The sequence below is a fragment of the Bacillus sp. 179-C3.3 HS genome, from assembly GCF_047229225.1.
In the GTDB taxonomy this organism is placed as follows: domain Bacteria; phylum Bacillota; class Bacilli; order Bacillales; family Bacillaceae; genus Bacillus.
The window spans coordinates 115,343-166,181 of the sequence record NZ_JBFEFT010000004.1; the positions used below are offsets into that span (position 1 = coordinate 115,343).

Genomic DNA, 50,839 nt, shown 5'->3' on the forward strand with positions numbered 1-50,839 from the left:
ACTTCTGGGACATTGGTGAAGGACCAAGTGGACCGAACACTGAAATTTTCTACGATCGCGGTGAAGCGTATGGAAATGACATCAATGACCCGGAATTATATCCAGGTGGAGAAAATGAGCGTTACCTAGAAGTATGGAATCTTGTTTTTTCTGAATTTAACCATAATCCTGATGGCACTTACACACCACTTCCAAAGAAAAACATTGATACAGGGATGGGTCTAGAACGAATGGTTTCTGTCATTCAAAATGTTCCAACGAACTTTGATACAGACTTATTCATGCCGATTATTGGTGCGGTTGAGACCATTTCTGGTGAAAAGTATGGAGAGACAAAAGTAAAGGATACAGCATTTAAAGTCATTGCGGATCACATTCGTACGGTTGCTTTTGCGGTGAGTGATGGAGCGCTTCCGTCTAATGAAGGCCGTGGATATGTTCTAAGACGTTTACTACGCCGTGCTGTACGCTATGCAAAAACGATCCATATCCACCGCCCATTTATGTATGATCTTGTACCAGTGGTTGCCGAGAATATGAAGGATTTCTATCCAGATGTACAAGCAAAAGAAGAATTCATTGCGAAAGTGATCAAGAACGAAGAAGAACGTTTCCATGAAACGTTGAATGAAGGGTTAGCCATTTTGTCAGAGGTCATCAAGAAAGAAAAAGACAAAGGCAGCTCACAAATTTCAGGAGAAGACGTATTTAAACTGTATGACACATATGGATTCCCTGTCGAACTAACAGAGGAATATGCACAAGATGAAAACATGACAGTTGATGCTGAAGGCTTCCAAGCGGAAATGGATAAACAGCGTGACCGTGCAAGAAAGGCGAGACAAGATGTTGGCAGCATGCAAGTTCAAGGCGGTGCTTTAGGCGATATCAAAGTAGAAAGCACTTTCGTTGGATACGAAACCTTAACAGCAGCATCTCGCATCATTGAACTGCTTCAAGATGGTGAAATTGTAGCCGAAGCGCATGAAGGAGAAACGGTTCAGATTCTATTAGACGAAACGCCTTTTTATGCAGAAAGTGGCGGTCAAGTAGCTGACAAAGGATCTTTAAAAAGTGAAGAAGCCATCATTGAAATCAAAGATGTCAAAAAGGCGCCAAACGGACAGCACGTCCATGAAGGATTGGTTGTCAGCGGCACGGTGAAAAAAGGGCTTGAGATGACGGCAGAAGTGGAAACGGCTCTTCGAAAAGGAATTGTCAAAAACCATACAGCAACTCACCTGCTTCATCAGGCACTGAAAGACGTATTAGGCAGCCACGTGAACCAATCAGGCTCATTGGTGAACGAAAACAGACTACGCTTTGACTTCTCTCATTTTGGACAAGTCACAAAAGAAGAGTTGTCACAAATCGAAAAAATCGTCAATGAAAAGATTTGGGAAGGCATCTCTGTTGCGATCGACCTCAAACCAATTGCTGAAGCCAAAGAAATGGGCGCTATGGCGTTATTTGGTGAAAAATACGGCGATATTGTACGTGTTGTGCAAGTAGGCGAATACAGCATCGAGCTATGCGGCGGCTGCCATGTGCAAAATACAGCTGAAATTGGTTTGTTTAAAATCGCGTCTGAATCAGGGATTGGTGCTGGAACAAGACGTATCGAAGCTGTTACTGGCAAAGGTGCCTATGAAGAATTAAATGATCAACTTGCCATTTTAGAAAAGGCAGCAAGTGAGCTAAAAGCAAGTACAAAGGATGTACCGAAACGTATTGCATCTTTACAGGCTGATTTAAAAGAGGTTCAAAGAGAAAATGAATCTCTTCTCGCCAAATTAAGTCAAGCAGAAGCAGGCTCTATTTTAGAAAAAGTCACGGACATTGGCGGCGTCAAAGTATTAACGGAAAAAGTGAACGCAAAAGATATGAACCATTTAAGAACAATGGTAGATGACCTAAAAGCCAAATTAGGATCAGCTGTCATTGTACTTGGAGCGGTTCAAAATGGAAAAGTCAATATTTCAGCAGGTGTGACAAAAGACGTGATTGAAAAAGGACTTCACGCAGGAAAGCTTGTCAAACAGGCGGCTGAAATCTGTGGTGGAGGCGGAGGCGGACGCCCAGATATGGCCCAAGCAGGCGGAAAACAACCAGAAAAGCTTGAAGAAGCACTGGCAACTGTCGAAGAATCTGTCAAATCCGTTTTATAATCTGCCAATGTAGTGTAGAATAATGGTATATTAGATCATGCTTGCTATTAGAATGTTGGAAAAGAGGTGCAAGAAGCAGTGAGTTCATTTGATAAGACAATGAAGTTTAACTTCTCTGATGATTCAGCTGAAACCAATGTGAATGAAGTGCTCATCACAGTTCATGATGCACTACAAGAAAAAGGATATAACCCGATCAATCAAATTGTCGGATACTTGCTGTCAGGCGACCCTGCTTATATTCCAAGACATCAGGATGCACGCAACCTAATTCGTAAACTAGAACGAGACGAATTAATTGAGGAATTGGTTAAATCGTACTTAGAGACACATAAAGAGGCGTAAATATGAGAATTTTAGGCTTAGATTTAGGCACGAAAACCCTCGGTGTTGCCATCAGTGATGAAATGGGATGGACAGCACAAGGGATTGAAACGATCAAAATTGATGAAGCAGGCGGAGACTTCGGTCTCACCCGCCTGTCTGAGATCATATCGGAATATGGAGCAGATAAAATTGTACTCGGCTTTCCAAAGAATATGAACGGTACAGTCGGCCCAAGAGGCGAGGCTAGCCAATCATTTGCGAAAGTGTTAGAAAACACGTACAATGTTCCTGTTGTGCTTTGGGACGAGCGATTGTCTACAATGGCAGCAGAAAAAATGCTCATCTCAGCCGATGTGAGCAGACAAAAGCGGAAAAAAGTCATTGATAAAATGGCGGCTGTTATGATCCTGCAAGGGTATTTAGACAGCTTAACTTAAAATGAGGTGAATCCAATGGAACACGGAGAAAAACAAATTACAATCGTTGATGATAATGGAAATGAACAACTTTGCGAAGTCCTATTTACTTTTGAAAGCGATCATTTCAACAAATCATACGTCCTTTACTACCCAATTTCTGAGCAAGACAACGAAGAAATTGAAATTCACGCGTCAAGCTTTACACCAAACGAAAACGGCGAAGATGGCGAGCTTGAGCCAATTGAAACAGACGAAGAGTGGGACATGATTGAAGAAACGTTAAATACGTTTTTAGAACAAGAAGACGAAGAAGCGTAAAAGAAAAGACCTGCGGAGTAGACGAAATTAGTCTCAAACGCAGGTCTTTTTTTGATCATGGCAGTTTCGAGGTGATGATCAGCTTTTGATTTTTTTCCGGGTGGTTTTGGTGAAGCAAATAAAGACCATTATCAAATGCTAAATCATAATGAGATTTTCCCTTCAATTTACCAAGGTCTTTGATTGAGCCATTCTCTTCTTTGAAGATAAAGTAACCTTCTTCACCAGATCCTTCTCTATAGAGAAGGATCTGTTTCTGATCATCAACCACGATCGATCCACTTCCATCCCTCTCTTTTTTTGTGATGGGTTTTGTTTGTTTAGTTTTCATGTCATAAAAGAGTAATTGACTTTGATAGATTGCTCCTTCAGAATCAGTAAAAGACTTTTCATATAAAAATTGATGATCGTTCAAAAGTTTCCCATCGCTAATCAGATCATGATTTAAATTGACTTCTTGGAGTTCCTCTGTTGTGAAGTTGTAAATATACGCGTGCATCTTTTCATTTTTTTGATTAAAAAACAGGAGCTTGTCTTCGTATACGGAAAGATGTGAATAATCCTTCGTTAGCTTAAAGAGTTTTTTCGTCTGCTTTTTACTTAGGTCTCTCATAAAAATATGTGCTTCATCTTTTTCTTTATGATGAGTTACCCATACAACACGATGACCCGTCAATTCAAGAGTAACATCTAATAACTCTGAATCATCCATCTGTTTGATTAACTCAATTTTTTGTGTTTTTATGTTCATCGCATAATAATTCATTTGTCCACCGAATTGATCACTGTCAATCCAAACGACCCAGTCTTTATTAGATTTGACTTCCTGTATGAAAGGATGATCAAATGTTGTGGTAAATAGTGTTTTGTTTTTTTGTGTTTTTCTATTAAATTCAACCACTTTGTTTGGCATCTCAGAAGGGCTGTGATCGTCTACACTTAAAAATACGCTGTCATCATTGGCTGAGACGGCATGAATACCTTGATAGTTGAGTTGAGTTGTTTGATCTAATACTTTGTCTTCAATTGTCATTTGTATTTGTTTATTTGAAGCAGTCTCTTTTTGATTACAGCCGTAAAGAGAGAGCGTCACCCCTATACTGAATAGGAGTATCATATATTTACGCAAATTGTGTTCCTCCAATGTTCCATGATTTGATTGAAAAAGTTTGTTAAAAAAAAATATAAGACAAGCTTTGAAGATGATACCATCTAAATCATGGAAGAGTAAATAAAATCCATCATCATTTAAGTTTAATTTAATGAGGTGAGTAAGTAATTGCCGAATTCTGCCGAATCATGTACTATAAAAACTAGACGTGAGGAGGGCAATGCATGTTTTCAGAACAAAAGAAACGACCATTTTTCAAAAGGAAAATGGGGATGATCCTGTTATCTGTACTTGGTGTGATCATCATTGCTGCATTATCAGGCTTTATCTATGTTAAATCAGCACTCGGACCAGTCGATCAAAAAAGCAAGCAAACGATTAATATCCATATTCCAAATGGAACGTCTGTCCGAGACATTGCAAGTATATTAAAAGAAAATCGATTGATTTCAAATGACACGCTGTTTACTTACTATGCAAAATACAAAAATGCTTCAGGCTTTAAAGCGGGATATTTCCATTTGAAACAATCAATGGACGCAGATCAGCTCATCAAAAGGCTGACGTCTGGCGGCACAGATTATGCCTTTCAGCTGGTGATTCCAGAGGGGAAACAACTGTCTGACATTGCAACGATTATTGCAAATGAGACGAATTATTCAGCGAAGGAAGTAGAGGCAAAACTAAATGATCCAGGGTTTATTCAATCGCTGATGAAAAAATACCCAAAGACTGTGACATCCCAAGTAGAAGGGAAACTTGTCAAACACCCGTTAGAAGGTTATTTGTTCCCTGCGACGTATCCGTTTTATCGCGAGGATGAGTCACTAGAAAATATCATTGAGACTATGATTAAACAAACCGATCAATACGTGAAAACGTATGAGAAAGACATGAAAAAGAGAAATATGTCGATCCACGAAGTACTGACGCTTGCATCATTAATTGAAATGGAAGCCACAGAAAAGACGGATCGTGCAAAAATCTCGAGTGTTTTTTATAACCGGTTAGAAATGGACATGCCACTGCAAACAGATCCAACGGTTCTTTATGCGCTTGGTGAGCATAAGTCGCGCGTTTATTATAAGGACTTAAAGGTGAAATCACCGTACAATACGTATGGTAACAAAGGGCTTCCACCAGGACCAATTGCAAATGCGGGGGAATCTTCGTGGAAAGCTGCACTACATCCGGAAAAAACAGACTTTGTTTACTTCCTTGCGAAGAAAAATGGAGAAGTCGTTTTTACGAAAACGTTGAATGAACATAATAAAGCAAAAGCCAAATATATCACAGGCAACAGTTAATGCATGTGAAAGAAAAAGACTGTAGACAAAAGACAATTTGCCTACAGTTTTTTTTCATGGCAACTCCCATTTTATAGGTTCGCAAATATAATTTCTTTGTGGTAAAATATATCGGGTTGTTTTTACTTAGATGAACGAAAGATTGACGTAAAAGAGAGCTGCATAAGGCAGGACTCTTCTTTTTCAGGTCATGAAGGAGCTAGACATATAATGACAATCGAAGATGATCAAATCAATGATTATATTGAAAATTTAATTCCCACAGGTCCTGATGCAATCGTTCAATTAGAGGAATATGCCAACTTGCATCATGTTCCGATCATGGAAAAGGTCAGCATTGAGCTTTTATTACAGTTGCTTTCAGTGAAAAAACCGAAGAAAATTCTTGAGGTTGGGACCGCGATTGGCTATTCTGCTATTCGTATGGCTACAGATTTGCCAGATGCGGACATTTATACAATTGAGCGAAATGCGAAGCGTTATGAAGAAGCGACACGCAATATTGAAGCATTTCAGTTGAAAGAAAGAATACATGTGTTTTTTGGTGATGCCATTGAATCAGCAGAAGCGGTTCAGACGATGGCCCCATATGACGTGATCTTCATTGACGCCGCAAAAGGACAATATAAACGCTTTTTTGAGCTGTTTGAGCCGATGCTAGCAGATGAAGGGATGATCATTACTGACAATGTCTTATTCAAAGGCTTAGTGGCAACGAATTACGAAGAAGAAATAGAAGATAAACGAAAGAAACAATTAATAGGAAAAATCGATCGATATAATCAATGGTTGATGTCAAATCCTGATTACAAGACGTGTATCATCCCAGTTGGAGATGGGATCGCCATCAGTACAAAAAGAGGTGACAAATCGTGAAAAAACCAGAATTGCTTGTGACGCCAAGTAAGGTGTCAGATGTACTGCCATTAATTGAGGCGGGAGCTGATGCATTTTTAATCGGCGAGCAAACATACGGTATCCGCCTTGCAGGTGAGTTTACAAGAGAAGATGTCAAAGAAACGGTTGAACTTGCCCATGCACATAATAAAAAAGTCTACGTGGCCATGAATGCCATTTTCCATAATGACCGTGTTCCACTGCTTGGAGATTATTTGACCTTCCTCGAGGGAATCAATGTAGATGGTGTAGTGTTTGGAGATCCAGCTGTGATCATGGCAGCAAAGGAAACTGGTGTAAAGCTACACCTTCATTGGAGTACAGAAACCACTGGGACAAACCATTTTACTTGTAACTACTGGGGCAGAAAAGGCGCCACACGTGCTGTTTTAGCTAAAGAACTCAACATGGACAGCGTCATTGACATAAAAGAAAATGCCGAGGTTGAAATTGAGATTCAAGTACATGGGATGACGTGTATGTTCCAATCCAAACGTACATTGATTGGGAACTATTTTGAATATCAAGGCAAACAAATGGATGTAAAAGGCAGAGATATGAAAGAAGGACTATTCCTTCATGATGAGGAGCGCCAAAACAAATATCCAATCTTTGAAGATGCAAACGGCACACATATCATGAGTCCAAATGATGTCTGTATGATTGATGAATTAGAGGAATTTGTGGATGCAGGCATTGATTCATTTAAAATTGACGGAATTTTAAAGTCACTTTCGTACATGACAGAAGTGACGTCTTTATACCGTAAAGCCATTGACTTGCTCATGACAGATAGAGAAGCATATGAAGATCAAAAAGACGATTGGGTGGCACGTATTGAAGAGATTCAACCAGTTAACCGGTCAATCGATACAGGATTCTTCTTTAAAGAAACGGTTTATTAATCGTAAAAGGAGGTAACGGAAATGGCACTTTTAAAGGATGGAATTTCTGAAATAATCAATGGAAAACGTGTCATTACAAAAAAACCAGAGTTACTTGCACCAGCAGGTAACTTAGAGAAACTGAAAATCGCTGTGCATTATGGTGCAGATGCCGTCTTTATTGGAGGAAAAGAATTCGGACTTCGTTCAAATGCAGATAACTTTTCAATAGAAGAAATGGCAGAAGGTGTTGAATTCGCGAAAAAATATGGTGCATGTATTTATGTCACAACGAATATCTTTGCACATAATGAAAATATGGACGGGCTAGAAGAATATCTTCAAGCAATTGAAGGTGCCGGTGTCACAGGGATTATTGTGGCAGATCCGCTCATCATTGAAACGTGTAAACGAGTTGCACCAAAGTTAGAAGTTCATTTAAGCACACAGCAATCTCTTTCAAATTGGAAAGCCGTTCAGTTTTGGAAGGAAGAAGGGCTTGAACGTGTGGTGCTCGCGCGTGAAACAAGTGCGCTAGAAATAAAAGAAATGAAAGAAAAGGTTGATATTGAAATCGAGACATTCATCCATGGTGCAATGTGTATCGCCTATTCTGGCCGCTGTGTGCTAAGTAACCATATGACAGCGAGAGATTCCAATCGCGGCGGATGTTGTCAATCTTGTCGATGGGACTATGATCTATATCAACTAGAAGGTACCGAAGAATCGCCTTTATTTGGTGAAGAAGATGCGCCGTTTGCAATGAGTCCTAAAGACTTAAAGCTTGTAGAATCGATCCCGCAAATGATTGAAATGGGGATTGATAGCTTAAAGATTGAAGGACGAATGAAATCGATTCATTATATCGCAACGGTCGTCAGCGTGTATCGTAAAGTCATCGATGCCTATTGTGCAGACCCAGACCATTTTGTGATCCAGCAAGAATGGTTAGATGAATTAGATAAATGTGCAAACCGAGATACAGCGCCAGCCTTTTTCGAAGGAGTACCAGGAACAGATGAACAAATGTTTGGCACTCATGGAAAGAAAACCACATTTGATTTTGTAGGGCTTGTGCTGCATTATGATGAAAAAGAACAAATGGTAACCTTACAGCAGCGTAATTTCTTTCAAGTAGGGGATGAAGTGGAATTCTTCGGACCTGAAATTGAGAATTTCACATGCAAGATAGACACCATCTGGGATGAAAAAGGCAACGAACTTGAAGCCGCTCGTCATCCGCTACAAATCGTGAAATTTAAGTTGGATCAAAAAGTATACCCTAGCAACATGATGAGAAAGGGGAAATCATAGACCCATGGGGAAAAAACCAGTGGTGATTGGAATCGCTGGTGGCTCTGGCTCAGGTAAAACGAGCGTCACCAATTCCATCTACGAAAAATTCAAAGGACATTCTATCCTCATGCTTCAGCAAGACTTATATTATAAAAATCAAAGTCATATGCCATTTGAAGAGCGTTTGCTCACGAACTATGATCACCCGCTTGCATTCGACAATGACCTCATGATTGAGCATTTGGAACAATTATTAAGATACGAACCGATTGAAAAACCAATATATGATTTTAAATTATATACACGTTCAGAAGAGACATTGCACGTTGAACCAAAGGATGTTATCATCGTCGAAGGGATTTTTGCTCTAGAAGATGAGAGATTAAGAAATCTGATGGATATTAAACTGTATGTCGATACGGATGCAGATCTTCGGATCATTCGCCGCCTTTTACGTGATATGAAAGAAAGAGGTCGTTCTATTGATTCAGTGATCGAGCAATACGTGTCTGTCGTGAGACCAATGCATAATCAATTCATTGAACCAACAAAACGGTACGCTGATATCATCATCCCAGAAGGCGGACAAAACCATGTCGCGATCGACTTAATGGTGACAAAAATTCAAATGATTCTTCAAAACCGAGAGGACTAATGAAGAAAAAGACCTTTACATCGTGAAAGGTCTTTTGAACATATTAAGATTGATGCTTTGCCAGACATAGGACAAAAGATTTAATATGATAGGAAAATAATACGATCATCCAGAAGTGAGAAAGTAAAAGATCAGACGGTAAAAATGGATGTTGTGAACGTTTTGTAAAAGTATATTAAAAAAACAACAAACAAATCGTCATAAATTTTCAAACAATTCTTGATCAAAATGCAATTTTGTAATAATATAGCATAGACATATCGTACACGGATCATATCATGTATTGAATGAAGAAGAATGGTTAAGCTATTCTTCTACATAAGATTGAACTGGCTAAACGAGGTACAGGAGCTTCCTGTGCCTTTCCACAGTTTGTGCGATGAAGATGAACCATGAGAGTACGACTCACCTAATGATCAAAATAATAATAGTTGCATCTTCTAGGGACGCCGTGTATGATGGGGTTTTACGAATATGAGACAGAAAGAATGAGGGCCTGCAAATGTCCTCATTCTTGTATATTTTCAGTCGTTACTCACATGCAGAATTGTTGCATGCTTGAGGATTAATAGAAGGAGTGAATGATTTATGGCACATGAAAAAGTATTTCCAATGACAGAAGAGGGAAAGCATAAACTAGAAGAAGAACTTGAATATTTGAAAACGGTTAAACGTAAAGAGGTTGTCGAGCGGATCAAAATCGCTAGAAGCTTCGGAGACCTCTCTGAGAACTCAGAATATGATTCTGCAAAAGAAGAACAAGCGTTTGTAGAAGGCCGTATTACAACGCTTGATAATATGATTCGTAATGCGAAAATCATTGAAGATGAAGGAAACTCCAATGTGGTTTCTCTAGGGAAAACCGTGACATTCGTTGAATTACCAGACGGTGAAGAAGAGTCTTATACGATTGTCGGAAGTGCAGAGGCAGATCCTTTTGAAGGGAAAATTTCAAACGATTCTCCGATTGCTAAAAGTTTATTAGGTAAACAAGTAGACGACAAAGTCACCGTTCAAACACCTGGTGGAGAAATGTTCGTCCAAATTGTAAAAATTTCATAATCACGTTTACTGCGTAAACACCTCGTCCACAATAGGGACGAGGTGTTTTTATGCGAAAAAAAAGAAGAATTCAATGGATTGGTGCCATCATCTTGTTATTATTTTTCGGCCTCTTCGTAAGATTGGCGGAAATTCAGCTATTTTTCACCGAATCCTTTTCTGCGCTTGATATTAATTTAATTCAGGAAAGTGTCAAGCAACGGACAGAAGAGGTCGTGATCTCAGATGGACGTGGAGAGTTTTTAGATCGAAACGGCGAAATGCTTTTAACAAAGGAACAGCCAGCAGTCATTTTATTTCCTTTTTTACAATATGATCTTCAACATTTAAACCAAACAGCTGACATTCTAGAGATGGAGCATGACGAACTAAAGAGACAGTTAATAGAAACAAAGAAGCCTCTTATTCTAAAAGAAAACATCACGAAAAAAAAGCTGAAAGATATCAATGATATGAAATATTCAGGGGTTTACGGCGTATATATGAAAGAGAAGGACAAAAAAAGACTAGCCCTCCATACATTAGGCTTTACAAGTGAGAATCCAGAATTACTAAGAAAACGATATCCTGATAAAAAGGACCTCTCAATCCGTACAGAGATTGGGACATTTGGTTTGGAGAGTACGTTTGATGAATTCCTCTTACCTGAACAAGACACAAAATTACTCTATCATGTCGATGGAAAGGGAAACCCTTTGTTCGGAATGGACGTCAAATATACAGCAGAAGCCAATTCGTTTTATCCGCTACAAGTTCAGACAACGATGGATGGAGACATGCAAGCTGACATGGAGACGATTCTCAAAGAACAAGGGGTGAAAAAAGGTGGGGCGGTGCTACTCGATATTGAACAAAGTAGTGTGCTCGCCATGGCAAGTGTCCCGAATATCACAAGTCACAATCGGCATGAGGCAAGGAATTATATGCTGACTGCTAATGCACCAGGTTCTGTGTTTAAAACGACTGTTTTAGCTGCAGCCATAGAAAAAAATCTCGATCAGCCGCAAACCATGTATGATTGTCGAAAGAATTTATATGGAGAGCTAGAGGGAAAACAGGGCATGCTGAATCTATCTGAAAGCTTTGCCCAAAGTTGCAATTATACGTTCGCGACACTTGCTGAAAAACTCATCCAAATTGATCCGCAAATGATCGAGAAAACAGCGGAGAAACTCGGGCTTATCAACCGAGCTGGCTGGGAAGGGGACGTCTACCATCAGAAGCAATTCAAACAATTTGATCGAGAAGAAACAGGAAGAGTATGGGGAGATAAACGAGACAAGCATGTCAAAAAAGCCATTGCCCAAACAGCCATCGGACAAAAAAACGTCAAAACAACCCCATTACAAATCGCCAACATGATGGCGACGATTGCAAGAGGCGGAGAAAGACGAGAAGTGAGAATGGCAGATAAGGTGCTGTATCAAAATGGAACAACGATGGTTACCTTCCAAAACAAGCGAGCGCAAGGAGAGAGCATCGACCGCTATACGGCACAAAAATTACAAAAGTACTTAAGGCAGGTGGTCACGGCAGATAAAGGAACGGGAAGACGATTTCAAGATTTACCATTTGAAGTAGCAGGGAAATCAGGTACTGCACAAACCGGCAATAAAGACAAAAGTGGGAATCCCCTCTATCATAAATGGTTTGCTGGATACTTTCCTGTGAAAAATCCAAAGTATGCCCTTGTTGTCGTTCATCTCGATGAGACAAGTGGCCGTGCTAAGACAAATGATGCATTTTATGATATTGTAAAAAAGGTCAATGAAATTGAAAAGAAACAGACATAGAACATCCCGTCATGTCATGTTAGAATAGTAACGACTTAGGGAACAGAGGCAAAGGAGTGCAGAGATTTTGAGTAGAAATTCTCGATTTGAACATCGTGATAAGCGCAGAAAGGCGAATATGGTGCTTAACATATTAATTGGTATCGTTGTGGTGCTTATTTTGGTTGTTGCATCGAGTTTGTTAATTTTTAATAAACCACAAAATACAGATGTAGCGAAGGACCCATCGAAAACCGCCCCTGCATCGAGTGAAAATAAACAAACCTCAGATGAAGATGTGAAAGATCAACAAAAAGACACATCTGATGATACAGACAAAAAACAAGATGACTCATCTGAAGAGCAATCTAACGATCAAGACGAAGAGTCAGAGAAAACTGATGATAAGGATCAACCAAATAAAGATGCGTTAAAAGATGCCAAAGAAACAGATGGTGGAAACAAAAGTGATGTAGACAAAACGTATGAAAACGATGACTGGGAGCCAGTAGGAACAGAGCAATCCGGTACGCATACAGCCACTTATGATTCTAACTCTGTAGACTGGAAAGAAATGATCAAAGCCATGTCATATGCAACAGGAATCTCAGAAGATGAGATGACGGTCATCTGGTTAGGAAATAACGGTGGACCTCAAGATGCAAAAGGAACCATTCGAGATAAATCAACAGGTGAACGTTACCGTGTTGAAATTACTTGGGTGGATGAAAAAGGCTGGAAACCTGAGAAGGTTGAAAAATTAAAATAAACACAAAAAAAGATAGCGTCATGCTATCTTTTTTTATTTAGACATTAGCTTTAAAATGAACAACCGCTGTATACAATATCCGTTCATCGATCACAGTGGTTTGATGACTCACAGAATGAACAGATAGCAAAATGGCTTGATTATGTTCAATCTGCTTTTGAATGTTTTGTTCAAGTTCTTTAAGAGAAGTTGCTTCAAAAAACTCAATTTTGTCCTTTAAAAAATCCAATTGAAAATCCATTCGATTCACTCCTTCATGTCTAGACCCATCATAATCTCTCTTTTTCAAAAGGGCAAACATTTTTCAGGATTTTTTAGTAGGAAAGAAGCAGAAGATGTGGTAGGATAGGAACTGTTCGACGGAATAAATCATACTATACTTATAGGAATAAATAGATAAAGTGGAGGGAAAGAACATGGGACGTGAGTTTCTTTCTTTATTTGATCATTGGGCGGAGTCTTATGACGACACAGTAAGTGGTCATGATGAACAATATGAAGCGGTCTTCCGCCATTACCCGGAGATTTTAAAAGCGATTGTGGAACGTTCAGGTGAGAGTGTTCTCGAATTTGGAAGTGGCACAGGCAATTTAACGGCTTCCCTGCTTGCAGCGGGTAAACAAGTATTTGGCGTTGAGCCATCTGATGCGATGAAGAATGCGGCTTTACAAAAGGGAATGCCGAACGTATTTCATGAAGGTGATTTTTTGTCGTTTCCAGCACCACCTTTTGAGCCTGATACGATTGTGAGCTCTTATGCTTTCCACCATTTAACCGATGAAGAAAAAAAACAAGCTATTCGCACCTATAGCAACATCCTTCACTCAGATGGTAAAATAGTCTTTGCTGATACAATGTTTCAAAATCAAGCAGCACATCAAGATGAAATCGACAAAGCGAAAGCCGCTGGATTTTATCAGCTTGCAGAAGATTTAGAAACGGAATACTACCCATCTATTGATGTGTTAAAGCAAATCTTTGAAGAAGCTGGGTTTAGCACATCTTTTGACCAAATGAATGATTTTGTTTGGATCGTAGAAGCGAAGAAAAGGGAATGAAAGGATGTTTTTGATTTGAAAATCGCAGTAATAGGTGCAATGGAAGAGGAAGTTACGATTTTAAGAGATCAATTAAAGAATGCCACTCAAGAAAACATCGCTGGGTGTGAATTTACAACAGGTGTTTATGAAGATAAAGAAGTCATTTTATTGAAATCAGGAATTGGAAAAGTAAATGCGGCAGTCAGTACTACGCTTCTACTCGACCGTTTTCAGCCAGATTATGTGATCAATACAGGATCTGCTGGCGGCTTCCATCACTCATTAAATGTAGGAGATATTGTCATATCGACGGACGTGAGACATCATGATGTAGATGTGACGGTCTTCAATTACGAATATGGACAAGTGCCAGGCTTACCAGCTGCTTTTGTTGCAGATGAAAAACTGGTGAAGCTTGCAGAAGAATCTGCTTTAGAGATTGAACATATTCAAGTGGCAAAAGGGACCATTGCAACAGGAGATTCGTTTATGAATGATCCTGATCGTGTAGCGTTTGTAAGAGAGAAGTTTCCTGAGTTATATGCGGTGGAAATGGAGGCTGCTGCCGTTGCACAAGTGTGCGAATTGTTTGGAACGCCGTTTGTTGTCGTTCGAGCATTGTCGGACATTGCAGGGAAAGAATCAAATGTCTCTTTTGACCAATTTCTTGAGCAAGCAGCGATTCACTCAACAGACCTTGTCCTGCGTATGATAAAGCAAACACAATAATAAAGAAGGGGTTTCCCCCTTCTTTTCCATACAAAGGAAGGGATTAGAATATGGCGATCATACAAGATATGACGGAATTAATTGGGCAGACACCCCTTTTGAAGATCACGCATATGGACGTACCAGACGGTGTTGAACTGTATGCAAAGCTTGAAATGATGAATCCAGGCGGAAGTATTAAAGATCGATTAGGTGATATGGTGATTCAAGAAGCCATTGCGACAGGTCGACTTAGGGCAGGTGGAACGCTCATTGAAGCGACAGCTGGAAACACAGGAATTGGGCTTGCATTAAGCGCAAGGAAATATCAACTAAGAACCATCTTCTTTGTGCCAGAACATTTTAGTCAAGAAAAACAACAGCTTATGAAGGCGCTTGGCGCAGAGATTGTCCACACACCAAGAAAAGAAGGCATGCAGGGTGCCATCAAGCGAGCACTTGAACTAGAGGCAAGCCTTGACAATGCGTATTGCGTTTTACAATTTAAAAACCAAGTAAATCCATTGACTTACTATAAAACGTTAGCGCCTGAGCTATGGTCTGAGTTAGAGGGGAAAATTGATATTTTTGTTGCAGGAGCTGGGTCTGGCGGGACTTTTCAAGGGTGTGCCGCATATTTAAAAGAGCAAAATGCCGCATTAAAAACGGTGATCGTTGAACCAGAAGGGTCCATTTTAAATGGTGGAGAGCCTGGCCCTCACAAAACGGAAGGCATTGGGCTTGAATTTATCCCGGAATATATGGAAACAGAGTTATTTGACAAGATCTACACGGTCAGTGATGATGATGCGTTTCGAATGGTCAAAAAAGCAGCCCAAAAGGAAGGCGTACTCATTGGGAGCTCATCTGGCGCTGCTCTATTTGCCGCATTAGAGGAAGCAAAAAAGGCAGCACCAGGGACAGTCATTGTTACGATTTTCCCTGACAGCAGTGAGCGTTATTTAAGTAAAGCTATTTATGAGGGAGGAAAATAAAAATGAAACCGAAAACGATGATGATCCACAGTGGAATAACAGGTGATGAAAAAACTGGTGCAGTATCTGTTCCGATTTACCAAGTGAGTACGTATAAGCAGCCAAAAGCAGGTGAACATACTGGTTATGAATATTCCAGAACAGCGAACCCAACGAGAACAGCACTTGAATCTGTGATTCGTGACCTTGAAGGAGGAGCAAGTGGCTACGCATTTGGATCAGGTATGGCGGCGATTACTGCGGTCATGATGTTGCTGAAAAGTGGTGACCATGTTGTGCTGACAGACGATGTATATGGCGGGACTTATCGCGTCATCACCAAGGTTCTAAACCGAATTGGAATTGATGCTACGTTTGTCGATACAAGTGATCCGGAAGCGGTGAAAGAGGCCATTTTGCCTCACACAAAAGCAGTGTACATTGAAACGCCAACCAATCCTTTATTGAAAATGACAGATTTGAAAACCATTGGTCACATCACAAAAGAAGCGAACATTCTCATGATTGTCGATAACACTTTTTTAACACCGTACTTCCAAAAGCCAATTGAATATGGTGCAGACATTGTTTTGCACAGTGCCACAAAATATTTAGGTGGTCACAGTGATGTTGTGGGCGGACTTGTCGTGACAGCAACGAAGGAGTTAGGAGAAGAACTACACTTTGTACAAAACTCTACAGGTGGTATTCTTGGACCGCAGGATTCGTGGCTACTCATGAGAGGGATGAAAACGCTTGGTTTAAGAATGGAAGCACATCAACAAAACGCACTGAAAATCGCAACGTTTTTAGAACAGCACCCGGCCATTACTCGTGTTTATTATCCAGGTCTTCAAGCGCACCCAGGTCACGAGCTAGCAAAAACACAAGCATCAGGATTCGGCGGAATGATCTCTTTTGATATTGGAAAAGAAGAGAATGTCGATGTATTTTTAAGTCAGCTTAAGTTGTTTACGATTGCCGAAAGTCTTGGTGCGGTTGAAAGTTTAATTTCTGTTCCAGCAAGAATGACGCATGCGTCTATCCCGAAAGATAGACGAGAAGCATTAGGGATTACAGATGGTTTAATTCGTATTTCGGTAGGAATTGAAGATATTGACGACTTATTACATGATCTCGAACAAGGACTAGATGCGCTAGCGAATGGATAGATTTACATGCTCCTCGCTTTCTCTCACTATGTTAAGCTATCAATAGACATAGACACAGGAAGGTGAAACAAGTGAAGGAAAAGTGGAGTGGTTTAGTGACAGATTACAAGCAATACGCTTTTATTTTGCTAGCTGTTAGCGCCTTTTTATATATTGGTACGATCTTGCCAAATCAGCAAATCGAGGCATATCCAAAAATGCTCATGCTTGGGGTAGATATTGTTTTCTTAGTAGCGGCTTTTCTTTGTGTCAAGCGTGCGCTGTTTTTTCAAAAGAAGCTTCAAGAACTGGATGAAGATTAACCCGAAAAAGTCTCCTCACTGGATGAGGGGGCTTTTTTTGTTGTGTAAATGATGGTCATCAGTGAGTCGAAAACACAAAAAACGTCTAATTTTCTAAAAACAGGTTTACAAAATGGTCCCCTGTGGATATACTGGCAAAGTAATGAAAAAAACGTAAAGGAGGCTGAAGAATATGTTATTCGCAAATTCATGTGATCCATTCAACAAACAATTTCATCATGTCATCAGCCTGTGGAAGAGCTCGTATCCTTCCTTTACCTTTTACGGCACACGCTCCATAACCGTTTAGTTTTTTGAGGATTTCACGCATCATTCCATTGCAGGTTGAGAGACATTGTCTTTTGATCTGTATTTTTGTGCGCCCGCAGGTCAATTGATAGAAAAGATCTGCGGGCTATTTCGCGTGTTGCGAACTGAAGGGAGGTGAGCGTATATGACAATCCATTTATTTTTTATTACACTAACGATCCAGCGTAAATACAAGGATATTGACACCGTTCTTCATGAACAAGAGGTCGAAACGTTTTATGAAGAAATGAAACAAAAACAACTAAAGTATATGAACTAATGTAATGAAAACATTTCGCAGAGGAGGAGATTGACATGTTTATGATGCTGGCAATACTTGATTGTTATACGATGGAGAAGGACCAAGTTTAGACACGCTCACATGAATGAACCTCACATATGATAATCGCATAAGGCGATTGTGAGGTGATCAAAGAATGTCAATGTCACCATTTATGAGATTCCCGTCAGTTGGACACGGATATGCGTCGATTCCCCATTCCTTAAAGCATGGCTATGGCAATCCATATCGATTGCAAAGAGAGCAGCAAGAAATGTCCAGACGTTATATGTATCATTATCCGACCTATTGGTATTAAAGAAAAGGAGCAGAAAACGTCATCGTTTCTGCTCCTTTTACATTAGCAAATCCAGCTAGCACCAATGATGATTAATAAAATGAACAGGACGACAAGCAAAGCAAATCCGCCTGCAAAACCACCACCGTAACCACCGCAGTGACCTCCAGCATAACCATAGCCCATAATCTAGCACCACCTTTATCTAATCAAGATACATTCATAAAATATGCAGCTCCATGGGAAAACGAAATCAATCTAGACAGAAATAATGAAAATGCCTATTCGAAAAATAATGTTCAAGCTGGCGAAACATTTCTGAAAAAGGGACCGTCTAATGAGTGACAAAATAATTAGTACTAGGTCTTAATTTTGTTGAATGAGTGCCGATATGAATAGAAAGAAAATTCGTAAATAGTAATATTTACTTTTGTAAAGCAGGTGTTGACTTTGATTCAAAGTTGGATTGGAAAACAAATGAGAGAACCAAGAGGTGTGCTCTCAAAATGGGTTGCCCGCTATATGGAAAAAAACCATCATCATGTGAATCAATGGACGATTCAGCTCTTAAATATACAAGAAAATGACCGGATTTTAGAAATCGGAACCGGAAGAGGAACAACTTTATCCAAAGTGGCAGAGAATCTCGATCGAGGGAAGGTCTATGGAGTTGATGCTTCTCACCATATGATTAAATATGCCAAGAGAAAAAACAAAAAGCTCGTGGATCAAAACAAAGCCGTGATCAGACTAGGTAAGGCTGAAAACTTACCTTTCGAAGATAGATCATTTAATAAATTATTTACCGTACAAACCATCTATTATTTGTCCGATTTGGAGCAAGTGTTGAAGGAAGTATATCGTGTTCTTCAAGTCGATGGAGAAGTATTTTTATCTTTTCAGAAAAAGGAATTGCAAAAACAATCCCACGCTTATTCATTGTACAGTGAAGAAGAAATAAGCCGAATGTTCTCCGAATTTCATTTTAGGGATGTATCCGTTTATCACTATGATACATACATTTGCTTCAAAGCCTTAAAATGATGAGAATATTTCCCAGGTAATGAACAAGCACGTAAAAAGAGGCTCTTCGATAGAAGAGCCTTTAGTGTGAAGGCAAACTTTCAGTCAATGACACAAAAAAACAAGAGTTACATGTGAACCCTTGTCTATCATGTAGAAGGCTCTTACTTAGAAGCCTTTTGATTCATATGTAGGCGCCAGCCAGGTGTGTAAGGAATGATAGTATATATAAGGAATTTGTTTGTCGATTAAGGATACCTGTCTGGCTTACTTCTTATATCGACACCGTTTTGTAAAAGTTTAGCTTTTTTTCAAATTTTTATTTTTTATTTTTGGATCCATTTTTGAAACCCTCAACAGATGACGTCTCCTATTTGATCCAATATGCAGGAAAAAGAAGGTAAACCTGGGCGGATAGAGAAAATTGTAGAGACTTCATTTTGATCAAAAAGGGAGGAATGGAAACATGTTGGGAAACAAAGGTGTCGTTTATAAAGGGGCAGGAAATGTAGCAGTTGAGGATATTGGATACCCTGATTTGGTATTAAAAGATGGACCAGGCGTTCCTAAAGCCAATGTTGGACGGAAGTGTGAGCATGGTGTCATATTAAAGGTGATCACCACGAACATTTGCGGGAGTGACCAGCATATGGTGAGAGGACGCACAACTGCACCTGAAGGACTTGTGCTAGGTCACGAAATTACGGGTGAAGTCATTGAGGTTGGACGAGATGTAGAGTTTATACAAAAAGGTGATCTCGTGTCAGTGCCATTTAATATTGCGTGTGGACGATGCGTGATGTGTAAGGAACAAAAAACCCATGTTTGTTTAAATGTAAACCCTGATCGCCCTGGCTCTGCTTATGGATATGTCGATATGGGCGGATGGGTCGGTGGCCAGTCAGAGTATGTCATGGTGCCATATGCAGATTTTCAGCTGCTCAAATTTCCAGACAAAGAGCAGGCGATGGAAAAAATACTCGATTTGACCATGCTTTCAGATATTTTCCCAACAGGTTTCCACGGTGCATATACTGCCGGAGTAAAGACCGGATCTACTGTTTATATTGCTGGTGCTGGACCAGTTGGTCTTGCAACAGCACATTCTGCACAGCTTCTTGGGGCTTCTACTGTGATTGTCGGCGACCTCAATGAGCGGAGGCTGGAGCAAGCCAAAAGCTTTGGCTGCGAGACAATCAATTTACGGAAACATGATCGAATTGGTGAACAAATCACTGACATATTAGGTGAACCAGAAGTCGATTGTGCGGTCGACTGTGTTGGTTTTGAAGCTTCTGGTCATGGAGATCAAGGAGAAGCACCTGCCACCGTATTAAATACAATGATGGATGTCACAAAAGTTGGCGGTAAACTCGGTATCCCAGGACTTTATGTAACAGAAGACCCGGGCGCAGTGGATGAGGATGCAAAAGTGGGTGCTCTAAAGGTCAGAATCGGACTTGGCTGGGCAAAAGCCCATACATTTGTGACAGGTCAAACGCCTGTCATGCAATATCACCGTAGTCTAATGAAATCCATTTTAAGCGGCAGAGCGCAAATTGCCAAAGCCGTTAATGCAACGGTCATTGATCTTGACCAAGCACCAAAGGGATACAGTGATTTTGATTCGGGTGTGGCGAAGAAATTTGTCATTGACCCGCATGGCATGGTGTCAAGATAAACCTTATCAAGTGGTACAAATGGAAAACTTACAGGGAGATCCCTTGTAAGTTTTTTATTAGGTGATACCTTGATCCTATGCGCTTTTACGGTCATTTTTATGATCGTTGGATTGAGAAATATCAAATCGTATTAATTATTCCGACTACTTCCACACTCTTTGCGGTACATGATATTTGATGAAAGTGGTATGCTAGACGACAGCAACTTGTGTAGAAAGGATTTGATGAACGGTGAACTTTCAGCATCAAACAGTCATTGTCACTGGCGCAGCCAATGGTATTGGTGCATGTGTCGCATCAAGTTATGCAAAAGAAGGCGCTCGTGTGGTGCTTGCAGATATAGATGAAGAAAAGGGCAAGCGTTTGGAAGAGCAACTTAGAAATAAATCCTATGAAGTCTATTTTAAAAAAACAGACGTAAAACAAGAACGGGACATTCAAAGCTTGATGGCGTTTGCCAAACAGCGTTTTGATTCGATTGACATTTTGATTAATAATGCAGGTGTGATGTGCACGACATCTCCTTATGATCTGACGGTAGATGATTGGGATCATGTGTTACAGACGAATGTAAGAGGCGCTTTTTTATGTGCGAGAGAGGCAGCCCGTTATATGAAAGAAAATGAAAAAGGCGGCTCCATTGTCAATATTTCATCCACTCGTGCCACAATGTCAGAACCTCATACGGAGGCGTACGCTGCAGCAAAAGGCGGGTTATCAGCGCTTACTCATGCATTGGCTGTCTCTTTTAGTCACGATCATATTACGGTCAATAGTATTTCGCCAGGTTGGATTGAAACGAAGGATGAAAAAAATCTTCGACCAATCGACCATCAACAGCATCTATCGAATCGTGGGGCACCCCAAAGGACATTGTAAAAGCGTGTTTTTATCTAACGGATGAAGACAATCGGTTTGTGACGGGTACAGACCTCGTTGTGGACGGTGGGATGACAAAAAAGATGATTTATGTTGATTAAATTGAAACAGGTATTGACGACTATCTGTCGGCAAAGTACAATATATAACAATTCAGCTGAAGATCGTATAAAAGTAAATACGAGTGTTTATAGAGATCAGTAAATCATATCGATCCCACACAGAGAACTCCGTGAGCTGCGAAGGAGCTGGGAAGAGTGATTGAAACAAGCCTCTTAGCTCTGCACCGGATTCGGATGTGATGGTGGTGTAGCGATGTTCTCACGTTACAGAGAATGGTTGATTGATTATGACCTGTAAAGGTTCATCTGGTAACAGGTGAATGAACTGAGGTGGCAACGCGGAGTAAATCCCGTCCTCAAGACTGAAATGTCTTGGGGGCGGGATTTTTTTATGTTATGGAGAGGAGGATCATACGTGACCAAACATTGGCGTGATATGTGTATGTTGCTTGGAGCCGTTGGCATTGCGAACATAGGAGAATGGATTTATATGATTGCCCTCCATCTACTGATCTTTGAAGAAACGGGTTCTGTCCTAGCTGTTACAGCCGTCTATATGCTGAAACCAATCGCAACTCTTTTGACAAATAGTTGGTCAGGGAGTTTCATTGACCGGTTGAATCAGCGGAATGTCATGGTGGGGTTGGATCTATGTCGAGCCATTTTTATTGCATGTTTACCATTTGCCTTATTATCAGGACACATGCAAATAGTCTATCTATTCATTTTTCTCATTCATATGGCACAAGCTATTTTTCATCCTGCTTCGATGGTATACATGACGCGACTAATTCCTATCAATCAACGGAAAAGATTTAATGCCATTCGGGCATTATTACAATCGGGTGGTTTTTTATTGGGACCTGCGGTTGCGGGTTTGCTGTTTCTTATCGGCACACCTGTTTTGGCAATATATGTGAATGTGATCTGTCTCCTCTTATCCGCACTATTGACGATGGGTTTACCCATACTGGCAAAGCAAGAAAATCGAGATGATGATCAAAACAGTGTTTCTATTTCAGTGTTAAAAGCAGATGCCACACTTGTTCTTCGGTTTAGTCTAGCATCACGCCAAGTCATGGCTGTTTATTTATTATGTAGTGCGGCCATTACGGTAGTGCCGACTGCCATTGATTCTCTTGAAACGGCCTTTGCTAAGGAAGTGCTCCTGCTGACAGATGCAGAATACGGTCTTTTAGTTAGTATCGCTGGGGCGGGAATCATTGCAGGGGCATGTGTGAATTCGTTATTGGTGGAGAAACTGCCGATGTCTATCATGCTTGGTATTGGTAGTTTACTCGTCGCATGTGGCTATTTGATCTTTTCTTTATCTAGTACGTTTGTGGTGGCTGCAGTAGGCTTTTTCGTTCTAGCATTCTTTTTAGCATTTGCCAACACAGGTTTTATCAATTACTATCAAACGAATATTCCGGTAGAGGTGATGGGGAGAGTGGTGAGTGTTTATGCTTTAGGCGAAGCTGTGCTCATCATGGTGATGACAGGTCTTGCTGGTGGAACCGCTCATGTTTTATCAGTACAAATGTCTGTTATGCTCGGTTCTATAACGATGCTTTTCATTTGCCTATTTCTCTGTTTTGTCACTTTTCGTCCATTAAATGTTAAATAAGTTGCACGCTGGATCTGGGAAAATGTGCTATCATTATTTAAGTAAGTGAATGAAATCCAAATCGAATGGAAAAAGGAGTCTTACAAATGAAAGCACTACGCTGGCACGCTCAAAAAGATATTCGCTTAGAAGAAGTTGACGAACCGACAGTTGCTCCAGGTCAAGTGAAACTAAAAGTGAAATGGTGCGGCATTTGTGGCAGTGATTTACATGAATATTTAGGGGGACCTATCTTCATCCCTGTAAACGAACCACATCCACTAACAAAGGAAAAAGCGCCAGTAACACTAGGGCATGAATTTTCTGGAGAGATTGTGGAGGTTGGAGAAGGTGTGAGTCAGTACAAAGTAGGTGACCGAGTGGTTGTTGAACCTATTTTTGCGACGCATGGGCATCAAGGTGCTTATAACTTAGACGAAAACATGGGCTTTCTAGGACTAGCCGGAGGTGGCGGAGGATTTTCTGAATATGTATCGGTCGATGAAGAATTGCTTCACCTATTACCAGATGAATTGTCATATGAACAAGGCGCGCTTGTAGAACCTTCTGCAGTGGCATTATACGCTGTTCGTTCAAGTCAAATTCAAGCTGGGGATACAGCGGCTGTGTTTGGCTGCGGACCAATTGGGTTGCTGATCATTGAAGCTTTGAAAGCAGCTGGGGCGACAGATATTTATGCCGTTGAGCTATCAAAAGAACGGCAAGATAAAGCAAAAGAGCTCGGGGCAAACATTGTGGATCCATCTCAATATGAAGATGTCGTGGAAGAGATCATGCGACGTACGAATGGTGGGGTAGACGTTTCGTTTGAAGTAACAGGTGTATCTGTTGTATTAAAACAAGCGATCCAATCAACGACAATATCAGGCGAAACGATCATTGTGAGCATTTGGGAACAAGGCGCAGAAATCCATCCGAATGACATTGTTCTGAAAGAGCGGACAGTCAAAGGAATTATCGGTTACAGAGACGTATTCCCATCTGTCATCAACTTAATGAGAAAAGGCTATTTCTCCGCAGACACACTCGTCACGAAAAAAATCAAACTAGACGATGTGATTGAGAAAGGCTTCCATACATTAATGAAAGAAAAGGACCAAGTGAAAATATTGGTCAGTGCTGAATAGTGAACTACAAAGGAGAATGGCTTAGGCCATTCTTTTTTTGGTCTTCGGAATATATAGTGGAATTACTTTTTTTAAAGAGTTTGAAAACAATGGATGCCTAAATTTTGGTGAAATGTTATGAGAACATAATCTAACTAACAAGAGTGCTGCAAATGAATTCAATGCTTTGTAAAAAGGAACTTGTGAAGATGATTTTTTAAAAAAACAATAGTATAACAACAATAATATATTAAGTAATGACAACAATTTATTGTAAAACAATAAATTTTGTATTAGGATAATAGGAAAGATAAATAAGTGAGGTGTTTTTTATGAAACGGGGAACAACGCTCTTTTTAAAGGTTGCTGTTTTTCTTATTGGGATTACGGTACTTGCTTTGTGTATATTTATGTTGCCATGGTTAGCAAATGATACCGCAGAAATGTATCCTGAGTTTGCTTATTTGCAATATCCCATTTTAATCGGGCTATACATAACAGCGATCCCATTTTTCATTGCCCTGTATCAGGCTTTAAAACTTTTAAATTACATTGATCATCATCATGCGTTCTCGGAATTGTCTGTCATGGCTTTAAAATATATAAAATACTGTGCAGTGACGATCAGTATCTTATATGTTATAGGGATTATCTTTCTTATGTCACAAAACGCTTCCCAACCAGGAATAGCAGTTATCGGATTTATAATCATTTTCACGTCTGTTGTTATTGCAGTTTTCACTGCAGTTCTTCAGAAATTATTAAAAAATGCTTTAGATATAAAATCCGAAAATGATTTAACGATCTGAGGTGAACACAGTGGCAATTATAATTAATATCGATGTGATGTTAGCGAAAAGAAAAATGAGTGTAACAGAACTATCTGAAAAAGTTGGAATCACTATGGCTAACATTTCTATTTTGAAAAATGGAAAAGCAAAAGCGATTCGATTATCCACTTTAGATGCTATTTGTAAGGCTTTGGATTGTCAGCCTGGGGATATTCTTGAATATCAAAGTGATAAGGATACCCAAAAATAAATAAACAAATAATAAATTTAATAAGGGGTTAAGAATGTATGAAGAAATCGTTATTTTTATCAATGTCATTTTTGATCGTGATGTTGTTATCAGCTTGTACAGATCAATCTATGGAACCAAATGAGAATAACATGATTTTAAGTATAAAAAATAATGCTAATTTTGATTTTTACTCGATAGAAATCAGCACTGATAAAACGACAGGCGGTATAAGTAATGCTGATGGTTCCAACATACAAAAAGGAGATACACTTAGAACAGAATATATTGATCAAGAAGACTTTGATTTAGAAGGAGAATCAACATTTGAATTTGTGTTAATAGGTAAAGAGGGAAATAGAATACCATTAAAAGAAATGACACTTGAACTAATGACGAACAAAGAATACCTCTTCGAAATTACTGGTGATTCGATAAAGGAAGCCGATTTAAAACGAGTAAAATGAGTTTATCTGTCAGAGTAAGTGAATAATGATGAGATCTATACTTGATACCTTCACACCAATAAACAATTTGTCAGACCTGTTATTCCTACCTTTGGTCATAAGGTCTATATGTTAGAATGGATATTTAAACCAGTTGCGTAATTGAGGGGGATCACAGAATATGATCAGGGTAGATGTTGCATATGCACTCATTTATAACGAAATGAAAGAAGAACTTTTAATGGTTCATAACATAGGGAGTGATTGGTCTCTTCCAGGTGGTACGGTTGAAAAAGGGGAAACTCTCGAGCAGGCAGTTATCCGCGAGACAAAGGAAGAAACCGGTTTATCAATCGTTGTACAAAACATTGTAGCAGTTAACGAAGCATTTTTTAAAGAAAGAGGACATCATGCCTTATTTATCACTTTTGCTGCGAAAATCATAGAAGGAGAAATCTCAATACAAGATAAAAATGAAATTTCGGAAGTCAAGTGGGTCGGCATACAAAGGGCAAATGAATTAATGCCTTATCACCCTAATGGAGTAGAATCATTACTGACAAACGCTTCAAGGTATACTTTTCAAGGTTAAACGTACCGGACATTCGTTTGATCAGACAATAAATATCAGAACTTCCAATCAACAACAAATGCGAGCAGAGCTTTTCATAAAGAGACATTCATTTGAATAGTGATAAGTAATAGGGTGTTTATGACTAAGGGAGATGACATCATGTTTTATCACATCAAAGAACTGCAATATGAGGCAAAGCCTTCTAAGCCAGACCCTCTTTATGCGAAAAAGCTCCAGGAAGTGTTGGGCGGTCAATATGGAGAGATCAGCGTCATGATGCAATATTTATTTCAAGGCTTTAATTGCCGAGCTGATCAAAAATATAGAGATTTATTATTCGATGTTGGAACAGAGGAAATTGGTCATGTTGAGATGCTCGCGACGATGATCGCACGTTTACTTGATCAAGCCCCCGTCAAAGAACAGGAACAGGCGTATCATAGTGATCCGGCCCTTGCAGCTGTTATGGGCGGGATGAATCCTCAACATGCGATCGTTTCCGGTTTAGGTGCGATGGCGGCAGATAGCCAGGGATATCCATGGAATGCCAAGTATATCATTGCAAGCGGAAATTTAATGGCGGATTTTCGGGCCAATTTGAATGCAGAGGCACAAGGAAGACTCCAAGTTGCGAGGCTGTATGAAATGACGGATGATCGTGGCGTCAAAGACATGCTTTCCTTTCTCCTTGCTCGTGATACATATCACCAAAATATGTGGATTGCAGCCATTAAGGAATTAGAAGAAAGAGAAGGTGATATGGTCGTGCCAACAACCTTCCCTCGTTCATTAGAAAAGCAGCAAGTGTCATACGATTTGTTTAACTTCTCAAGAGGAGAAGAAAGCAAAGAAGGCCGGTGGGCTCATGGCCGAAGCATGGATGGAAAAGGGGAATTTAGATATATATCTGCACCAGTTGTGTTCGGCTCTGCACCGAAGCTGAAACCGGCACCGAAAGAATTGTTTAACACACCAAAGAAAGGTGAATAAATGAATGAGAAAAGTCGATTAGGTGCCAATACCCAATCGACTTTTTTTATCGTCCAAGAGATTTCCCGTATACGCTGACTCGTTTCTCTAACAAAGCAAAAGCTACTTCAAACAAGATGCTAAGCATCCAATAAATAAAAGCAGATACAAGATATGTTTCTAAAAAATGATAGCCATCATTTGCTATGATGCGAGAAATGCCCATGATTTCTAACACGCCAATCGTAAACGAAAGGGATGTGGCTTTTAATAGCTGAATCAGCTGATTCCCTAAATTCGGTATGGCGATCACAAATGCTTGCGGCAGAATAATGCGACAGATGGCTTGTCTTGTTGTCATCCCAACGATCTTTGCAGCTTCAAGTTGACCTTTATCGACCGCAAGAAGGGCGCTACGGACGACCTCAGTTAAGTGTGCAGCTGAATGTAGGCTAAATGCAATCAGTGCAACAGACAGTGGGTTGACGATATCTGGGTGAACGGATAGCCCTAAATGCTCATTCATGCTTGTGAGAATAAATGGGATTCCGTAAAAGAAAGCAAATAATTGAACAATTAAAGGGGTCCCTCTAAAAAATGAGACATAAAGCGTAACAAAATGGCGAAGCACAGGAATGCGAAAGAGACGAATAAAAGCAAAGATCGACCCGATCAGAAGGCTCACCGCCATAGAAACGAGGGCGATGATGAGCGTAAACGGGACTCCTTTGAGAATATGTGGTATTTGATCAATCGCAAATTGAATATCAATGGTCTGCATTCAATCGCCTCCTTAACGTGACAGGCTCGTACGGCCCTTTACAAATTTCTTTTCAAGCAGCATCGTGATCAGTTCGATGCCCATACAGATCAGCCAATACACAATTGCAATGATCACATACACTTCAAACATCCCGATGCCGTAGTTATTTCCTAAAATGATCTTGACTTGTCCCATGATATCAATCAGTCCGATCGTAAATGCAATGGCTGTGTCTTTCACCAAATCGATGGTGTAATTTCCGAGGTTCGGCAGTGCAATGAGAAAGGCTTGTGGGATAATAATTCTGATGAATGCCTGTGTATCTGACATCCCAACAATGTAGGCAGCTTCAAGTTGATCTTTCCCAACGGAAGAATACGCACTCCGAAATACTTCAGATAAATAAGCGCCTGTATGTAATGAGAATGTCATCATCACAAATAACACACGATCCCAATGATTGATTTGAATGCCAATCGTTAATAAAAGCTGAGGCAAACCAAAGTAAATCAAGAATAACTGAACAATTAAAGGTGTACTTCGTGTAAATGATAAATAAATCACTGCCAATTGTTTTAGTACTGGTATTTGTTTGATACGGATGCATGCAAATAACAGTCCAATGATGATGGCAAAAAACAATGACACCACAATAATCAGAAAAGTGAGTGGCAGGCGTTCAATTACCTGTAAAAAGATACGCAGCCAATCTCCTGCTGTAAACGTCATGAGGCTTCCTTCCTTTCTTCATATTGATAGCCTTGCTCTGAGATGTAGTCGATATCTTGAAAGAAATCGACGCCAAACCACTTTTTAGCAAGCGCGGGTAGTGTCCCATCATCGATCATGTCTTGTGTGACTTGATCCAATTGTGCTGCTAGCTGCTTTTGGCTAGGCTGGAGAACAAGATAAATGGGCTCTTTTGAGACAATACCACCAACTTTTACTTTGAGTTGTAGATGTTTTTGAATGGTGTCAAAGGTGGAAATGTTCATAAAAGCCGCATCCGATCGACCGCTCTCTACTCGCTTTAAATTCAGTTCATTTGACGGACTTTCAATCGTTGTAAGCTGAATGGGCGGATGATTTTTTTCATTATATTCATTTAAAATGGATCGTAACCCGCCACTAGGACTGACAGGAGCCAGCCTTTTTGATGTCATATCGTCTAGCGAATTGATCTCTTGATCTCCTTCATTGACAATTAATCCAGTCATTGAGTAGCCATAAGGGACTTTAGGATAAAGAAAACGTTTTTCACGCTCGGGATTACTGAAGAACCAATTGGCTGCCATCTCAAATTTACCTGCACCGACACCAATTAAATTAGATTCTTCTTCTCCGAAAATGTAATCAAAATGAATATGCGGCAATCGTTTTTCCACTTCATTTAAGTAATCGATATTATAGCCAATCGGCTCATTTCGGTCATTTGTTGCCAAAAAAGGTGGATTCACTTCTGCACTTAATGCCACTTTGATTATTGTCCTTCCATCATCGGTCGTCGTTTTTACACTGTTACAACCGATCAATGTGAGGAGGGACAGAAGGATACTCGCGGCAGCAAATGCTGTTTTACGTTTCATATGTCTCCCTCCGGTCCTGCACTTTCCCACATGCCATGATGAATTCTTGACAAAAATTGTTTCGTTCGCTCATGTGTAGGTTTTACTAGCACTTCTTGTGGAGACCCTTTTTCTATGATTTCACCATCTGCCATAAAGATCACCGTATCTGCGACATCTTTGGCAAAAGAAATTTCATGCGTGACAATGACCATCGTCATCCCTTGTCTGGCGATGTCTTTGATCATTTCAAGAATTTCTCCAACCATTTCTGGATCAAGTGCTGAGGTTGGCTCATCAAATAAAAGGACTGCAGGATTTATCGCAAGAGCACGGGCAATCCCAATTCGTTGCTGCTGACCACCAGATAATTCACTCGGAAACGCATCCTTTTTGTGGAGTAATCCAATGCGTGATAAAAAGGCTTCACCAATCTTTTCCGCTTCTTTTTTAGACATGTTTTTTGACACAATCAATCCTTCTGTAATATTTTCAAGCGCTCGCTTATTTTGAAACAGATGATAGTGTTGAAACACCATAGAAGATTGTTGTCTGAGTTTGATAAGGTCTTTTTTATGGTAATCTTCAAATTGAATCGTCGCGTCCCCAATTGTCAGCTCACCTTTATCAGGGATTTCGAGGCTGTTTAAACTCCGAAGCAGGGTTGTTTTGCCTGATCCACTTGGTCCAATAATTGCGACGACTTCACCCTCTTGAACGGTGAAATCAATTCCTTTTAATACTTGAGTCTGACCATAAGATTTATGAAGATTAGTAGCTGAGATCATAAATGCATCACGTTCCTTTGACATATGTACTTAATATTGATAAAATTTAACACACTAATTCCTATAAGTAAAGTATGTTTTGTTAATCCTGATTGGAATACTTAGGATAATCATAGATTGAGAGAGACAGAGGAGATGGATACGTTTTGTCTAAAGCATTATTTGTTGATACAGATTTTCAAAAAACATGGTTGAATCAACTAGAATCACTTCGCGAAAGCATTGAACAATCCGCAAAAGACCATGATGAGGGTGCATATTTTCCTAAAAAGAACATCAAATCATTAGTAGACATGGGATATACTGCCTTGTCTTTACCTCCTGAGTACGGCGGAGGTGGTCAAACGGTTGCTGACATGGTCCTGTTTCAAGAAACGTTAGGAAGCATGGATGGTGCGACGGCTTTATCAATTGGTTGGCATCAAGGTGTCGTCGGCGAAATTTATGAAAAAAAACAATGGAATGAAAAACAACTGCAATTCTTTGCCGAAGAAATCAAGAATGGTGCTCTTGTGAATCGGGCAGTGAGTGAAGCGCAGACAGGTAGCCCTACAAGAGGCGGCAGACCTGGAACAACTGCCACTCAATCAGGTGAAAAGTGGATCATTCATGGACGCAAAACATTTACAACGATGTCACCGGCGCTCACATATTTCTTAGTAGGCGTTTGGATAGAAGAAAAAGAGGCAATGGGATTCTTTCTCATTCATTGCGATACGAAAGGTGTTTCTATAGAAGAAACTTGGAATGTCGTTGGCATGAGAGGGACGGAAAGCCATGATTTGATATTGGATCAGGTGGTCGTCTCTGATGAGATGCTTGTTGAAGTGCAAAAAGGACCTCGGGGCGGTACGCTAAATCCATGGATTGCCCATATTCCATCTTGTTATTTAGGGATTGCACAGCAGCAAGAGACTACGCTGTAAAATATGCCATCACACACTCACCTAACAGTATTAGCGGAACCATTAGTGACCTGCCAAATGTGCAACAACTCATCGGAGAAATTGATTTACGATTAAAACAAGCACGACACGTCATCTATTCCACAACAAAACTGTATGCCCAGCCCGAGAAAAGAGCCCTTTTAGCCAATGAATTTGGTGCTGTGAAACATACAGTCGTCAATCACAGTTTGCAAGTGGTCGATAAAGCAATGCGTCTCGTCGGAGCCAAAAGCTTAAGCCTCGATTGCCCGCTACAGCGCTATTATCGAGACATTCGTGCAGGACTTCATAACCCCCCAATGGACGATATGACCATATCAAAAATCGCCAAGCAGGCCATTGAAGAGAAAAAAGCTGACTCATATGAAACAGAAAGCCGGGTATAAAACCGGCTTTTTTGATTGAAAAGAAAAGGGACAAATGCACCTTATGGCTCAAACCTCAACATGCTACAATCGATGAAAATGATTCAAACGTACACATAAACCTGTTTACATTAGTATACGATTATGAAAAACATGACGTCAGTATATTGAGAATGGATCATTCTAATGACAATTGAGAGAAAGGTATAAAGAAGCTATGAACATGAGCCAAGACAAACAAAGCTTATTTGATGATCTAAAACAACGTTATCAATACTTGTGGCACTCAGAATACCCTGAAGATATTCTGTCTTTTGAGGAGGAAACGGGCATCTGCTCCGGTGAACTCTATCAATTTTTCGCACTTGTTACAGGGAGCTTAAGTCGTGTCATAGAAAACAAACGAATACCGAAAAGACATTTAAAGGTGCTGCTTCAGCCATTTGAAGAGGAATATCCACAAATCAAAGCGTTTCAACACATCCTAGAATCGTATCCTTTATTAGATGCTTATATCCATTACCATGAAGAAACTAGAAAACGAATTATTGCACTTATCCAATAACTTCTTGGAGGATTGATCCTATATCAATCAGCTAACCAACAAGCTTTTCAAGTACTCTAGTGATTTCGAGTGAATCGTGGTGGTTGATCTACATAAAGGATGACTATTTATATAGTGATAATAGGAAAGTGTATGATAGAAGAAGGTGAAGAAATGAACTGGACTCTCTTAACTGATCATCAAAATGAAGAATTGTGGAATATTGTTCATAAAAAAATAAAGTGGACTCCTGGTAGTAAAATCGCAAAAATAAAACCTCCAAAACCATACAAAAGGTTTTATATGAAAATGAGCGATCAACATACGAGGTATAATTTAAATGACTTAGAAGAATTCGAGTGTATTATGTTAAACTTTTTTAAAAAATGCACTGATACCAATGAACGTATATATGCTTTGGAGTGGCAACACCCAGGCTATTCTTTTTCACCACATTTGGCAATGGAAAAAGATGAATTTGGAGAGTGGTTAATTCCACCTTATCCTGATGGCGATTATCGTTTCTTCTTTCAGTTGGATTTGGGTTGGGGAGTGCTAGGGGATCCCGTTCAACATCAAATCATTATGTATGGAGAACGTTTATTGTTAGAGATTGAAAAAAGCAACCGAACTTATTAACAGATAAGAAAATGATATAGAACATTGCTATTTCAATATGTTTGGAGAATGAGAGTACACAAATATTGGTATCTAGAATGCGCTTTATAGTATATTATTCACTATAAAGCGCATTTTTTATCTATTTGATCATTTCAAATGAATACACTGATAGATGAGTAAATCAATCAGTGTAATTTCCCATCACAGAAAGGTGCAATGACATTGAAACGAATCATGAAATGGCTTATTTTTGGAGCCGTCATCGTGGGTTTATTGATCTGTGCGTTCTTTGTTTTCCGATTAAATCAATCTCAGCCGATGACGAACATCCATTATACTGACACCAAAAACAAACACCAAACCCTCGATATGTACATGCCAAAGGATCAAAACGAAAAGAAACAGAAAAGATATCCTGTCATGATTTACCTACATGGAGGCGGATGGACAGGCGGTGATAAGAACAGAGTTTCTTCAAAGGCCGATTATTTTACCGATCAGGGATATGTGTTTGTTTCGATGAATTACCGGCTTCACCCAGATGCCAAGGTTGAGCAGATGGCAGATGATACAGCATCGGCTATTAAATGGGTCAAGGACCATGCGGATCAGTATCAAATCGATCCTTCGAAAATCAATGTCATGGGTCACTCGGCAGGCGGTCATTTAACGGCATTGGTTGCCACTGATTCGACCTATTTAAAACGTGTGGGGCTGTCGCCAAAAAACATCAAATCCATCGTTATTTTAGATGGTCCTTTAAACATCAATCAATTTATACAAGCGATTCCATCTTATCAAAAAGTGTTTGGTAAACAAGAAGAGAGCTGGACAAAAGCTTCACCGATTACTTATATGAATCAACCCAATGTACCACCTGTTTATTTAGTCACAAGATGGGAAAACCCCGAAGTGTACCGATTTGCTGAAGAACTGAACCAAGAGAAAGGGAATGGATACGTTTTTCGCATCCATACACTGAATCATAGTGATCTGAATAAGTGGTTTGGATCAGATCGTGCGCCAAAGGAAGCGAAGGAAATGACAAAGGCAGTCATGACTTTTGTAAATAGGCACAATTCATAACGAAGCCCGTATGCTCGACAATCCCTTTCGCCGCAGTATATGATAATCGGTAAATGGTTTTTTATCAAAGGAGTGTATGTTGTTGTCAGCACGTATGGAAAATAAAGTGTTCAATTGCGAGAAAGAATTGACATTGAATATTATTGGTGGTAAGTGGAAAATGTTGATTTTATGGCATCTTGGCAGAGAGGGGACAAAACGTTTCGGTGAGTTAAAATCATTAATGCCAGGGATTACGCAAAGAATGCTTGTCAACCAACTAAGAGAACTAGAGGAAGATCACATTGTGCACCGGGAGGTTTATCCCGTCGTTCCGCCAAAGGTTGAGTATTCTCTCACAGAACTGGGAGTAAGCTTAATGCCGATTTTAGAGGCGATGTATGATTGGGGAAAACATTACCTCGACAGCAATTTTTTAAAGGATGATAAATAGAAATACCTACGAAAGATACTGGTCGAAAGACAGTATCTTTTTTGTCACCATATGCAGAAAAGTATAGTATGTATAAAAAAAGTGCGTACTAGGATTGCTCGATTCCTACTGTTATACTCAGTTCATGCAAGGGAGATTCAAGATGCAAGTATCCGCGGAGCTCTTGAAGATGAGATAACTGAACAGGAGTGGAATTTGATGAAATTACAATTAGCATTAGATTTAGTCAATATACCAGAAGCCATTGAACTCATTAAAGAAGTAGAAGCATACATTGATGTCGTTGAAATTGGTACACCTGTTGTAATCAATGAAGGGCTTCGTGCTGTGAAAGAAGTCAAACAGGCATTTCCGAATTTACGAGTGCTCGCTGACTTGAAAATCATGGATGCGGCTAGTTATGAAGTACAGCAGGCTTCAGAAGCTGGAGCAGATATCGTGACGATTCTTGCGGCGGCAGAAGATATGTCCATTCAAGGCGCCGTGAAAGAAGCGAAAGCAAGAGGTAAAGAAATTTTGGTCGATATGATTGGGATTAAAGATATCGCAGGCCGTGCAAAAGAGCTGGATGAGCTTGGTGTCGATTACATTTGTGTGCACACAGGCTATGACCTCCAAGCTGTCGGTCAAAACTCGTTTGAAGACCTCTTAACAATTAAACAAGTTGTCAAACAGGCGAAAACAGCCATTGCTGGCGGAATTAAGCTTGATACGTTGCCTGAAGTTGTAAAATTAAATCCTGATTTGATCATTGTGGGCGGAGGAATTGCAACGCAAGAGAATAAAGCAGAAGTTGCCGCACAAATGAAGCAGTTGATCACACAATCATGAAGACCAGTGAGTATGTGAAAGCCATTCTAAGCGAGCTTTCGGCGCACCCGTTAGCTTTTCAAGATGAAGAAGCGGAGCGGCTTGTCACAAGCATTTTATCAGCGCGAAAGGTCTTCGTTGCAGGTGCAGGCAGATCAGGTTTGATGGGAAAATCGTTTGCAATGAGGCTCACTCATATCGGCATCGACGCCTATGTGATCGGCGAAACGAATACGCCTTCCTTTACAGAACAGGATCTTTTGATTGTCGGGAGTGGCTCTGGTAAAACAGAGACATTGCATGTACTCACGAAAAAAGCGAGAGCGATTGGTGGAACCATAGCAGCTCTCACTCTTTCACTTGAGTCGCCGATCGCTGATCTATCGGATATCGTTATCTTACTATCCGGTGCACCAAAAGATCAAAACGAAGGAAGCCATCAAACCATTCAGCCAATGGGTTCTCTATTTGAGCAGTCTCTGTTACTGATGTACGATGCGACCATTTTACGTTTGATGGAAGTAAAAGAGATGGACACTCATATGATGTACGGTCATCATGCGAATTTAGAATAGCTTGTTCAAAAGCCTTTCCTTTATTTGAGGAAAGGCTTTTTTCGTTTACTTGACATAAGTGATTTAATGTAACTATAATAGTTACATCTTTGGAGTGAAAATGAGGACAACGAGAGGAAGATGACATTGAAAGTACAAATTTGGTCAGATATTGCCTGTCCCTTCTGTTATATAGGAAAAAAACAACTGGAATCAGCGCTTCTAGAATTTCCGCAAAAGGATCAGGTTGAAGTGGAGTTTAAAAGCTTTGAGCTTGATCCGCATGCCCCAGTGCAAGTCGATGATGATGTGCATGATATGCTTGCCAAAAAATATGGCATGAGTCGTAGTCAAGCCATTTCGATGAATGAGCAGGTGAAGCAGGCAGGTAAAGAGAAAGGAATTGATTTTCAATTCGATCCGCTCGTGCTTACCAACACATTTGATGCCCATCAATTGGCGCAATATGCGAGCAAAAAAGGAAAAGGTCATCTCGTCATGGGAGAGCTATTTAAAGCATATTTTACCGATGGGAAGCATGTTGGCGATCAAAACACGCTCTTAGAAATAGCGAAAAAAGCCGATCTTGATCTGGAAGAAGTCAAACATGTCTTAGATGAACAAGCGCTTGCAGAAGCGGTTCGACAAGACGAGAAAGAAGCGAGAGAGCTTGGGATTTCTGCTGTTCCCTTTTTCGTCATCAATGGCAAGTATTCGATCAAGGGAGCACAACCAGCCCATTTATTCCTTCAGACACTTGAAACAGCTTGGGCTGAAGAAGAGCAAGCTGTGCGATCAAACGACCAGTCTATAGAAGCCGCTTGTGTAGATGGCGCTTGTGCCGCACCACCAACAACAGAGAATTAATAGACAAATCCCTATATTTGAAAATATAGGGATTTTTTGTTGTTTTGATATTAAGATCACTTTATAATTAAGGTAACTTCATTATAGAGGTGATAAACGTGGGATCTAAAACAACCGTTATACAGGAAATTAACGAGATAGAATCGCGCATTCACCAAAAGCTCCGTTTGGAGTTTGAACAATTATTTGTAGATGAATTAACTGATAAGCAGCAGATTGTACTTGATGTTATTCAAAGAAAAGAGGGGAGTTCGCCCATTCAAATTGCCCAGCAGTTAGGCATTACCCAAAGTGCAGTCAGCCAATTATTAAATACGCTGGAAAAAAAAGAATGGATCAACCGCCGCATAAACCCTCACAATCGACGAGAATTGCATATTGACCTGTCAGAAAAGGCAAACATGTATTTAGAGAATATGAGAAAAATAGAACAGTCGATTATCGATAAATATTATTCAAAATTAACGCTTGATGAGATATACACATTAAAATCCACCTATTTAAAGCTTGATCAGTTGATCGAGCTTGATCACGAAGGGGAAGGATGAAGATTCAATGGTCACGATGCAAGAAGAAGTTCAGCAAATTGGTTCTGCTTATATAAAGAACAAGAAAGATGCATTGCTTGTCATTGGTCTTATTCACGACGGTGAGACACATGTATTTGGCTTTGGGGATCACCCTATTCAACAACGAATGAAATCAGAGGATGTCATGTTTGAAATTGGTTCCATTTCGAAAGTGTTCACGACAAGCATGTTAGCCAAAATGATTCAAAGAAAGCAGATGGCATTAGACGATTCAATTTCTCTCTATTGTTCTCAAGTTAGACCTAATCACCCCATTCAAATCGAGCAGCTAGCTACACACACATCTGGTCTACCTTCTTATTATCCTATAAGAAACCTACAATTATTGTTCCTACCTAAAGTCAAAAGAGATAGATACTGTCAATATTCAATCGATGAATTAATAAAATTGCTACACAAGAAAAAGTGGAATCAACCAAAACAGTTTCTACCAAAGTACTCCAACATAGGGATGGGGCTACTTGGTTTAGTGATGGGATGGTCTCTCAATCAAACATATGAACAACTGCTCAAGGAATATATAGTGGACGAACTGAACCTCACGCAAACTTTTGTCACGATGACAGATGAAATGAAAGATCAAGCCATAGAAGGTCATCGAGCAAACGGAAAAGTAGCTCCTCCAATTCAGATGATCGATTTTCAAGGAGCTGGTGCCATTCGCTCAAGTATCTCAGATTTACTTGTATTTCTATCGGCACACCTTGAGGCAGACGATGAATCACCTTGGAAAATGACGCATGAACCACGGGTCAAAATAGGCAAAAATATGTCCATGGGGCTCGGCTGGGTCATTGATGACAGTGGATTGATTTGGCACAATGGTTCGACAGTTGGCTTTTCCAGTTTTATGGGGTTCCATTCAAAAACAAAAACAGGTGTGGTTGTTTTATCCAACTATCGCGATGGATTGTTTCAATACTCTCCTAAACAAATCGCATACGATATCATGAATCCGTTTTTAAAAACGAACGATTCTAACATGAAATGAGCCTACTTTAAGAAGGCTCATTTTTTTCTTGCATTCACTTGTTTGATCGTATCGCCAGGCACAAATTCGGGTTCGTAGTATGTTTGGTCAGGTAGGTGTTTTTTTCCTTGCACTCTCTGGATCATCCAGTCTGCTGCATCACGGCCCATTTGCTCCTGAGGGTGTGTGAGTGTTGTGAGTTTCACATGGGCATTTTTTTGTGCAATATATGAATTGTCCTGCCCGATAATCGATAGGTCATCAGGGATTGAAAGACCGAGCTTGCTGCATACATTGGCGACTTCTAACCCAACCTCATCGTTATAGCAAACAAGTGCAGTCAGTTCATGGTGATGTGCCAATAGGAAAGTTTTAATGTTCTCACCCAGATGTTGCTTCGATTCGGTGTCAAAAAAGAGAACATGCTCTGGCTGGAAATTGAGTTTGGCTTCTCCGAGCGCTTGAATATATCCTTTCATTCGATACTTCCCCTGTAAATCATCTGTCTTTGAAATGAGTCCGATCTCTTTGTGTCCAGCGGTTATCAGCGCTTGGGTAGCCAAATAACTGGATTTCACATCATCTAAACAGAGAAAAGGAACGTCTAACTGCTCGTAATAGGCATTGATCATAATCAGCGGTACGTCCTGTTCTTTGAAAGATAGATAATACGAGATGTTCGGGTTATATAAATTACTTTTTGTTGGCTCAACAATTAACCCATCTACACCAAAAGAAAGCATCATTTCTAAAGCCTTTTTTTCCTGCTCTACATCATTATTGGTACTAGCTAGCAACAGGGAATAGTTTTCTTCGTTCAAACGGCTTTCAATGCCTCTAATGATGGAAGGGAAAATGTAATCGGATATGTATGTTGTGATCACGCCAATGGTTTTCAGATGTGCATGGCCAGCAGGTTTTGTTTGATATTGATTGGTAACGAATGTCCCTGACCCTTTTTCACTACGTAAAAACCCTTCGCTCGACAATTCCAAGATGGCTTTGCGAACAGTATGTCTGCTGACTTGATAAATGTCCTGCAAGTTTGATTCGGTTGGAATACGTTCCCCAATCAAGTAGTCTCCTGTTAGAATTTTGCTTTTGATATCATCAATAATCACCTGGTACTTCTTTTTCATCGTTTCACTTCTTTCTCGGTTGTTCATCTACTCGAATGAGAAGAAATTGTATGGACATATTCTAACATGCTTGTCGAATCAAAAACAGGAAGATTCACTTTTCCCATGTAAAGTCACTTTATTTATGTGTGTACAACTATATTTATTATTGACATATGTACGTACAAATATTATATTGTGAAGTGCAAGATGAAAAATAGATACATGAAGACAACAAAATGAAACCGTTATCAATATGGGGGTGAACGAGAAATGAATGATGAGGAGACAGCTAGAGCCATAAATGAAGGGCGGACATCTTTAGGCATTGAATTAGGTTCAACTCGAATTAAAGCGATTTTAATAGATGAGCAGTTTCGACCGATTGCACAAGGCGCATTTGAATGGGAAAGCTCCCTTCAAGATGGAATGTGGACGTACAATTTAATTGAGATGATTACCGGATTACAAATGGCGTACCGCCGAATGAAAGAGCAAGCAAAACAAAAGTATGGTGTGACCATTCGAACGATTGGATCAATCGGCATATCGGCGATGATGCATGGCTATATCGCATGTGATCAGACTGGTGAGCTGTTAGTCCCGTTTCGAACGTGGCGGAATGCAACGACCAAAGAGGCAAGTCAAACATTAACGGAATTATTCCAATTTCATATCCCTGAAAGATGGAGTATTGCACATTTATACCAAGCCATATTAGAGGAGGAAAAACACCTCTTTCGCTTAGAATATATGACCACTTTATCTGGATATATTCATTGGCTGTTAACTGGAAGGCAGGCAATAGGCATTGGTGATGCCTCTGGTATGTTTCCGATTGATGAAACAATAAAGGATTACAATGCAGCCATGCTTCAACAATTTGATGAACTGGTGGAGGAGAAAGGATACCCGTGGAAGCTCCGGGATCTATTGCCACGTGTTTATTTAGCCGGTGAAGAAGCTGGCATGTTATCGAAAGCAGGTGCAGCCATTTTAGATCAAGAGAAAGAATTACAGTCAGGCATTCCTTTTTGCCCGCCGGAGGGAGATGCTGGAACAGGGATGGTGGCAACAAACAGTATTGAAAAACGAACAGGAAATATTTCAGTTGGAACATCCGTTTTCGCCATGATTGTCTTAGAGCAGCATCTGGCAGGGGTCTATGAGGAAGTAGATATTGTGACGACGCCAGAAGGAGTGCCAGTAGCGATGGTCCATGCGAATAATTGTACGACTGACTTAAACGCTTGGATGAGTTTATTCCGTGAAGCATTTGAAGTCATGGGGCAGCCCGTTGATCCAAACCGATTATACGAAGTATTCCTGTATCAAGCATTGGAAGCAGATCGTGACGGTGGGGGACTATTAAGCTATGGCTATTATGCTGGTGAAAATATTACGAGCGTGCAAGAAGGTAGGCCTCTTTTTGTCAGGTCCACTGAAAGCCGCTTGAACCTTGCTAATTTCATGCGTACTCATCTGTTTTCTGCATTTGGTGCGATGAAAATCGGAATGGATCGTTTGAAGGAAAACGAAAACGTCGAGATTGATCGGTTACTAGGACATGGGGGGTTATTTAAAACACCGCTCGTTGGTCAAAAAATAGTGGCCGCCGCACTAGACACGCCTGTATCGGTGGTGTCCACTGCGGGAGAAGGTGGTGCTTTTGGAATGGCAGTCCTTGCTTCTTATATGTCCAACCAACAGCAAGAAACATTGACTGACTTTCTCACGAAACAAGTATTTGTTAGCACATCAGAAAAACGGATCGAGCCAGATCCACTCGATGTCAAAGGGTTTGAAGAGTTTTTAAAGCGCTACCAAGAGGGGTTGGCGATTGAACGAGCAGCAGTGGAACATCTGGCTGTGCCACAGAAGGGAGCGAAGTCCATTTGTTAGAGCGGTTAAAAGAAGAAGTATTTCAAGCCAATCAAGACCTGCCAAAATACGGACTTGTGAAATTGACATGGGGAAATGTCAGTGCGTGTGATCGTGACAGTGGTTTATTTGTCATTAAACCGAGCGGCGTTGAATACGACAAATTAACAGCGAAAGATATGGTCGTTGTCGACTTTGACGGTCAGGTGGTTGAGGGAGCATTTAGCCCTTCTTCAGATACAGCGACACATGCTGTTCTTTACAAACACTTTGATGAAATCGGGGGGATATCCCATAGTCATTCCACATGGGCAACTGCATGGGCTCAGGCCGGTCTTGATTTACCCGCAATGGGCACTACCCATGCCGATACATTTTATGGAGCTGTTCCATGTGCGCGATTTCTCACAGAAGATGAAGTGAATCGTGGATATGAAGTGGAAACAGGAAGGCTCATCATTGAAACCTTTGAAAAAAGAGCGTTAGATGTCATGGCGATTCCAGGGGTTTTGCTAAAAGGCCATGGGCCCTTTACATGGGGAAAAGATGCAAAGAGTGCTGTGATGAACAGTGTCATATTAGACGAAGTCGCCAAAATGAATCTTTTGGCAAAGCAATTAAACGAGTATGCCGAGCCGCTGCCACAACGAATCTTAGATAAACATTATTTAAGGAAACATGGTTCGCATGCGTATTATGGACAAAAACCTTCAAGCTAAAGAAAAGAGGGAGTTCAATGTTAACAAATCAGAAAAAAGAGTTTTGGTTTGTCGTAGGTTCACAGCATTTATATGGAGATGAGGCACTACAACAAGTAAAAGCAGATGCACAGAAGATGGCAGACGCATTAAATGAGAGCGGTTTACTCCCGTATCCGATCATTCTACAGGAACTGGCTGTTAGTGCCGATCAGATCACAAAATTAATGAAAGAAATCAACTATCGTGATGAAGTCATGGGGGTTATCACGTGGATGCATACATTCTCACCTGCAAAAATGTGGATTCGCGGTACCTCTTTACTACAAAAGCCACTCTTACATTTCGTCACGCAATATTATGAAAGCATCCCTTGGGACACCATTGATATGAACTATATGAATCTTCATCAATCTGCACATGGTGATAGAGAGTATGGATTTATCAATGCGCGGTTACATAAACGAAATCAAATTGTGGTGGGGCATTGGTCGAAACAAGATGTCCAGAAAAAAATAGCCGAATGGATGGATGTTGCTGCTGCCTATCATGAGAGTTTTCAAATCAAGGTGGCACGATTTGGTGACAACATGCGTCACGTTGCAGTGACAGAGGGAGATAAAATTGAAGCGCAAATTCAACTTGGCTGGACTGTTGATTATTTTGGAATAGGGGATCTAGTTGAATATGTAAATGCTGTAAAAGACACGGATGTTGATGCGCTATTTGCTGAGTATCTCACGCAATATGATGTTGATTATGGAACCTATACGGTTGAAGAATGGGAGCAAAGTGTCAAAGAGCAAGCGCGATATGAAATCGCCATCAAACGATTCTTAGATGAGGGAGGCTACAGCGCCTTTACAACAAACTTTGAGGATTTACATGGGATGAAGCAGTTGCCAGGCCTTGCGGTTCAGCGGTTGATGGCAAAGGGGTATGGCTTTGCAGGTGAAGGGGATTGGAAGACAGCTGCACTTGATCGCTTATTAAAAGTGATGAGTCACCATCAATCAACAGGTTTTATGGAAGACTACACATATGAAATGACCTCTGGACAAGAAGCAATACTGCAATCACATATGTTAGAAGTGGATCCAGCCCTAGCAAACACAAAACCTGTCATCGTCGTCTCTCCGCTCGGGATTGGAAATCGTGAAGATCCCGCCCGCCTCGTATTTGATGGAAAAGCAGGTGAGGGTGTGGTTGTATCCATTGCGGACTTTGGTACACATTTTAAATGGCTGATTCAAGAAATTGAAGCGTTTGAGCCACAAGAAAAAGCGCCTCATTTACCAGTCGCTCGTGTGTTATGGAAAGTCAAACCGACCTTCCACGATGGGGTAAAAGCGTGGATAGAGCAAGGCGGGGGTCACCATACCGTCGTGTCTCTCAATATCACAGTAGATCAAATCGTTCGTTTTGCAAAACTCGTCAATGCTGAATATGTCGTTTTATAAATAGGGATGAAGTCGATTCTACGATTGATAGTAGAATCGTAGGGAGAAATGAAAGCGGTTAATAAGTGAGGGGGCATCAACTTGAATAAAAAAGTGACAAGCAAATTCATCTTCTTTTTCGGGTCCTTTGCAGGGATTTTATTTGGATATGATATTGGCATTATCGCAGGGGCAGAAGGACATATTCAAGAAGAATTTCAGCTCAGTCCATTATGGCTCGGGATTGTCGTTTCATCCTTAATGGGTGGGGCAATTATTGGCTCCATTTTAAGTGGTTTACTAGGAGATCGCTTTGGTCGTAGAAAGCTCATTTTGATCTCGTCGATCATCTTTTTCGTAGGGGCAATTGGCTCAGCGATTGCACCTGAAGAAATATCCTTAACGATTGCACGTATCTTTTTAGGAACAGCTGTAGGGACAGCTTCATCCTTGGTGCCTGCTTACATGTCTGAGATCGCACCTGCTAAAATTCGCGGAAAATTGTCTGGGCTTAATCAGCTCATGATTGTGATTGGACTTTTGCTAAGTTATATCGTGGCATTTGTATTTGAACCAATCCCAGACAGCTGGCGCTGGATGCTGGGAAGTGCTGCTTTATTTGCGATCGTTCTCTTTATTGGCATGCTTAAACTACCTGAATCACCAAGGTATTTAATCAAACATGGCATGACGCATAAAGCGCGTGAAGTATTAGGGTCACTTCGCACCTCCCAAGACGAAATTGATGCAGAGATGCAAGAAATTTTAGAGGTGGCAAAAGAAGAGCGATCAGGCATACGTGAATTATTTCAAAAGAGATTTCGAACGGCACTCTTTATTGGTGTCGGCATGGCAACACTTCAGCAAATTCAAGGGGCTAATTCCATCGTATATTATGCAACCAGTATTGCGAGAAATGTAGGGCTTGCTCCACAGGTCGCCGCAGGCTTTACTGTCATTGTAGGGGTCATCTTTGTTGTCACGACCGTCATCTTTTTACAATTCGTTGACCGGTTTGACCGCCGTACGATCCTGACGGTTGGGGGAACGGGAATGGCACTATCTTTCTTTGCGCCAGCGGCATTAGGTGCACTCGGTGTCAGTGACAGCATTTTAAACTGGGTGACATTGATTTCACTTTGCTGTTTTATTTTGTGCTACGCCTTCTCGTGGGCACCGATTACTTGGATTATCATTGGCGAAATCTTCCCGCTTTCTGTACGTGGCATTGGAGCTGGCATCTCATCTGCCTTCAACTGGACGGGGTCATTAGCGGTTGGACTCGTATTCCCAATCTTGGCTGATCAATTTAGCTTCGGCGTCATTTTCTCCTCATTTGGCGTCATATGTTTGATTGGATTACTATTCACCCGCTTTGTTCTAGTAGAAACAAAAGGAAGAAGCTTAGAACAAATTGAAACCGATATGGCAGCACGTGTATAAAGAAAACCATCTATCCTTCGGGATAGATGGTTTTCTTATTGAAGATCATTCTTCAGATCGTCAGGTAATAAATCGATTAAGTCATCATAGGAGGAGCCATCTAGCACCTCAACAAGTGCATAGTACTTCGCATAAATTCGGCTGAGCTGATCAGGATGACTTGGTTCAAATTGTTGTAAGTGCAGCTGTGTCAGTTCAAGTGCAATGTCTAATTTGTTTCGTTCAACGATGGTTTCTGTCATGTTCTTCATACATTCACCTCTAGTATTGAAATCAATCATCATATTACGGAGCAGTGCCGCAACTGACGTTATATTCTTTGTTGTCTACCTTTTTAGCATAACAGACAGAAGGTGTCATGCCCGTATCGTTTTTCCAATTTTGCCAAGTAACGTGATAGAGCTGGCCATATTCAGGATCGATATGATTCTTTTTTTGTATCAAGGCGAAGTAGCTTTGATACGGATGCCCTTCCTGATATATGAAATGCCGGATGGCCCCTTTTTCTGTCGCATTTGTAAAAAAGATAGGAGACAAGATGGGGAGAATGATAATGGATATTAATATTGTCATGAATAAAAGGATCAATCGACCTGTCTTCATCTATTTCCTTTCCTTTGCAAGATATCATTTGTATAATATGTTAAAATTACCCTCTTGTAAAGAGGGAGAAAATCGCATTCTAGCGGATTTTTTGAAAAATAGACAAGCATCTAATCACTCATACGTCAGATGCATACGATAGAGTGTAAGTCAAAAGACAACCTGAAGGGGTGTTTATATGAGCGGAAATCGAATAGACGATTTTTTATTTGGGTCTCGTCGAGGTCGAGGGAACGATGAAACGGTTGTATCCCCCACACGTCAAATTGTCAAAACAAACACGAATGTCAGAACGATTAGAAAAATTCACCCAACACATATCACACACATCAACCGAAACATCACAAGAATCGAAAACTTCTATCCCGTAACGGAATCTGTTAAAAATGAGTGTTTTGTTGAAGAATTTGATTGCGGAAGTGATCTCAAGAACCCTTGCTGTCGCCCTGTGAAACGTTATCAATAAGGACTGATCAGCTATCAATATCATAAATGGTGACGGTATGGTGCGAACCTGATAGGGTTCGCACTTTTTTATGAAGTGCACTGTTAAACGTTATTGTTTGTGGATTTAGGGAATAAAAGACCTTCGATTCGGGAGGTCTATTAAAAGGATGAGATAACATCAAATATTTTTTGATAACCTAAGGGTAATATGGAAGCCACTATTACCGCGATGACAATTGAAGACGTTGAAAAAGCAAAGAATTTCAGACGTGATATCTCATTTCTCTTATAAGCGATGATGAGTATCTTCAACATAAAAAAGACCGTACTACATATCAGGATAGCTGAAAAAATACTGATTAATATGACTTCCATAGTATACCTACTTTCACAAACATATTTTAACTGAATTTTACCATTTAGCCGATATAGTTGGATATATTTTGATGAAAATTTCAGATAGACTGATGATACGTCAACAAAATGATTTAAAATGGGAATACGATCGTAAATAAAAAGAGTAGATCCAAGGTGAGAAGATCACGCTCATAGCAGTTGGTTTTGAAAAACTTACATAAGTATACAAGATAACCTCGATTGATACTTAAAAGTTCGTTTCACCTCATCATGTTCAAAGGAGGATACAATCTTGCTCCAATTAGACGATACAATGCACGTACATGTAGGGTATTATGAAGATAACTTGGATATTGAAGCTGTATTTTATCAGTGTGTTGATACGGGAAAGTGGATCTTGTTTTTTGATCACGAAAGCTACAATATTCGATTTAAAGGGAATGAAAAGCGGTACAATGGTTTAGGGAGATTAGTCGGGAAGTACAAGGTGGAAGATGCCGAGATTGAGAAAGTAGGGTACATCCTATTTGAGCGATTTTTAAAAGAGAACGATATCATAAGATAAAGATGGAAAGTCGTCATTTTGAACGCTTCCTTTGATGAAAGAGGCAAAAGATTTGAGAGAAGCTGACCGAAACTTGATAGAAGGTGGTCATGTATGAAAGTATATATGTACTGATCATGTGCAAACCTTGTAAAGGGTAGGCTTCATATAGATGGAGGAGAAAATCGACTGTATGCAAAAAGGAAAAAAGCCGTTATACATTGATGTTTATGATAAACTGTACAAGCAAATTATGGATGGGATGTTCCCAGTGGATGCAAAGCTGCCGACAGAAACGGAACTAGCCAAAATATACGGTGTCAGTAGAATGACATTACGGCAGGCTTTAGCCTTATTACAAGATGATGGACTCATTAAAAGTATTCATGGAAAAGGGAATTTTATTATCGGATCGCAAAATAAGGACACACCGATTGGGTTAGAGAAAATTGGGAATCCACTTTACAAATGTCATACAGAAAACATTGACGATGTCGAACTAAGCTTTCGGTTAGATTTGGAAAGTGAATATACAAGACAAGTGTTGAACAGAAAAGCTGCCGCTGTCGTTGCATTTGAGCGGTTTTATAAATGTGGTGATCTTGTTGTTGCCTATTCATTCACGTTCATGGCAATTGAAGCGGTTTCAGAATTAGGTCTAGATTTACAAGATGAAGAACAGTTAATGGACTTACTCGAACGAAAAGTATATGAAATGGCGGATTCTTCTACAATTGAAATTAAACGCACCAGTACGATCAATTCGTTTTCGAAAAAATATAAGATGAGAAGTGGAGAAGAATGTGACTTGTTATTAGAAAGTGTGTATGTAAATGAACAATACCCGATTGTCTATAACAAATACTACATACCTAAAGAATTTAGTCAAATCAAAATAAACGCAACGAGATAAAAACAGTGCCATTTCCTTGTGAAATGCACTGTTTTTTTGTTGCAACTATTCATGTCCAAAAATTAGTAGTTGATAAAGAAGATTTCTTGTGTTAAGTTTTTTACATACCTATTAGACGACTATCTATACAACTATACAACACACATGAACAACAAAGTTGAAACCGAAATGTAAGCGTGTTCTTTTGGGGTGTAGAGGGTTTCTATAAAGGTAAAACAGATTGATCATTCAAAGGGAGGAAATATCGTGAGTACAATGAAACACAAAGAGACACCACATATTAAACCAAATGGGGCTGAGATTGCTGAGACAATCCTTTTGCCGGGAGATCCACTACGTGCAAAATTTATTGCAGAGACGTATTTAGAGGATGTTATACAATTTAATGAAGTTCGCGGAATGCTTGGGTATACAGGTAGTTTCAAAGGGAAACGCATTTCGGTGATGGGAACTGGAATGGGAACGGCAAGCATGGGAATCTACTCATGGGAATTAATTCACGTCTTTGGTGTGAAAAATCTGATCCGCATTGGTTCTGCTGGCGCTATACAAGACCATTTGAACTTATATGATATTGTCTTTGCGCTTGGTTCTTCAACGGATACAAATTACGGTCATCAGTATAATCTTCCGGGGAACTATTCCATTACAGCGTCGTTTGATTTACTAGAAAAAGCGAAGAAAGTAGCAGATGAACAGGGGCAGAAAGTTCACATCGGAAATGTCCTATCAAGTGATATTTTTTATAATGCTGATGCGACTGCTTTGCAAAAATGGAGTGATATGGGGATTTTGTGTGCAGAAATGGAATCAGCCGGACTCTATATGAATGCAGCACACGCAGGTGTGAATGCGCTTTGTATTCTAACGATTAGTGATCATATCTTTAGACATGAACAAACATCACAGGAAGAAAGACAAACTGCTTTTACAAAAATGATGGATATTGCATTAGAACTAGCATAATTACTATCTAGAGAGGAAGTAGGGCGAATGGGCACAACGAATGAAAGCTTTCGCACAGATCAGAGTCAAAATGTGAAAAAGGCAATACCAATCATCTTATTGTTTTTTGTCTTTGCGTTGATTATAGACAACTCATTTAAATTGATCTCTGTAGAAATTGCCAATGATCTTGGCATTTCAGCAACAACTGTCAGCTGGCAGGCCACATTAGCGGGTCTAGTGATTGGCATCGGAGCAGTCGTCTATGCTTCGTTGTCTGACTCCATCAGTATAAGAACGCTCCTAACTGCGGGAATTATCTTCATTTGTATCGGTTCTCTCATGGGGTATTTTTTTCATGATTCATTTGAGATGATCATCGTTTCTAGAATTATTCAAACGGCAGGTTTAGCCGCGGCAGAAACCTTATATGTCATCTTCGTATCAAAGCATTTGCCAAGAGAAGAGCAGAAGAAGTTTTTAGGATTAAGTACGAGTAGCTTCTCGTTATCATTAGTGATTGGTTCCATTACAGGTGGATACGTCTCAACATATTTACACTGGACAACACTCTTTTTAATTCCATTGTTATCGCTATTGATTCTTCCATTTATTTTGAAGTACTTGCCGAAGGAAGAAGGGAAAAGAAGTCAAGTCGATTACATTGGGTTACTCCTTATAGCAGTCATTGCAACTTCTGTCATGTTATTTATTTCTAATTTCAATTGGATATATATCGTGATGTTGGTCGTAGCTGTCGCATTGTTTATCAAATATATCAGCAAAAGCGAGAAGTCATTAATTAGTATTTCATTTTTCAAAAATAAACGCTTTGTATTTACACTCTTAACGGCTTTTGTCATTTACACCGTTCAATTAGGATATATCTTTATGTTTCCGTTCCTCCTTGAAAAAGTGTATGGATTAAACCTGGATGTCATTTCCTTGCTCCTCATTCCTGGATATGTCATGGCGATTATTGTCGGGGCCCTTTCGGGGAAAATTGGAAAAGTATTAAGTAGTAAGAAAGCGATTACATTCGCAATGATTGGAATTGCGCTTAGCTTAATTCTCCCTGCATTATTTGTGGAGAGTTCACTGATCATCTTCGTCATTTCAATGATGCTATTTTCAGGATCATTTGCATTCATGTATGCGCCATTGCTGGATACATGTATCAATACCATCCCAAAAGAAAAAGCGGGAACCGCAATTGGGTTTTATAATTTAATCTTGAATGTCGCGGTATCGATTGGTATTACCTACACAGCCGCAATGATTGATGGAATGCCATTTAATCAAATATTATTCGTACTGGCTTTCATAACGATTTTCGCTTTAGCGCTATTTTGGCTCTTAGTCGTTCGAGTAGCAAAAGTAGATTGATTTTCAAAAAAGTTGCCCCTCTAAGAAGTGGGGCAACTTTTTTTATTCATGAAATATTAAAGTTGTTTAAATGGACAGACCACTAAGGGTCTGTATACATTTGGAAACCCTCTCTCTAACGTCTCCTTTTCTCGCTTCCGTTTCTCCTTCTCCGCTCGATAAAACTCATCAAATATTTTCATTATAAAGGTTGGAATACAAAACTATGCAAATTGCTTTGCCTGCATTTCTTGCAGCTCTTTAAATAGTGGAGATATATTCAGTTGATTTCTTTCATGTTTCAATGCATGACAAAGCTCATAACCTAAATCTTATAGAGAGCAGCAGACAAAAACTTTAGAAGTAAGAGCATGAGGATATTGATTAATGATCAATCTAATGTTGTTTTTTGTATCTATATTCCTATTCAATGACAAGTTTTGTGTTGGTAAAATAGACCTTATGATTAATACTGGAGGGAGTGACTTTTTCTGGGTAAGATACTTGATGCAAAAGCACTAACAAGTGCCATGGATACTAGGGATAAACACTATCAGGAACTCCGCGAACAAATGGTAGATTTGAAAAAATCTTTAAAAAGCGTGGCCAACCTCGGTGATGATTTCAAAGGAAAAGGTGCCGATAATATTAAAAACTTCTATGAAGAATTGGCAGGAAATGTGGACACATTTATTGGTTTTATAGATAAACAAAAAGTCTTTCTTAAAGGTGTTCCAGGCACACTGGA

At 40.0% G+C, this 50,839-nt stretch carries 57 protein-coding genes and 2 pseudogenes (1 of these 59 only partly in view); 49 read left to right on the forward strand and 10 right to left on the reverse strand.

Annotated features, from left to right (window positions below; all coding sequences use genetic code 11):
* From alaS to AB1K80_RS04615, 4 genes are all read left to right on the forward strand, one after another.
* Positions 1–2,168 carry the 3' portion of an alanine--tRNA ligase gene (gene alaS, locus AB1K80_RS04600; protein WP_412855444.1) on the forward strand. 469 nt of this gene lie to the left of the window's left edge, so 2,168 of the gene's 2,637 nt are visible here — the last part of the coding sequence; its start codon lies beyond the left edge, outside the window; the stop codon is at positions 2,166–2,168.
* Positions 2,169–2,246: 78 nt separating this feature from the next.
* Entirely contained in the window at positions 2,247–2,513 is a 267-nt protein-coding gene (locus AB1K80_RS04605) for an IreB family regulatory phosphoprotein (RefSeq protein WP_008358522.1), read from the forward strand.
* Positions 2,514–2,515: 2 nt separating this feature from the next.
* Positions 2,516–2,932: a Holliday junction resolvase RuvX gene (ruvX, locus tag AB1K80_RS04610; protein WP_412855445.1), complete on the forward strand. Its 417-nt coding sequence runs from the start codon at positions 2,516–2,518 to the stop codon at positions 2,930–2,932.
* A gap of 15 nt (positions 2,933–2,947) precedes the next feature.
* On the forward strand, positions 2,948–3,232 hold the full coding sequence (locus AB1K80_RS04615; RefSeq protein ID WP_412855446.1) for a DUF1292 domain-containing protein: 285 nt from the start codon (positions 2,948–2,950) through the stop codon (positions 3,230–3,232).
* A gap of 55 nt (positions 3,233–3,287) precedes the next feature.
* Here AB1K80_RS04615 and AB1K80_RS04620 read toward each other — a convergent pair whose 3' ends face one another.
* On the reverse strand, positions 3,288–4,361 hold the full coding sequence (locus AB1K80_RS04620; RefSeq protein ID WP_412855447.1) for a hypothetical protein: 1,074 nt from the start codon (positions 4,359–4,361) through the stop codon (positions 3,288–3,290).
* Between the two features lie 206 nt (positions 4,362–4,567).
* Between AB1K80_RS04620 and mltG the strand changes: the two genes are divergently transcribed.
* The 8 genes from mltG (at position 4,568) to AB1K80_RS04660 (ending at position 12,985) form a co-directional block, all read left to right on the forward strand.
* Entirely contained in the window at positions 4,568–5,650 is a 1,083-nt protein-coding gene (gene mltG, locus AB1K80_RS04625) for an endolytic transglycosylase MltG (protein WP_412855448.1), read from the forward strand.
* A gap of 210 nt (positions 5,651–5,860) precedes the next feature.
* The gene (locus AB1K80_RS04630) at positions 5,861–6,526 is read left to right on the forward strand and encodes an O-methyltransferase (RefSeq protein ID WP_412855449.1); all 666 of its coding nucleotides are present in this window, start codon (positions 5,861–5,863) and stop codon (positions 6,524–6,526) included.
* Entirely contained in the window at positions 6,523–7,452 is a 930-nt protein-coding gene (locus tag AB1K80_RS04635; protein WP_412855450.1) for a peptidase U32 family protein, read from the forward strand. The genes AB1K80_RS04630 and AB1K80_RS04635 overlap by 4 nt, the downstream gene beginning before the upstream one ends.
* Positions 7,453–7,473: 21 nt before the next feature.
* Entirely contained in the window at positions 7,474–8,745 is a 1,272-nt protein-coding gene (locus AB1K80_RS04640) for a peptidase U32 family protein (protein ID WP_412855451.1), read from the forward strand.
* A 4-nt stretch (positions 8,746–8,749) separates the two neighbouring features.
* Positions 8,750–9,382: a uridine kinase gene (udk, locus tag AB1K80_RS04645; RefSeq protein WP_412855452.1), complete on the forward strand. Its 633-nt coding sequence runs from the start codon at positions 8,750–8,752 to the stop codon at positions 9,380–9,382.
* Between the two features lie 588 nt (positions 9,383–9,970).
* The gene (gene greA / locus AB1K80_RS04650) at positions 9,971–10,444 is read left to right on the forward strand and encodes a transcription elongation factor GreA (protein ID WP_412855453.1); all 474 of its coding nucleotides are present in this window, start codon (positions 9,971–9,973) and stop codon (positions 10,442–10,444) included.
* A 50-nt stretch (positions 10,445–10,494) separates the two neighbouring features.
* Positions 10,495–12,237, forward strand: coding sequence for a peptidoglycan D,D-transpeptidase FtsI family protein (locus tag AB1K80_RS04655; RefSeq protein WP_412855454.1), 1,743 nt, complete (start codon positions 10,495–10,497; stop codon positions 12,235–12,237).
* A gap of 67 nt (positions 12,238–12,304) precedes the next feature.
* Positions 12,305–12,985 (forward strand): DUF1510 family protein, encoded by a 681-nt coding sequence (locus AB1K80_RS04660; protein WP_412855455.1) that lies wholly within the window; start codon positions 12,305–12,307, stop codon positions 12,983–12,985.
* Positions 12,986–13,022: 37 nt separating this feature from the next.
* Here the strand turns inward: AB1K80_RS04660 and AB1K80_RS04665 are convergent, their stop codons facing one another.
* On the reverse strand, positions 13,023–13,226 hold the full coding sequence (locus AB1K80_RS04665; RefSeq protein ID WP_412855456.1) for a DUF2536 family protein: 204 nt from the start codon (positions 13,224–13,226) through the stop codon (positions 13,023–13,025).
* Between the two features lie 175 nt (positions 13,227–13,401).
* Here AB1K80_RS04665 and AB1K80_RS04670 point away from each other — a divergent pair, with 175 nt between their 5' ends.
* The 7 genes from AB1K80_RS04670 to AB1K80_RS04700 all read left to right on the forward strand — a co-directional run bounded on the left by AB1K80_RS04670 (position 13,402) and on the right by AB1K80_RS04700 (position 18,068).
* Entirely contained in the window at positions 13,402–14,043 is a 642-nt protein-coding gene (locus AB1K80_RS04670) for a class I SAM-dependent DNA methyltransferase (protein ID WP_412855457.1), read from the forward strand.
* Positions 14,044–14,058: 15 nt separating this feature from the next.
* The gene (mtnN, locus tag AB1K80_RS04675) at positions 14,059–14,754 is read left to right on the forward strand and encodes a 5'-methylthioadenosine/S-adenosylhomocysteine nucleosidase (RefSeq protein ID WP_412855458.1); all 696 of its coding nucleotides are present in this window, start codon (positions 14,059–14,061) and stop codon (positions 14,752–14,754) included.
* A 50-nt stretch (positions 14,755–14,804) separates the two neighbouring features.
* A complete protein-coding gene (locus AB1K80_RS04680) occupies positions 14,805–15,728 on the forward strand; it encodes a PLP-dependent cysteine synthase family protein (protein WP_412855459.1) in 924 nt (307 codons plus the stop codon).
* 2 nt (positions 15,729–15,730) lie between these two features.
* The gene (locus AB1K80_RS04685) at positions 15,731–16,879 is read left to right on the forward strand and encodes a bifunctional cystathionine gamma-lyase/homocysteine desulfhydrase (protein WP_412855460.1); all 1,149 of its coding nucleotides are present in this window, start codon (positions 15,731–15,733) and stop codon (positions 16,877–16,879) included.
* A gap of 71 nt (positions 16,880–16,950) precedes the next feature.
* On the forward strand, positions 16,951–17,181 hold the full coding sequence (locus AB1K80_RS04690; RefSeq protein WP_412855461.1) for a YrhC family protein: 231 nt from the start codon (positions 16,951–16,953) through the stop codon (positions 17,179–17,181).
* A gap of 433 nt (positions 17,182–17,614) precedes the next feature.
* Positions 17,615–17,749: a YrzI family small protein gene (locus AB1K80_RS04695; protein WP_412855462.1), complete on the forward strand. Its 135-nt coding sequence runs from the start codon at positions 17,615–17,617 to the stop codon at positions 17,747–17,749.
* A 157-nt stretch (positions 17,750–17,906) separates the two neighbouring features.
* Entirely contained in the window at positions 17,907–18,068 is a 162-nt protein-coding gene (locus AB1K80_RS04700) for a hypothetical protein (RefSeq protein WP_412855463.1), read from the forward strand.
* Between the two features lie 42 nt (positions 18,069–18,110).
* Here the strand turns inward: AB1K80_RS04700 and AB1K80_RS04705 are convergent, their stop codons facing one another.
* Positions 18,111–18,233, reverse strand: coding sequence for a YjcZ family sporulation protein (locus AB1K80_RS04705; protein WP_412855464.1), 123 nt, complete (start codon positions 18,231–18,233; stop codon positions 18,111–18,113).
* A gap of 264 nt (positions 18,234–18,497) precedes the next feature.
* On the opposite strand from AB1K80_RS04705, the gene AB1K80_RS04710 reads away from it, so the two are divergent.
* The 10 genes and pseudogenes from AB1K80_RS04710 to AB1K80_RS04755 all read left to right on the forward strand — a co-directional run bounded on the left by AB1K80_RS04710 (position 18,498) and on the right by AB1K80_RS04755 (position 27,456).
* A complete protein-coding gene (locus tag AB1K80_RS04710) occupies positions 18,498–19,091 on the forward strand; it encodes a class I SAM-dependent methyltransferase (RefSeq protein ID WP_412855465.1) in 594 nt (197 codons plus the stop codon).
* A 445-nt stretch (positions 19,092–19,536) separates the two neighbouring features.
* Positions 19,537–20,751, forward strand: a complete 1,215-nt coding sequence (gene fdhA, locus AB1K80_RS04715) for a formaldehyde dehydrogenase, glutathione-independent (RefSeq protein ID WP_412855466.1) — start codon at positions 19,537–19,539, stop codon at positions 20,749–20,751.
* A gap of 232 nt (positions 20,752–20,983) precedes the next feature.
* Positions 20,984–21,648 (forward strand): annotated as a pseudogene (locus AB1K80_RS04720) (SDR family NAD(P)-dependent oxidoreductase); the annotation flags it as partial.
* A gap of 460 nt (positions 21,649–22,108) precedes the next feature.
* The gene (locus AB1K80_RS04725; RefSeq protein ID WP_412855467.1) at positions 22,109–23,320 is read left to right on the forward strand and encodes an MFS transporter; all 1,212 of its coding nucleotides are present in this window, start codon (positions 22,109–22,111) and stop codon (positions 23,318–23,320) included.
* A gap of 86 nt (positions 23,321–23,406) precedes the next feature.
* Positions 23,407–24,447 (forward strand): 2,3-butanediol dehydrogenase, encoded by a 1,041-nt coding sequence (locus AB1K80_RS04730; protein ID WP_412855468.1) that lies wholly within the window; start codon positions 23,407–23,409, stop codon positions 24,445–24,447.
* A 311-nt stretch (positions 24,448–24,758) separates the two neighbouring features.
* Positions 24,759–25,235, forward strand: coding sequence for a DUF2975 domain-containing protein (locus AB1K80_RS04735; RefSeq protein ID WP_412855469.1), 477 nt, complete (start codon positions 24,759–24,761; stop codon positions 25,233–25,235).
* A 10-nt stretch (positions 25,236–25,245) separates the two neighbouring features.
* Positions 25,246–25,467 carry a helix-turn-helix domain-containing protein gene (locus tag AB1K80_RS04740; RefSeq protein WP_412855470.1) on the forward strand — a complete coding sequence of 74 codons (222 nt, stop codon included), beginning with the start codon at positions 25,246–25,248 and terminating at the stop codon, positions 25,465–25,467.
* Between the two features lie 38 nt (positions 25,468–25,505).
* Positions 25,506–25,913 (forward strand): hypothetical protein, encoded by a 408-nt coding sequence (locus AB1K80_RS04745; RefSeq protein WP_412855471.1) that lies wholly within the window; start codon positions 25,506–25,508, stop codon positions 25,911–25,913.
* Positions 25,914–26,073: 160 nt separating this feature from the next.
* Positions 26,074–26,484 carry an NUDIX hydrolase gene (locus AB1K80_RS04750; RefSeq protein ID WP_412855472.1) on the forward strand — a complete coding sequence of 137 codons (411 nt, stop codon included), beginning with the start codon at positions 26,074–26,076 and terminating at the stop codon, positions 26,482–26,484.
* A gap of 141 nt (positions 26,485–26,625) precedes the next feature.
* The gene (locus AB1K80_RS04755; RefSeq protein WP_412855473.1) at positions 26,626–27,456 is read left to right on the forward strand and encodes a manganese catalase family protein; all 831 of its coding nucleotides are present in this window, start codon (positions 26,626–26,628) and stop codon (positions 27,454–27,456) included.
* Positions 27,457–27,502: 46 nt separating this feature from the next.
* Here AB1K80_RS04755 and AB1K80_RS04760 read toward each other — a convergent pair whose 3' ends face one another.
* From AB1K80_RS04760 to AB1K80_RS04775, 4 genes are read right to left on the reverse strand one after another with little or no spacing between them, the layout of a single operon-like run.
* Positions 27,503–28,216 (reverse strand): amino acid ABC transporter permease, encoded by a 714-nt coding sequence (locus AB1K80_RS04760; RefSeq protein ID WP_412855474.1) that lies wholly within the window; start codon positions 28,214–28,216, stop codon positions 27,503–27,505.
* Positions 28,217–28,228: 12 nt separating this feature from the next.
* Positions 28,229–28,927 carry an amino acid ABC transporter permease gene (locus AB1K80_RS04765; protein ID WP_412855475.1) on the reverse strand — a complete coding sequence of 233 codons (699 nt, stop codon included), beginning with the start codon at positions 28,925–28,927 and terminating at the stop codon, positions 28,229–28,231.
* Positions 28,924–29,784, reverse strand: a complete 861-nt coding sequence (locus AB1K80_RS04770; RefSeq protein ID WP_412855476.1) for an amino acid ABC transporter substrate-binding protein — start codon at positions 29,782–29,784, stop codon at positions 28,924–28,926. The genes AB1K80_RS04765 and AB1K80_RS04770 overlap by 4 nt, the downstream gene beginning before the upstream one ends.
* On the reverse strand, positions 29,781–30,551 hold the full coding sequence (locus AB1K80_RS04775; protein ID WP_412855477.1) for an amino acid ABC transporter ATP-binding protein: 771 nt from the start codon (positions 30,549–30,551) through the stop codon (positions 29,781–29,783). The genes AB1K80_RS04770 and AB1K80_RS04775 overlap by 4 nt, the downstream gene beginning before the upstream one ends.
* A gap of 146 nt (positions 30,552–30,697) precedes the next feature.
* On the opposite strand from AB1K80_RS04775, the pseudogene AB1K80_RS04780 reads away from it, so the two are divergent.
* The 10 genes and pseudogenes from AB1K80_RS04780 (at position 30,698) to AB1K80_RS04825 (ending at position 38,359) form a co-directional block, all read left to right on the forward strand.
* A pseudogene (locus tag AB1K80_RS04780) lies at positions 30,698–31,884 on the forward strand (acyl-CoA dehydrogenase family protein).
* Positions 31,885–32,086: 202 nt separating this feature from the next.
* Positions 32,087–32,428, forward strand: a complete 342-nt coding sequence (locus AB1K80_RS04785) for a YxiJ family protein (RefSeq protein WP_412855478.1) — start codon at positions 32,087–32,089, stop codon at positions 32,426–32,428.
* Between the two features lie 132 nt (positions 32,429–32,560).
* Complete coding sequence (locus AB1K80_RS04790; protein WP_412855479.1) at positions 32,561–33,046, forward strand: DUF2716 domain-containing protein; 486 nt, start codon at positions 32,561–32,563, stop codon at positions 33,044–33,046.
* A gap of 198 nt (positions 33,047–33,244) precedes the next feature.
* Complete coding sequence (locus tag AB1K80_RS04795; protein ID WP_412855480.1) at positions 33,245–34,114, forward strand: alpha/beta hydrolase; 870 nt, start codon at positions 33,245–33,247, stop codon at positions 34,112–34,114.
* 76 nt (positions 34,115–34,190) lie between these two features.
* Positions 34,191–34,547, forward strand: coding sequence for a winged helix-turn-helix transcriptional regulator (locus AB1K80_RS04800; protein ID WP_412855481.1), 357 nt, complete (start codon positions 34,191–34,193; stop codon positions 34,545–34,547).
* 198 nt (positions 34,548–34,745) lie between these two features.
* On the forward strand, positions 34,746–35,378 hold the full coding sequence (hxlA, locus tag AB1K80_RS04805; RefSeq protein ID WP_412855482.1) for a 3-hexulose-6-phosphate synthase: 633 nt from the start codon (positions 34,746–34,748) through the stop codon (positions 35,376–35,378).
* On the forward strand, positions 35,375–35,932 hold the full coding sequence (gene hxlB, locus AB1K80_RS04810; protein WP_412855483.1) for a 6-phospho-3-hexuloisomerase: 558 nt from the start codon (positions 35,375–35,377) through the stop codon (positions 35,930–35,932). The genes hxlA and hxlB overlap by 4 nt, the downstream gene beginning before the upstream one ends.
* Positions 35,933–36,058: 126 nt before the next feature.
* Positions 36,059–36,778: a DsbA family protein gene (locus AB1K80_RS04815; protein ID WP_412855485.1), complete on the forward strand. Its 720-nt coding sequence runs from the start codon at positions 36,059–36,061 to the stop codon at positions 36,776–36,778.
* 98 nt (positions 36,779–36,876) lie between these two features.
* On the forward strand, positions 36,877–37,326 hold the full coding sequence (locus AB1K80_RS04820) for a MarR family winged helix-turn-helix transcriptional regulator (protein ID WP_412855486.1): 450 nt from the start codon (positions 36,877–36,879) through the stop codon (positions 37,324–37,326).
* Positions 37,327–37,333: 7 nt separating this feature from the next.
* The gene (locus tag AB1K80_RS04825; protein ID WP_412855487.1) at positions 37,334–38,359 is read left to right on the forward strand and encodes a serine hydrolase domain-containing protein; all 1,026 of its coding nucleotides are present in this window, start codon (positions 37,334–37,336) and stop codon (positions 38,357–38,359) included.
* A gap of 17 nt (positions 38,360–38,376) precedes the next feature.
* Here AB1K80_RS04825 and AB1K80_RS04830 read toward each other — a convergent pair whose 3' ends face one another.
* Positions 38,377–39,477, reverse strand: coding sequence for a GntR family transcriptional regulator (locus AB1K80_RS04830; protein WP_412855488.1), 1,101 nt, complete (start codon positions 39,475–39,477; stop codon positions 38,377–38,379).
* A gap of 252 nt (positions 39,478–39,729) precedes the next feature.
* On the opposite strand from AB1K80_RS04830, the gene AB1K80_RS04835 reads away from it, so the two are divergent.
* From AB1K80_RS04835 to AB1K80_RS04850, 4 genes are all read left to right on the forward strand, one after another.
* Complete coding sequence (locus AB1K80_RS04835) at positions 39,730–41,358, forward strand: xylulokinase (RefSeq protein ID WP_412855489.1); 1,629 nt, start codon at positions 39,730–39,732, stop codon at positions 41,356–41,358.
* Positions 41,352–42,056 (forward strand): L-ribulose-5-phosphate 4-epimerase, encoded by a 705-nt coding sequence (locus AB1K80_RS04840; protein ID WP_412855490.1) that lies wholly within the window; start codon positions 41,352–41,354, stop codon positions 42,054–42,056. The genes AB1K80_RS04835 and AB1K80_RS04840 overlap by 7 nt, the downstream gene beginning before the upstream one ends.
* Before the next feature lie 17 nt (positions 42,057–42,073).
* Entirely contained in the window at positions 42,074–43,495 is a 1,422-nt protein-coding gene (araA, locus tag AB1K80_RS04845) for an L-arabinose isomerase (RefSeq protein ID WP_412855491.1), read from the forward strand.
* 81 nt (positions 43,496–43,576) lie between these two features.
* Entirely contained in the window at positions 43,577–44,917 is a 1,341-nt protein-coding gene (locus AB1K80_RS04850) for a sugar porter family MFS transporter (protein WP_412855492.1), read from the forward strand.
* 35 nt (positions 44,918–44,952) lie between these two features.
* Here the strand turns inward: AB1K80_RS04850 and AB1K80_RS04855 are convergent, their stop codons facing one another.
* Positions 44,953–45,168, reverse strand: a complete 216-nt coding sequence (locus AB1K80_RS04855; RefSeq protein ID WP_412855493.1) for a hypothetical protein — start codon at positions 45,166–45,168, stop codon at positions 44,953–44,955.
* A 34-nt stretch (positions 45,169–45,202) separates the two neighbouring features.
* The gene (locus tag AB1K80_RS04860; protein WP_412855494.1) at positions 45,203–45,520 is read right to left on the reverse strand and encodes a hypothetical protein; all 318 of its coding nucleotides are present in this window, start codon (positions 45,518–45,520) and stop codon (positions 45,203–45,205) included.
* Between the two features lie 178 nt (positions 45,521–45,698).
* Here AB1K80_RS04860 and AB1K80_RS04865 point away from each other — a divergent pair, with 178 nt between their 5' ends.
* The 6 genes from AB1K80_RS04865 to AB1K80_RS04890 form a co-directional block, all read left to right on the forward strand.
* The gene (locus tag AB1K80_RS04865; RefSeq protein ID WP_412855495.1) at positions 45,699–45,986 is read left to right on the forward strand and encodes a spore coat protein; all 288 of its coding nucleotides are present in this window, start codon (positions 45,699–45,701) and stop codon (positions 45,984–45,986) included.
* A 630-nt stretch (positions 45,987–46,616) separates the two neighbouring features.
* Positions 46,617–46,889: a DUF3986 family protein gene (locus AB1K80_RS04870; protein ID WP_412855496.1), complete on the forward strand. Its 273-nt coding sequence runs from the start codon at positions 46,617–46,619 to the stop codon at positions 46,887–46,889.
* Positions 46,890–47,040: 151 nt separating this feature from the next.
* The gene (locus AB1K80_RS04875) at positions 47,041–47,781 is read left to right on the forward strand and encodes a GntR family transcriptional regulator (RefSeq protein ID WP_412855497.1); all 741 of its coding nucleotides are present in this window, start codon (positions 47,041–47,043) and stop codon (positions 47,779–47,781) included.
* A 255-nt stretch (positions 47,782–48,036) separates the two neighbouring features.
* Complete coding sequence (deoD, locus tag AB1K80_RS04880; protein WP_412855502.1) at positions 48,037–48,747, forward strand: purine-nucleoside phosphorylase; 711 nt, start codon at positions 48,037–48,039, stop codon at positions 48,745–48,747.
* A 27-nt stretch (positions 48,748–48,774) separates the two neighbouring features.
* The gene (locus tag AB1K80_RS04885; RefSeq protein ID WP_412855498.1) at positions 48,775–50,112 is read left to right on the forward strand and encodes an MFS transporter; all 1,338 of its coding nucleotides are present in this window, start codon (positions 48,775–48,777) and stop codon (positions 50,110–50,112) included.
* Positions 50,113–50,582: 470 nt separating this feature from the next.
* Positions 50,583–50,839: T7SS effector LXG polymorphic toxin (locus AB1K80_RS04890; protein ID WP_412855503.1), on the forward strand; the 257-nt coding region annotated here is incomplete at its 3' end.

Excerpts from the sequence above, each read along its gene's own strand:
- AB1K80_RS04700 (WP_412855463.1), top strand. The coding sequence starts at position 17,907 with ATGTCAATGTCACCATTTATGAGATTCCCGTCAGTTGGACACGGATAT.
- AB1K80_RS04885 (WP_412855498.1), top strand. The coding sequence starts at position 48,775 with ATGGGCACAACGAATGAAAGCTTTCGCACAGATCAGAGTCAAAATGTG.
- fdhA (WP_412855466.1), top strand. The coding sequence starts at position 19,537 with ATGTTGGGAAACAAAGGTGTCGTTTATAAAGGGGCAGGAAATGTAGCA.
- AB1K80_RS04830 (WP_412855488.1), bottom strand. The coding sequence starts at position 39,477 with ATGAAAAAGAAGTACCAGGTGATTATTGATGATATCAAAAGCAAAATT.
- AB1K80_RS04875 (WP_412855497.1), top strand. The coding sequence starts at position 47,041 with ATGGAGGAGAAAATCGACTGTATGCAAAAAGGAAAAAAGCCGTTATAC.
- AB1K80_RS04770 (WP_412855476.1), bottom strand. The coding sequence starts at position 29,784 with ATGAAACGTAAAACAGCATTTGCTGCCGCGAGTATCCTTCTGTCCCTC.
- AB1K80_RS04730 (WP_412855468.1), top strand. The coding sequence starts at position 23,407 with ATGAAAGCACTACGCTGGCACGCTCAAAAAGATATTCGCTTAGAAGAA.
- AB1K80_RS04705 (WP_412855464.1), bottom strand. The coding sequence starts at position 18,233 with ATGGGCTATGGTTATGCTGGAGGTCACTGCGGTGGTTACGGTGGTGGT.
- AB1K80_RS04630 (WP_412855449.1), top strand. The coding sequence starts at position 5,861 with ATGACAATCGAAGATGATCAAATCAATGATTATATTGAAAATTTAATT.
- AB1K80_RS04795 (WP_412855480.1), top strand. The coding sequence starts at position 33,245 with ATGACATTGAAACGAATCATGAAATGGCTTATTTTTGGAGCCGTCATC.
- AB1K80_RS04865 (WP_412855495.1), top strand. The coding sequence starts at position 45,699 with ATGAGCGGAAATCGAATAGACGATTTTTTATTTGGGTCTCGTCGAGGT.
- AB1K80_RS04695 (WP_412855462.1), top strand. The coding sequence starts at position 17,615 with ATGACAATCCATTTATTTTTTATTACACTAACGATCCAGCGTAAATAC.
- hxlA (WP_412855482.1), top strand. The coding sequence starts at position 34,746 with ATGAAATTACAATTAGCATTAGATTTAGTCAATATACCAGAAGCCATT.
- AB1K80_RS04825 (WP_412855487.1), top strand. The coding sequence starts at position 37,334 with ATGGTCACGATGCAAGAAGAAGTTCAGCAAATTGGTTCTGCTTATATA.
- AB1K80_RS04680 (WP_412855459.1), top strand. The coding sequence starts at position 14,805 with ATGGCGATCATACAAGATATGACGGAATTAATTGGGCAGACACCCCTT.
- AB1K80_RS04685 (WP_412855460.1), top strand. The coding sequence starts at position 15,731 with ATGAAACCGAAAACGATGATGATCCACAGTGGAATAACAGGTGATGAA.
- AB1K80_RS04755 (WP_412855473.1), top strand. The coding sequence starts at position 26,626 with ATGTTTTATCACATCAAAGAACTGCAATATGAGGCAAAGCCTTCTAAG.
- AB1K80_RS04665 (WP_412855456.1), bottom strand. The coding sequence starts at position 13,226 with ATGGATTTTCAATTGGATTTTTTAAAGGACAAAATTGAGTTTTTTGAA.
- AB1K80_RS04760 (WP_412855474.1), bottom strand. The coding sequence starts at position 28,216 with ATGCAGACCATTGATATTCAATTTGCGATTGATCAAATACCACATATT.
- AB1K80_RS04790 (WP_412855479.1), top strand. The coding sequence starts at position 32,561 with ATGATAGAAGAAGGTGAAGAAATGAACTGGACTCTCTTAACTGATCAT.
- udk (WP_412855452.1), top strand. The coding sequence starts at position 8,750 with ATGGGGAAAAAACCAGTGGTGATTGGAATCGCTGGTGGCTCTGGCTCA.
- AB1K80_RS04745 (WP_412855471.1), top strand. The coding sequence starts at position 25,506 with ATGAAGAAATCGTTATTTTTATCAATGTCATTTTTGATCGTGATGTTG.
- AB1K80_RS04800 (WP_412855481.1), top strand. The coding sequence starts at position 34,191 with ATGTTGTTGTCAGCACGTATGGAAAATAAAGTGTTCAATTGCGAGAAA.
- AB1K80_RS04750 (WP_412855472.1), top strand. The coding sequence starts at position 26,074 with ATGATCAGGGTAGATGTTGCATATGCACTCATTTATAACGAAATGAAA.
- AB1K80_RS04640 (WP_412855451.1), top strand. The coding sequence starts at position 7,474 with ATGGCACTTTTAAAGGATGGAATTTCTGAAATAATCAATGGAAAACGT.
- mltG (WP_412855448.1), top strand. The coding sequence starts at position 4,568 with ATGTTTTCAGAACAAAAGAAACGACCATTTTTCAAAAGGAAAATGGGG.
- AB1K80_RS04855 (WP_412855493.1), bottom strand. The coding sequence starts at position 45,168 with ATGAAGAACATGACAGAAACCATCGTTGAACGAAACAAATTAGACATT.
- ruvX (WP_412855445.1), top strand. The coding sequence starts at position 2,516 with ATGAGAATTTTAGGCTTAGATTTAGGCACGAAAACCCTCGGTGTTGCC.
- AB1K80_RS04765 (WP_412855475.1), bottom strand. The coding sequence starts at position 28,927 with ATGACGTTTACAGCAGGAGATTGGCTGCGTATCTTTTTACAGGTAATT.
- araA (WP_412855491.1), top strand. The coding sequence starts at position 42,074 with ATGTTAACAAATCAGAAAAAAGAGTTTTGGTTTGTCGTAGGTTCACAG.
- AB1K80_RS04655 (WP_412855454.1), top strand. The coding sequence starts at position 10,495 with ATGCGAAAAAAAAGAAGAATTCAATGGATTGGTGCCATCATCTTGTTA.
- hxlB (WP_412855483.1), top strand. The coding sequence starts at position 35,375 with ATGAAGACCAGTGAGTATGTGAAAGCCATTCTAAGCGAGCTTTCGGCG.
- deoD (WP_412855502.1), top strand. The coding sequence starts at position 48,037 with ATGAAACACAAAGAGACACCACATATTAAACCAAATGGGGCTGAGATT.
- AB1K80_RS04835 (WP_412855489.1), top strand. The coding sequence starts at position 39,730 with ATGAATGATGAGGAGACAGCTAGAGCCATAAATGAAGGGCGGACATCT.
- AB1K80_RS04735 (WP_412855469.1), top strand. The coding sequence starts at position 24,759 with ATGAAACGGGGAACAACGCTCTTTTTAAAGGTTGCTGTTTTTCTTATT.
- AB1K80_RS04615 (WP_412855446.1), top strand. The coding sequence starts at position 2,948 with ATGGAACACGGAGAAAAACAAATTACAATCGTTGATGATAATGGAAAT.
- AB1K80_RS04670 (WP_412855457.1), top strand. The coding sequence starts at position 13,402 with ATGGGACGTGAGTTTCTTTCTTTATTTGATCATTGGGCGGAGTCTTAT.
- AB1K80_RS04785 (WP_412855478.1), top strand. The coding sequence starts at position 32,087 with ATGAGCCAAGACAAACAAAGCTTATTTGATGATCTAAAACAACGTTAT.
- AB1K80_RS04775 (WP_412855477.1), bottom strand. The coding sequence starts at position 30,551 with ATGATCTCAGCTACTAATCTTCATAAATCTTATGGTCAGACTCAAGTA.
- AB1K80_RS04860 (WP_412855494.1), bottom strand. The coding sequence starts at position 45,520 with ATGAAGACAGGTCGATTGATCCTTTTATTCATGACAATATTAATATCC.
- greA (WP_412855453.1), top strand. The coding sequence starts at position 9,971 with ATGGCACATGAAAAAGTATTTCCAATGACAGAAGAGGGAAAGCATAAA.